Here is a 55932-nt window from a genome sequence, read left to right on the forward strand (position 1 = left end):
GGAAACTCGACCTTCACGCCTTGCCCAAGTACAGGAAGGCCCCCTTCCTGTACCTAGGCGCAAGGAAGGGGGCCTTCCTGTACCTCAGGCGAGCACGCGGGCACCGGTACCGAGGGGTCGGGTGTCGTGAGTGTTTTGGGTCGCTAGAACGCAGGTGTCGCCGTCTGACCAGGGCAAACACTCCGCCGTTACGCGGTAGGGATTTTCACCGACGCCGTCGACGCGCGGTCGCGGGTGCCGGAGCGTGACGCGTTCATCGGCTTCGCCGCGGCGCGGGCGGTCGAATGGCTCAGGCTTCCCGAGGCCGGGAGCGAATGATTCGTCCGACCGGATGAATTTTCCCGCCGCTCTCGTCGTTCCGCACGAACCGGTGACGCCCGTCACCGTCCTAGCATTCCGGAAACGCCGGTCCACCCTTTCCACGGACGAGGATGCTCATGTCGAAACTTTCCGATATCGATGCCTGGCTCGAACAGAACCTCCCAGCCTTGCTGGCCGAACACCAGGTGCCCGGCGCGGCCGTCGCGGTCTTCGCGAACGGCGAGGTGATCGACCACGCGGCGGGCTTGCTGAACACCGGCACCGGCGTCGAGTCCACAGTGGATTCCGTCTTCCAGATCGGTTCGATAACCAAGGTGTGGACGGCCACCCTCGCGATGCAACTGGTCGACGAGGGCAGGCTGGACCTCGACAAGCCTGTCCGCGACTACCTTCCCGAGTTCGTCCTCTCCGACGACGACGCCGCTTCGCGGATCACCGTCCGCCAGCTGACCTGCCACACGTCCGGGTTCGAGGGCGACATCTTCACCGACACCGGGCTGGGCGACGACTGCGTGGCGAAGTTCGTGGCGACGCTGTCCGACGTCCCCCAGCTGTTCCAGCCGGGGGAAATGTTCTCCTACAACAACGCCGGTTACTGTGTGCTCGGCCGCGTGATCGAGGTTCTGCGCGGCAAGTCCTACGACGACTGCCTGCGCGATCACCTCTTCGAGCCACTCGGGCTGACCCACGCCGCCACTGGACCGTATGACGCCATCCGGTACCGCGCCGCGATCGGCCACCTGCAGCCGGATCCGGACGCCGAGTCGGTCCCAGCGCCGGCCTGGGCGCTGACCCGGTCCAACGTCCCCGCCGGTTCGCATCTCGCGATGCGCCCGCGCGACCTGCTCACCTTCGTGCGCATGCACCTCAACGAAGGCCGCGCCGACGACGGCACCCAGGTGCTCAAGCCCGAAACCGCACGCGCCATGTGGGAGCGCCAGGTCGAATTGCCCTACCTCGGCCTGATGGGCGGGGCGTGGGGGCTCGGCTGGATGATCTTCGACTGGGACGGCGGCCCGGTGATCGGCCACGACGGCGGCACCATCGGCCAGTCGGCGTTCCTGCGCGTGGTGCCGGGCAGCAACGTCGCGGTGGCGCTGCTGACCAACGGTGGCAAGTCGCTGCACCTCTACCTGGACATCTTCCGGAAGGTGCTGGGCGAGCTGGCCGGGGTCGAGGTCCCGCCGCTGCCCGAACCCAACGCCGCGGAGGCCCCTGCCGACCCGTCCCGCTACGTGGGTGAGTACTCCTCGCAGGTGGCGGACATCGTCGTCAGCCAGGACGACGACGGTGACCTGTGGCTGGAGCGCACGCCGAAGGGGATATTCGCCGATCTCGGAACGGGGCCGGAGAAGAGCAGGCTGCTCGGCTACAAAGGTGACACCCTGGTCGTCGAACACGACGGTATGGGCCTGCACATGCCGCACGCGTTCGTCGGCGACGACGGCAGCGGGCGGGCGCTGTACGTCCACACCGGACGCGCGGACCGGCGGGTGAGCCGGTGACGGCGATCGCCGACGAGATCGAGGCGGTCTTCGCCGGGGCGGGCGCACGCGGTTTCGTGCACGCCCGTGAGGTCGGCGTATCCGGCGGACCCGAGGTCGGTGTCGGCGCGGACGACCCGGTCGTGCTGGCGTCGGTGTTCAAGATCCCGGTGGCTGTCGCCTTCGCCAGGGAGGTGGCCGCGGGCAGGCTCGACGAGACCGAGCGGACCCGCGTCACCGCGCGGTACCGGATCGGCGGGATCGGCACCGCCGGGTGCGCCGACGACGTCGAGATGAGCTGGCGCGACCTCGCGCATTTCATGCTGACGATGAGCGACAACGCCGCGACCGACCTGATCTACCACCGGGTCGGCCAGGAAGCGGTGGACCGGGTCCTCACCGATCTCGGACTCACCAGGACCAGACTGATCGGCTGTTGTGAGGAGCTCTTCGCCTCGGTGGTCGCCGACCTCGGCGCGAAGCCGGACGACGACCTGGAGGCCATCCTCGCCGGAGCCACCGAGGAACAGTTGTGGAAGCTCTCGGTGCTCGACCCGGAACGCACCACGTCGTCGACCCCGCGCGAGATCACCACACTGCTCGACGCCATCTGGACCGACCGCGCGGGCGACCCGGCCGCCTGCGAACGCGTCCGGGCGATCATGGCCCAGCAGATCTGGCCGCACCGGATCTCGTCAGGCTTCCCAGCAGACGTGGCGATCGCGGCCAAGACCGGAACCCTGCCCGCCGTCCGTAACGAAGCGGGAGTGGTGACCCAGGTGGACGGTCGCCGGTACGCCGTCGCCGTGTTCACCCGTGCCGATTCTCTCGAAGACCGCTTACCCGCGGTCGATTCCGCCATCGGCGAGGCCGCCCGGCTCGCCGTTGATCACCTTCGCGCGCAGACCTGACCAGTAGGAGAACCCCATGAAGAAAGCCCGGCTCACCGCCGCGATCGCGAGCGTGGTGGCCTTGACCGTGAGCGCGTGCGGGGGGACGTCGCAATCCGGGGAGGACCGGACCGCGAACCAGAAATTGACCGAAGGCAAGACCTTCACCATGGCCATCGGCACGGATCCGGGAGCGCTCGACCCGGCGATGACCGTGCTCGCGGTCGCACTGGAGATCGGCCGCTACCTCTACGACAGCCTGATCAACCTCGACGAGACCGGCAAGCCGATCGCCGGTCTGGCGGAGAAGTGGGAGGCCACCACGACGACGGCCTCCTTCACCCTGCGGAACGGGATCACCTGTGACGACGGCACTCCGCTGACCGCGAGTGACGTGGCGGCGAACATCAACTTCGTCGGCGATCCCGCCAACAGATCCACGATGACCGGACTCACGGTCGCGCCGGGGAGCAAGGCGACCGCGGACGACGCGGCACGGACGATCACCCTCACCAGCGGGGCTCCGGACGCCTTCCTGCTCCGCAACGTCGGCAACCTGCCGATCGTCTGCGGCAAGGGCGTCACCGACCGGTCCGCGCTGGCCAAGGGGAAGTACGGCACCGGCATGTTCACCATGACCGAGATCGTGCCGAACGACCACTACACCCTCACGCGGCGGAAAGAGTACGGCTGGGGCCCGGGGGACTGGCAGCGTGAGCAGCCGGGCCTGCCGGAGAAGGTGGTCTTCCGGGTCATCCAGAGCACCACGACCGCGGCGAACCTGCTGCTGTCCGGTGAACTGAACGCCGCCCGGATCACCGGACAGGACCAGCAGCGCCTGCGTGCTCAGAAGCTGTTCCACGGCGATCAGGCCATCCCGTTGGGCGAGATGTTCTTCAACCAGGCACCCGGCCGGGCGGGCCGCGACGAAACCGTCCGCCGCGCGCTGGTGCAGGCACTCGACCTCGCCCAGATCGGCAAGGTGCTCACCAGTGGTTCCGGGACCCCCTCCCAGGGAATGGTCACCATCGAACCCAAGGCGTGCGCAGGCGACGCCGTGAGCGGGAAGCTCCCCGGGTTCGACGTCGCCGCGGCCAAGGCCGCCCTCGACAAGGCGGGCTGGACGCCGGGACCGGACGGCGTCCGGGTCAAGGACGGCAAGCGGTTCGCGCTCACCGCCATCTACGGCACCCAGGTCGGCCCGACGATGGCGTCCGCCGCCGAACTGGCGCAGCAATCCTGGAAGGCCGTCGGCGCGGAGGTCACGCTCAAAGGCCTCGACAGCCCGGGTACCAATCAGGTGCTCTTCGAATCCGGTGAATGGGACATCTCGATGGCGCCGGTGACCTTGCCGCTGCCGAGCAACGTCGTCCCCTTCGTCTCCGGGCCGAAACCGCCGGAGGGTACGAACTTCGCGCATATCGAGAACGCCAAGTACGAAGCGGAGGCCGTCAAGGCGGCGCAGATGCCGGGTGTATCCGGCTGCTCGACCTGGCTCGCGGCGGAATCGGCGCTCATCGAGCGGCTCGACGTGGTGCCGTACGTCGACTCCGTCATCCCGACTTTCGGCAGCAACACCCGGTTCAAGATGAACTTCGGCTCGACCGAGCCGTCGAGTATCCGGATGTACAGCTGATGACGGTCGCGCTCGCCCCAGCCGGGTTGCGTGGCAGCCCCTGGCTCACGTTCGCCGTGCGTCGCCTCGGCCGGTTCGCGGTTTCGCTGTGGGTCTTGGTCACCACGGCGTTCCTGATGATCCAGCTGATCCCGGGCGACCCGGTCCGGGCGGCGCTCGGCCTGACCGCGCCGGTGGAACTGGTGAACGCTCGGCGGGCCGCGCTCGGCCTCGACGATCCGCTGTGGCAGCAGTACGTCCACTACCTCGGTGGGCTGATCACCGGCGACTTCGGGGCGTCGATGATGAGCGGGCAGCCGGTCGGCGAGGTGATCGGGGACCGGCTGCCCGCCACCCTTCAACTGGCGTTGCCCGCCTTCGCGGTGGTCATCGCGGTGGCGATCCCACTCGGCCTCGCCTTCGCCGTCCTGACCAGGGGCGGACGCCGACGGGGCAGCGAGCTGGGGTTCACCTCGACGACCGTGCTGCTCGCGGCCATCCCGGAGTTCTTGCTCGCGGTCGCGCTGGTCGCGTTCTTCGCGGTCCAGCTCGGCTGGTTCCCGGTTGCGGGCAGCGACAGCGCCAGTTCGCTCGTCCTCCCGGTGATCGCGCTGGCGCTCGGGCCGGCCTCGGTGCTGGCCCGCATCGTCCGAGTGGAGACACTTTCGGTGCTGGGCAATGATTTCATCCGCACCGCGCGGGCGAAACGGTTGCCCGCGCGGCTGGTCTACCTCCGGCACGCGTTGCCGAACGCGCTGACCGCGACGCTGACCATGTGCGGGCTGATGCTGACCGGGATGGTCGCCGGGACGGTGCTGGTGGAGAACGTTTTCGCCTGGCCCGGCCTCGGGTCGACCATCGCGCAGTCGATCCTGCAGAAGGACTATCCGCTGGTGCAGGGGATCGTGCTCGTCTACGGCATCGGGGTGCTGCTGGTGAACCTGCTGGTGGACGTGCTGCTCGCGGTCCTCGATCCGCGTTCGACAATCCGGGAGAGCTGAAATGGTGAATCGGCGCGCGAAATGGGTCGCGGCCCTGCGTACCCCGGTGGGCGCGTTCTCGGCGACCTTGCTGGTATTGGTGATCGCGCTCGCGGCGCTGGCCCCGATCTTGTGGCACGACAACGCTTTCGCGATCGACACGGACGCGATCGGCCAGGGGCCGTCCGCGGCGCATTGGCTCGGGACCGACGACCTCGGCCGCGACATCCTCTTCCGCGTCCTGGTGGCCACGAGGTTGTCGGTGGTGCTGGCGGTGCTCGCGACGGTGATCGGTGTGGTGACCGGGCTCGTCCTCGGCACCTTGCCCTCGCTGCTGCCGAGGCCCGCCGCGAGGCTGATCGTCTCGGCGGTGAACATCGCCGTCGCTTTCCCCGGGCTGCTGTTGGTGCTGTTCTTCTCGGTGATATTCGGCGTCGGTACCCACGGCGCGGTGATGGCGGTCGGCTTCGCGCTGGCACCGGCTTTCGCGCGGCTGGCCCAGACACTGTCGGCCTCCGTGGCGGGCCAGGACTTCGTGTCCGCCGCACGGATCTCCGGCGTCGGCCGGATCCGGTTGCTGGTCCGGCACATCCTCCCCAACATCGGTGAGCCGCTGGTGGTGAACGCGACCATTGGCGCCGGTGCCTCGTTGCTGGCGTTCTCCGGGCTGTCGTTCCTCGGTATCGGTGTCCAGGCACCGGAATACGACTGGGGACGGCTGCTCGGCGAAGGACTCAACGGGATCTACGTCAACCCGGCGGCCGCTCTGGCGCCCGGTGTCGCGGTGGTCCTCGCGGGCCTCGCCTTCAACCTGGTGGGCGAGACCGTCGCCGGGGTGATCGGGGTCCGCACCGGGCTTCGGAAATTCGCGCCGCGGCCGGTCGCTCCCGCCAGGGAAGATGTCGTCGAGGATCGTGACGACGCCGTGCTGGTGGTGGAGAACCTCCAAGTGGCGTTCCCGCGTCCGTCGGGCTGGACCGTTCCGGTGCGCGGGGTGAGCTTCACCGTCCGCGCGGGCGAGGCGATCGGCGTCGTCGGCGAGTCGGGCTCGGGGAAGAGCCTGACCGGGCTGGCGGTGTCGAAGCTGGTCGAAGCACCCGCCGTGGTTACCGCTGATCGGCTCGACTTCGCAGGGAAACCCCTGCTGACCACGCCGGAACGGGAACTGCGGGGCCTGCTCGGCACGTCGCTGGCGATGGTGTTCCAAGACCCGATGACCTCGTTCAACCCGACCACGCGGATCGGCCGCCAGCTGGCCGAGGTGGCCGAACAGCACCAGGGCCTTCCGCGCGCGAAGGCGTCCGAGCGGGCCGTGGACCGGTTGCGCGCGGTGCGGATCCCCGCGGCCGAACGGCGCGCGAGGCAGTACCCGCACGAGTTCTCCGGTGGGATGCGGCAGCGCGCGATGATCGGCATGGGCCTGATGGGCGACCCGCGGCTGATCATCGCCGACGAACCGACCACGGCGCTGGACGTCACGGTGCAGCGGCAGCTGCTGCGCCTGCTCGCCCAGACCCGTGCCGAGCGCGGCACGGCGATCATCCTGATCAGCCACGACATCGCGGTCGTTTCCCAGACGTGCGAACGGATCCTGGTGATGTACGCCGGCCGGGTGGTGGAGGACCTGCCGTCGGCGGGGACACCGCGGCATCCGTACACGAGGGCGTTGCTGGCCGCGACGCTCGACCTCGACACCGATCGTGACGCGCCGCTCGCGGTGATCCCCGGCCGTCCACCGGAACCGGATCGCGTGCCGAACGGCTGCGCGTTCGCGGACCGCTGTCCGGCGGTCACCGACAAATGCCGTCTTGAGGACCCGGTCCTCGAACGGGTGGAGACCGGGCACCGCGTTGCTTGCTGGTACCCGTCCGAGACGCTGTTTTCCCAGCCCGCCAAGGAAACCGTGACCGCCGGAGGTGCCGAATGAGCGATCTCGTCTTCGAGGCGGTAAGTGTGCGGTACGGCGGGAGGCGTGGTCTCACGGCGGTCGACCACGTCGGGCTGACCGTCCCTTCCGGACAGGTCGTCGGGCTTGTCGGTGAGTCCGGCTCGGGGAAGTCGACGCTGGCCCGCGCCGCCGTCGGGCTCTCGCCGGTCAGCGCCGGGCGGGTCCTGCTGGGCGGCGTGGACGTCCGGAAGCTGCCCCGGCGCCGCCCGCTGCAGATGGTGTTCCAGGACCCGTATTCCTCTTTGGACCCGCGGATGAGCATCGGTGAGTCGATCACCGAAGCGATCCCGCGTGGGGTCCTGCCCGGCCGCGCCGCGCGCCGGGACGAGGTCGCCCGGCTCCTGGAACTGGTCAACCTCGATCCCGAGCGTGCCGGTCATCTGCCGGGGCAGCTTTCCGGTGGCCAGCGGCAGCGGGTGGCGCTCGCCCGTGCGCTGGCCGGACGGCCGGAGGTGCTGATCGCGGACGAGATCACCTCCGCGCTCGACGTCTCGGTGCAGGGCGCGGTGCTCAACCTGGTCCGGTCCGTGCAGCGTCGGCTCGGGCTGTCGATGCTGTTCATCTCGCACAATCTCGCCGTCGTGCGTTATCTCAGCGACATCGTCGCCGTGATGTACCTCGGCCGGATCGTCGAGGTCGGCCCGGCGGAGCAGGTGCTCACCGATCCGCAGCATCCCTACACCCGCGACCTGCTCGCCGCGGCACCGTCCGCGCACACCTCCCTGTTCGACACCGGCGCGGACGAGGCCACCGCCGACGTCGAACCCGCGGACCCGCACCACCCGCCGAGTGGATGCCGCTACCACACCCGATGTCCGGCCGGACCGCTCGTGCGCGCCGACCGTGAACTCTGCTTCCAGGCGGACCCCACCGAGGACGCGGCATCCCGACGTCACTCGGCGGCCTGCCACTTCAGTGAAACCGAGAGCCACCAGCCCGCGATCCCCCGAGGAGCAAGCGCACCATGACCCGACGTCTCGATCTCGACGATCTGTACGGAATCGCCGTTCCCAGCCAGCCTTCGCTGTCCCCGGACGGCGGCCGGATCGTCTACGTCCTGCGTACCGCGGAGCGCGACGAGGACCGGAACGTGGACACGCTCTGGGAGGTCGGCGCGACCACCGGCGAAGCCCGGCAGCTCACGCGCGGAACCACCGACCTGGCACCGGCCTGGGCGCCGGACGGCTCCAGGATCGCGTTCCTCCGCGCGCAGGACGGCCCGCCGCAGGTGTGGTTCCTGCCGTCGTCGGGCGGGGAGGCCGAACGGATCACCGAACTGCCGCTCGGGGCGGGAGCCCCGGTGTGGAGCCCGGACGGCGGCAAGATCGCGTTCTCGGCCGCGATCGACCTGACCGGCGGCGAACCCGCGCCGAACGCCCCGGTGGTGGCGGATCGGCTGGACTTCAAGGCCGACGGCGCCGGGCTGATCAAGACCATCCGCAAGCATCTGCACGTCCTCGACGTCGCCACCCGGGAGGTCCGGCAGGTGACCTTCGGCGATTGGCACGCCGGCGACCCCGCCTGGTCGCCCGACGGCACGCACCTCGCGTTCGCCGCCGCACAGGACACCGACGCCGACCTGACCTTCCGTTCGGGGGCTTACGTCCTCGACGTGACCACGAAGACCTCGGAGCCGCGGCTGATCGGCTCCGGCGAAGGCATGGTGGGCACCGCGGGCTGGACCGCCGACGGGAGCGCGCTCCTGGTGGTCGGCCGGGGTGACACCCAGGTCGGTGTCGCCGGCCTCCTGCGGGTGCCGCTCGACGGTGGCGACCCGGTCGACCTGACCGCTCCCCTGGACCGCAACGTGATGGCGGGCGGCCCCGGTTACCCCGGCGCGCTCCCGAAGACGGCCGCGGACGGGTCTGTCCTTTTCGGACTCCGGGATCGCGGCTACACCCATCTGTACGCGGTGGACGCCGCCGGTGAAAACCCGCGAGCCGTGCTCGCGGGTGACAGGGTCGTGTCCGGAATGGACACCGCGGCGGGCAAGACGGTGGTCGTCCTCGCCACGAAGACGTCCTTCGGCGAGATCGCGGTCGTCGACCCGGTGACCGGCGTTGTCGACGTGCGCACCGGGCACGGCGCCCCGGTCGCCGAAGTGGAACTCTTCCAGCACGAGGATCGGCAGTTCACCATCGGCGACGGCACCGTCGTCCACGGCTGGCTGCTGCGCGACCCCGCGAGGGACGGGGCATCGCCGCTCCTGCTCGACATCCACGGCGGCCCGCACAACGCCTGGAACGGTGCGGCCGACTCGATCCACCTCTACCACCAGGCGCTCGTCGCACGCGGCTGGGCGGTGCTGCTGCTCAACCCGCGCGGCAGCGACGGCTACGGCGACGACTTCTACCAGGCCGCCGTCGGTGGCTGGGGCGTGGCCGATTCAGGCGACTTCCTGGAACCGCTGGACCGGCTGGTCGCCGAAGGCATCGCCGACCCGGACCGGCTCGCCGTCGCCGGGTACAGCTACGGCGGCTACATGACCTGCTACCTGACCAGCCGTGACAACCGCTTCGCCGCCGCTGTCACCGGTGGCGTGGTCAGCGATCTGACCAGTTTGGAAGGCACCTCCGACGTCGGGTACTACCTCGCCGTCGGCGAGCTCGGCGGCTCGTCACTGGACGAGGACCACAGCCGGTTCTCGCCCCTCGCCGAGGTCGGGAAGGTCCGCACACCGACGCTAATCATCCAGGGCGCGGAAGACGAGCGGTGCCCGGTCGGCCAGGCGGAGCAGTGGTTCGGCGCCCTGCGTGCGCGCGGCGTCCCGTCGCGGCTGGTGCTGTATCCCGGTGGCTCGCACCTGTTCATCCTCGACGGTCCGCCGTCGCACCGGCTCGACTTCAACCGGCGCGTGCTGGACTGGGTCGAGCAGTACGCGGCACCGGCAGGCGGGGTGTCGCGGGTACCGATCGAGGCGGCGCACTGGCGCGGCCGTCTCGCCGAACTGGCCCGCAAGCACCGCGTTCCCGGTGCGGTGCTGGGCATCACCCGGATCGGGGACGACGCGGAGGCGCACGTTTCCTTCGGCGTGCTCAACACCGCGACCGGGGTCGAGGTCACCGAGGATTCGGTGTTCCAGATCGGTTCCGTCTCCAAGGTGTGGACCTCGACCGTGGTGATGCGACTGGTCGACGACGGGCTCCTCGATTTGGACGCGCCGATCGCCGACGTCCTCCCCGAACTGCGGCTGTCCGATCCCGACGTGGCCAAGCAGGTCACCATGCGGCATCTGCTGACGCACACCAGCGGCATCGACGGCGACGTGTTCACCGACACCGGCCGCGGCGACGACTGCCTCGAGCGCTACATCGAAGTCCTCGACGAGGCCGCGCAAAACCATCCCCTCGGCGCGACCTTCTCCTACTGCAACTCGGGTTTCGTGATCATGGGCCGGGTGATCGAGAAGCTCACGGGGCTCACCTGGGACGCGGCGATGCGCGAGAAGCTGTTCGCGCCGCTCGGCCTCACGCACACCGTGACGCTGCCCGAGGAGGCGTTGCTGCTCCGAGCGGCCGTCGGCCACGTCGCCGAAGGTGACGAAGATCCTCGGCCCGCACCCGTCTGGACCCTGCCCCGGAGCATGGGCCCCGCCGGGCTGATCACCGCCACCACCAAGGACGTGCTCGGGTTCGCGCGGCTGCACCTGACCGGCGGTCTCGCCCCGTCCGGGGAACGGATCCTGACGACGGCGTCCGCCGCCGCGATGGCCGAGAAGCAGACCGACATCCCCGACAAGCACTCGATCGGTGACTCCTGGGGGCTCGGCTGGATCCGCGACGAATGGAGCGGGCAGCGGGTCATCGGCCACGACGGCAACACGATCGGGCAGTCGGCGTTCTTGCGCCTGCTACCCGACCACGGCCTCGCCGTCACGTTGCTCACCAACGGCGGCAACACGCGGGACCTCTACATCGAGCTGTACCGCGAGATCTTCGCCGAACTCGCCGACGTGGCGATGCCGAAGCCCCTCGAACCGCCCGCGGTTCCGGTCACGGTCGACGGGTCGAAGCACGTCGGTGTCTACGAGCGGGCCGGTGCGTTGATGGAGATCATGGCGGCGGAGGACGGGTTGCGGCTCCGGCAGACCGTCACCGGACCTCTCGCCGACCTCGTCCCGGAGAAGAGTCAGGAGTTCGATCTGGTGCCGGTGACCGACTCGCTCTTCGTGTTCCGTGAGCCGGGAACGCAGACGTGGATGTCGCTGACCTTCTACCAACTGCCGACCGGAGAGCCGTACATGCACTACGGCGTACGCGCTACGCCGAAGGTGTCCTAAACGCGGCAAGGCAAAGGTGGCGTCCTTGCCCACCTTTGCCTTGCCGCGTCTTCGCCGTGTCGCCGATCGGGCCATGAGACGAAAGCGTCCTTCACCGCGTTAGAGGCGGCGAAGGACGCTTTCGGCCCATCAGCAGGTGTTCAGGCGCAGATGGCCTTGTCGATGAGGGCGTGGACGGCGTCGTTGCCGGGACCGTGCCCGAGGGTCAGCGAGGCCAGCACCCGGTGTTTCCCGTCGAGGCTGGTGAAAGCGACGGTGGCGTAGCCCGGAATCCCACCGGTGTGGCCGATCACGGTCACGCCGCACGGAGTCCTCCGCGTCTCGAGCCCGAGCGCGTACCCGTTGGTGAACGGCAGGGGCCTGGTCATCTCGGCGAGCAGGACGCGAGGGAGCAGCCTCCCGCTCGCCAAGGCCCGGAAGAACTTGTCGAGGTCCGCCGTCGTCGAAATCAGGGCTCCGGCGGAGCCTGCCATGGTGGGGTTCATCTCGGTGACGTCCACAAGGGACTGACCGGACGGCAGGTAGCCGCGGGCGTGCTTGCCGGGAATGCGGATCCGGTCGCCGGGGGCGGAACTGTGGTCCATCTTCAGCGGAAGGAAGATCCGCTCGGTCACCTCGGCACCCCATGGCCGTCCGGTGATCCGTTCGATCAGCATGCCCAGCACAATGTAGTTCGTGTTGGAGAAGGAATAGGCGGTGCCCGGCCGGAAGTCGAGTGGTTGCACGGTGGCGAGCGCGACGAGGTCCTCGGCGTCGAAGTGCTTGAAGCGGAACTTCGCGAAGTCCTCACTCGCCAATGGCTCGCCGCGGAGATACTCGTACAACCCGCTGGTGTGCTGGAGAAGCATCCGGACGGTGATCTTCTTCCCTTCCGGCAGGAGCCCGGGAAGGTGGTGTTCGACCGGGTCGTCCAGCCGGATCCGGTGCTCCGCCACCAGTTGCAGCACGACGGTCGAGACGAACGGCTTGGTGGTGCTGCCGATCCGGAACCGCCCTTCGGTGGAGACCGGCCCATGGGTGACCAGGTCGGCCACCCCCGCGGCCGCCGTGCGGACCCGGCCGTCCCGGATCGACCGGATCTGGACACCGGTCGCGCCTTGGCCGACGACTTCCTGAGCGGTCCGGTGGAGGGTGTCCTGAGCGGCGTGCGCCGGGAAGGTCTGAGTGAGCATGGTGGCGGCGACGAGGAGTGACAGTTTTCCGATCACGTCGTCTCAGGCCTTGCGCCGCGCCACGTAGCGGATGACCAGGAGCACGATGCAGATGAGCGAGACGGCGCCCGCGATCATCCGGTACAGGTACTCCATCCCCGCGAACTGGCCGATCGAGTTGGCGGCGGCGCTGACGAGGAGGACGAGCCAGAGGGAGGCGGTGACGAGCGTACCGCCGGCTTTTTCGGTGTCGTTCATGGGAAAGACGCTAGAGATCGGCGAAGTGCGGGACCAGGGGAGTGACCCCCGATCGCGGGGTGGTGCTGGCGCTACCGGTGACCGTGGCTACGGTGACCGCACCGAGCGAAGGAGATCTTGCGTGGCGATCCAGCGGATGGACAACGTCCTCATCGTCGTCGAAGACCTCGACGCGGTCATCGCGTTCTTTGTCGAGCTGGGCATGGAGCTGGAGAACAAGGGGCCACTCGACTGGCCGGGGGCGGAACGGATCATCGGGCTCGAAGACGTCCGCCAGGACGTCGCCATGCTCCGCGTCCCGGGCGGCTACGGACGGGTGGAATTGGCGAAATTCCACCAGCCGAAGGCCATCACCCCCGAACCGAAGGACGCGCCGGCGAACACGTTGGGCCTGCGCCGCATCATGTTCGCGGTCGACGACATCGACGAAGTCATCGCCCGCCTGCGCGCCAACGGCGCCGACCTCGTGGGCGAACTGGAGCAGTACGAGAACATCTATCGGCTCTGTTACGTCCGCGGTCCCGAGGGCATCATCGTCGGGCTCGCCGAACAGATCGGCTGATGCTCGACCACCACTGACCCGCACCGGAAAGGACCGCCGCTATGGCCGTCGCCGAAGACCTCGACCGCGCGACCGACTCGACGTGGGACTGGGTCGCCGAGCAGACCCGGACGTATCTGGCCTCAGGCGGTACGGAGGGACATGAGTCGAACGGCTTGTACACCCTCATCGTCGCCACGACCGGACGCAGGACCGGCGAGCCCCGCCGCACCTGCCTGATCTACGGCAAGTCCGGCGACGACTTCGTGGTCGTCGCGTCCAAAGCCGGTGCCGACGAGGATCCGGCGTGGTTCAAGAACCTCGAGGCGGAGCCGAGCGTCGGGGTTCAGGCCGGTACCCGCCGCTTCACCGCGCGCGCTCGGGTCGCGTCCGAGGAGGAGCGCGCGATCCTCTGGCCTCAGATGGCGCGGATCTTCCCGCTGTACGAGGAGTACGCGCGGAAGACCGAACGCGTGATCCCGATCGTCCTGCTCACCCCGCAGGACTGAACTCACGGGGCGAGCATCGCGGAAGCGGGCGAGTGTCAGCTTTTCCCGCTCAAGTAAGCCAACACGGCCAGCACCCGCCGATGCCCGCTGTCCTCCGGCAACCCCAGCTTCGCGAAGATGTTCCGGATGTGCTTGTGCACCGCGCCATCACTCACCACCAGCAGTTCCGCGATGGTGGTGTTGTTGTACCCCTCCGCCATCAGCCCGAGCACTTCGCGCTCGCGCGCGGTCAGCCCTTCCAGCGGATCGGTCGCCCGGCGGTGCGCCATGAGCTGCGTGATCACCTCGGGGTCCATGGCCGTCCCGCCCTTGACCACCCGGTCGAGCGCGTCGAGGAACTTCTCGACCTTCCCGACCCGCTCCTTCAGCAGGTACCCGACAGCGCCCTTGCCGTCGGCGAGGAGTTCGGCCGCGTAGCCCGTCTCCACGTGGGCGGACAGCACGAGCACAGGCAGCCCGGGGTACATCTTCCGCGCCTTGACCGCGGCCCGGAGGCCTTCGTCGGTGTGCGTGGGCGGCAGGCGCACATCGGTGATCACCGCGTCCGGCCGTTCCTTGGTGACCACTTCCAGGAACTCGTCCACGTTGTCCATGGCCGCGGCGACGTCGATGCCGGAGGTGTTGAGCAACAGGACGAGCCCTTCGCGCAACAGCGCGTCGTCCTCGACGATCACGACCCGCATGGCAACTCCACTTTCACTACGGTCGGCCCGCCTGCCGGGCTGGTCAACTTCCACGTTCCGTCGAAGGCTTCGGCGCGTTTGCGGATCCCGGCGAGTCCGCTGCCCTGGGATTCGTCCGCGCCGCCGTGGCCGTCGTCGCGGATTTCGATGCTGAGGGTGTCGGCCGTGCCGTCGAGGGTGACCCAGGCGTGTTCGGCGCCGGAGTGCTTGGTGATGTTGGTGAGCATCTCGGCGACGACGAAGTAGGCGGCCGCCTCCACCGCGGCGGGACGACGGCTGCTGCTGCGAACGTCCACAGTGCACGGAACGGGGCAGCGATCGGCCAGCGCCGTGACGGCGCCGTCGAGGCCGCGGTCGGTCAGCAGCGGCGGATAGATACTGCGCACCACGGTGCGCAGTTCGGCCAGCGCGCCGGTCGCGGTGTCTTGTGCCTTGCCCAGCAATTCCCGGGCCTTTTCCGGATTCTTCTCGAAAATCGAGTCGGCGATCCCCAATTGCAGCACCACCGCGGCGATCCTCGCCTGCGTCCCGTCGTGCAGATCCCGTTCGAGACGACGGAGTTCGGCGCCGTGCGCCTCCAGCGCGGCGGCGCGGGACGCGGCCAGTTCGACGACGCGGTCGGTCAGCACGACCCCGGCCGCGGGCTCCAGCAGTTTGCGCGCGGCCGAGGCCTGCCAGTGGGCGACCCGGGGAAGCAGGAACGTGACCGCGATCATGCCGACGCCGGTGATCGCACTGACCGCCGCCAGCGGCCAGGATGTCACCAGGAAACCGAGTGAGCTTTCCACCCCGCCGGGCACCAGCGGCCAGATGAACGCCGAGATGACCTGCCGGATCCCGCCGAGCGGCAGGGCGATGGCGAAGCTGCCGATGATGAAACCGGTGGCGCCGTGGAAGGCGAGCCAGCCCAGGTCCCGTCGCGAGGCAGGATCGGTCACCGGGTTCCCGGAGCGATAGGGCTCGGGGATCGGCTCGTCGAGCAGGCGGGCGGCCCGGCGGCGTTCGAAGTTGACCGGATGGCGGATCAGCCTGAGCGCGGGCGGAAGGGCAGGGATGCCGACGCCGAACGGGCACATCAGCAGCACGAAGAGCATGCCGACGAGGATGAACCAGGAGAGCATCGACGAGGCCGCGCCGATTGCCAGGTACCGGATCGCGGACCAACAGGACCGCAGCCGGATAGTCACCCGCACAGTGTCCCATCCGGACTCGACCGGCCTCATGGTGGTGCCTGCCCTACCACGAGTCTTCCCTCACGCGGGATCGATTCCGGCCCTCGGCGACCGTAGGTTTTGTCGAGAGAGAACACCACCGCTTAAGGGGAAATGATGAATTCAGGGGGCGTGTGCGCTTTGGCGCTGGAGTCCGTGAGCAAGGTTTACGGATCCGGTGACGGCGCGGTCACAGCTTTGAACGGGGTGACCGTCGGAGTGCGCAAGGGCACGTTCACCGCTGTGATGGGACCGTCGGGATCGGGTAAGAGCACCTTCCTGCACTGCGCGGCCGGGCTGGACCGGCCGAGTTCCGGCCGGGTGCTGCTGGGCGACACGGAGCTGAGCAGGCTGCGGGAGAAAGCGCTCACCGAGCTGCGGAGGACCCGGATCGGGTTCATCTTCCAGGCGTACAACTTGTTGCCGTCGCTGAACGTTCTGCAGAACATCACGTTGCCGATGCGGCTCGCCGGGCAGAAGCCCGACCCGCAGTGGCTGCGCGAGATCGTCGAGGGCGTCGGCATCGCGAAGCGGCTCGAACACCGCCCGTCGGAGCTGTCCGGTGGCCAGCAGCAGCGGGTCGCGATCGCCCGCGCGCTGGTCACCCGGCCGGAGATCGTCCTCGCCGACGAGCCGACCGGCGCGCTGGACACGCGCACCGCGCGCCAGGTGCTCGACCTGCTCCGTTCCATTGTGGACGATATGGGTCAGACGGTGCTGATGGTCACACACGATCCGGTCTCGGCGTCGGCCGCGCACGGCGTGCTGTTCCTTGCCGACGGGAAGCTGGCCGGTCACCTGTCGCAGCCCACCCCCGAGCGGGTCGCCGAGCGCATGACCCACCTCGGGGAGTGGTGACGTCATGTGGGATTTGGCATGGCAGACGATCAAGACCCGCCTGAGCGGCTTCGTCGGCGCGTTCATCGCGATCCTCCTCGGCACGGCGCTGGTCGCCGGCTGCGGCATCCTGATGGAATCCGGCCTGCGGGCCGGTGTCCCGACCCAGCGGTACGCCGACGCGGCGGTCGTGGTCGGCGGGCAGCAGACGGTCGAACCGCCCGGGGTGGGCGCCCTCGAAGCCCAGCAGGTCGGTGAGCAGGCCTCGGTGCCGGTGGCGCTGACCGGGCCGATCACTTCCGTCCCCGGCGTCCGCGGCGTGGTGGCGGAGCAGAGCTTCCCCGCCAACGTCGTCACGGCCGACGGCCAGGCCCTGACTGGGCCGGAAGGCGGCCAGTCGCTCGGCCACAACTGGGATGCCGCCGCGTTGGCGCCGTTTTCCCTGCGTGACGGCCGAGCGCCTACCGGCGGCGACGAGGTCGTCCTCGACGCGGCCCTGGCTTCCCGGAGCGGGGTGGCCGTCGGTCAGCGGGTGAAGATCGCGGTCCGCTCGGCCCCGGTGGACTACCGGGTTTCCGGGATCGCCGCCCCGAAGTCGGGCGACGGCCTGTCCCGGCAGTCCTCGGTGTTCTTCTCGGAGGAGAAGGCGGCCGAACTCGCCGGTGTGCCCGGCCAGGCACACGCGATCGGTGTGGTGGCGGACCCCGGCGTCACACCGGCCGCCCTCGCCGACAAGATCCGCGCCGCGGTGGGCACCGACACGGTGACGGTGACGACCGGGGTGGAGCGCAGCACGGTCGAATTCCTCGACGTCAGCCAGACGCGGATGCTGCTGATGGCGCTCGCCGGCTCGTTCGGCGGGTTCGCGCTCCTGATCGCGGTGTTCGTCGTGGCCAGCACACTGGCACTGGTCATCAACCAGCGTCGCCGGGAGTTCGCGCTGCTGCGGGCGATCGCGGCGACACCCCAGCAGATCCGCAAGCTCATCGGCGCCGAGACCATGCTGGTCGCGGTGGTCGCCGGGGTGCTGGGCAGCGGCCTCGGCGTGGCCGTCGGCTACGGGCTGAGGAACGCCTTCAGCGCCATCGGGGTGATCCCGCCGGACTTCGAACTGGCGCTCAGCCCCATCCCGCTCATCGCCGCGCTGGTGCTCGGCCTGGGCACGGCCCGGCTGGCCGCTTGGTCGGCCGCGCGGCGCCCGTCGTCGATCCGCCCGGTGGAGGCACTCGGTGAGGCCGCGGTGGAACGGCGTGAACTCGGCCGCGTGCGCACCGCCATCGGTGGCGCGCTGGTCGTGGCCGGTCTCGGCGGCGCGATGGTCCCGATGTTCGTGCGCGGTGAGGCGGGTCTCGCGGCTTCGTCGGGGTCGGCGCTGATCATCATCATCGGACTGGCCGTGGTCAGCCCGAAGGTGGTCGCGTTCATGACGAAGCTGATCGCGCCGGTGCTCACCAGGACGTCGCGGATCAGCGGCTACCTGGCCGCCGCGAACAGCCAAGCCAACTCGCGGCGCCTCGCCGCCGCGGTGACCCCGGTGATGCTGGCGGTTTCGTTCGCGCTGACGATGTTCTACAGCCAGACCACCGCCGCGGCCGCCCGGCAGGAGCAGACCGTGGAGTCGACCAGCGCGGACCACGTGATCGCGAGCGGCACCGGAGGTCTTTCGCCGGAGGTGGCCGAGGCCGCGCGGCGGATCCCCGGTGTCTCCGCCGCGACCCCGGTCGTGCGTACCGAGGTGATGAACACGGTGCAGGAGCAGGAAAGCCTGCGCGTCGAGCGGTACGGGGCGCAGGGCCTCGACGGTAGCCAGGTGCGCGGCAATCTGGACCTGGGCATCGTGTCGGGCAAGATCACCGACCTGACCGGGAACACCGTCGCGATGAGCGAGTCGGAAGCCGACTGGTACGAGAAGAAGATCGGCGACGACGTCGAGTTCTTCTACGGTGACGGGGCTCCGGCGAAGTTGCGCTTGGTCGCCACGTACACCCGGGACCAGGCCTTCGGCAACTACGTGCTGCCCGTCGAACTGGCGAGGGCGCACACCGCCGACCGGCTGGACGACTCCGTGCTGGTGCGGCAGCAGCCCGACGCGGACTCCGCGACGGTGACTGCCGCCCTGAACGACCTCGCCACCCGGTACCCGGGTCTGGTCGTGACCCCGGGATCGTCGGTGGCCGCGCCCACCGGCGGCCAGCAGCAGGCCCAGTTCTACGTGAACCTGGTCGCGGTCGGCGTGATCCTCGGTTACGTCGTGATCTCGGTGGCCAACACACTGGTGATGAGCACGGCGCAGCGGTCGAGGGAGTTCGCCCTGCTGCGGCTGATCGGCACGACGAAGCGTCAAGTGGTGCGGATGATGCGTCTCGAAGCACTGGCGACCGTCGGGGTCGCGGCCCTGCTGGGGACGGTGGTGGCGGGGATTCCCCTGGTGCTGCTGAACCTCGGCCTGCGCGGGACGCCCTTGCCGTCCGGCCCGATCTCCGTCTTCGGCGGGGTCATCCTCGGCGCGATCCTGCTCGGCCTGGTCTCACTCGGGCTGGCCACCAGGGTGGCGCTGCGGTCGAAGCCGATCGAGGCCATCGGCCTGCGCGAGTAGCTCACTTGAGCGGGCCCGGGCTTGTCCATGAAGGATTTGGGATGTCCCAGATCCTTCATGGACGCGGGCATTGAGCCGAGATCCCGGAGGCCGGGCCCCACGCTCACATCCCGACGTCCCAGGCAGCCTCGATCATCCGGAAGATCTCGTCCACCGCGGCATCCGGATCGGGGGCCGTGCGGGCAAGGGAATGGGCGTCGATCACGAACCGCGCGATCGTCCGGCAGGCCGTCGTGGGCTGCGCCAGGCCGAGGTCGCCCGCGATGGCCGTTGCCAGCGATGCCGCGTGGCGCAGCTTCATCAGCTCTTCGTACTCCCGCAGGGCGGGTGCTTCGTCGATCATGCGCCAGATCGGGGCGGCGCTGTCGGCCGCGCAATGCCGCACCATGGCCCGCATCTCGTGGCGCAGCGAGGTGAGGAGCGGCTCTTGCGGCTCCCGGCCGGTGACCGCCCGCGTAAGGCGTTCCTCGAAGTTCGCGTCCTGCTCGAACACCAGGGCCTCTTTCGAGGCGAAGTGGGAGAAGAGCGTGGTAACGGCGACGTCGGCCTCCGCGGCGACGTCACGGATGCCCACCTCGTCGTACCCGCGTTCCAGGAAGAGCCGCAGGGCGGTGTCGGCGATTTTCTGGCGGGTCGCGGCCTTCTTGCGCTCACGACGCCCGGTCGGCACGGTCATCGGCTGAGGCTATCAGATCCAAAACAATATCTGTTTCGAAACACTAACGGTTAGTGATATGGTCGTCGGCATGAAGAAAGTGAGCTTCGCCGAGTTCGGTGGTCCGGACGTTTTGCGGTTGCTGGACGCCGAGGAGCCCCACGCGGGCCCTGGTCAGGTACGCATCGCCGTCCGGGCGGCGGGTGTGAACCCCGTCGACTGGAGGATCCGGGAAGGCCAGATCCTGGGGGCCCACCCGATCACGCTGCCCTCCGGTGTCGGCCTGGACGCCTCGGGAGTGGTGGACGAGGTCGGTGAGGGCGTCGAAGACGTGAAGGTCGGCGATCACGTGTTCGGTGAGGGTTCGAGTACCTACGCCGAGTTCGCCGTCCTGTCGGCCTGGGCCCTCCTGCCCGAAGAGCTGACGTTCGAGGAGGCGGCCGGATATCCCTCGGTGGTGGAGACCGCGCTGCGCGTCATCCGCGAGGTCGGGGTGCGGCCCGGGCAGACGCTGCTGGTCAGCGGGGCGTCCGGGGGAGTCGGCTCGGCGGTGCTGCAGGTCGCTCGCGAACGCGGCATCAGGGTGATCGGCACGGCCGGCGCCGCCAACCAGGACTATCTGCGAAGTCTGGGCGCCGTCGCGACGACGTACGGCGAGGGTTGGGTCGAGCGGGTGCGCGCACTCGGCGAAGTCGACGCGGCACTCGACCTGGTGGGCAATGGTGTGCTCCGGGAGCTCGTCGAACTGACCGGAGACCCGGGAAAGGTGGTCTCCATCGCCGATCTCGGCGCGCCGGAGTTCGGTGTCCGGTTCTCCGGTGTGGCCGGAAGCGTGCCGGACGCGCTCGCCGAAGCCGCCGGGCTCATCTCGCGGGGAAAGCTCACTATCCCCATCGAGAAGTCGTACACGCTCGCCGAAGCCGCGGCCGCGCACATCGACAGCCAGGCCGGGCACACACGCGGGCGCCGGGTCATAGTCATCTGAGAAGTCTTCGCGCGGTAGGTGTCGGATGGCGTCGAGTGCGTTCGTAGTCAGGGTGAGAGGCAGGCAACAGGCCGGCCGCACCCGAGGAGAGCGTTATGACCGCCACGTACACCTTCGACATCTTCTCCAGCCTCGACGGCTTCGGCTCCCACAGCGGCGACTGGGGCGGCTACTGGGGCAAGCAGGGGCCCGAGCTGCTCGAACGCCGCCTCTCCTTGTACGCCGGAGAGCAGCGGATGGTCTTCGGGGCCACCACGTTTCGGGAGAACGTGGAGATGCTGGCCACGAGCTCCGAGGGACCCGAGGTCTTCGATCCCTGGGTCACCCGCATGAGGAATCTGCCGTCGACGGTCGTGTCGAGCACGCTGCGGGAACCACTCGACTGGCCCGACGCGACCATCGTGAGTGGCGACGCGGTCGACGTCATCGCCCGGCTCAAAAAGGAATCCGACGTGCCGTTGCGCTCGCACGGCAGCCTGTCGTTGAATCGGGCGCTGATGGCCGCCGGTCTGGTCGACCGCGTCCAGGTGACGATCTTCCCCGTGCTCACCGGCCAGACCGGGCAGAGGCCGATCTTCCAGGGCGCGGCCGACTTCGACCTCGAACTGCTCGAGAGCAGGATCCTCGACGGCCACACCCAGGAGATCGTCTACCGGCCCACCCGGCACGCCTGACGGTGATGGAAGGCGCGGATCCCGAAGGCCGCGGCCAACTCCCGCAATTAGTCCTCTGGTTGCGGTAGTTGCGCGTGCAAGGACCGCAACCAGAGGACTAATTGCGGAGTCAGGCGATGGTGCTGTTCCGGATCTCAAGGGAAAAGGGCGTCTGGACGTCTTCGGGTTCGAGGTCGCTCCCGCCGGCGATGCGCCGCCGCAACAAATCGACGGCCGCGCGGGCGATCGCGGCCTTGTCGGGTGCGATCGTCGTCAGCGAGGGAAGGCTGTACGCGCTCTCCTCGTTGTTGTCGAAACCGACGATCGCCATATCCGACGGCACCCGAACGCCCCGTTCGGCGGCGGCACGCAGTGCGCCGATGGCCAGGAGGTCGTTGAAGCAGAACACCGCGTCGGGTGGTTCCGGCAGCGCGAGCAAATGCGCCATCGCCTCGGCACCGTTGGCGCGGTGGTAACGCAACGCGGGCAGGACGAGGTCCGGAATGGGCGCCAGGCCCGCCTCCTGTAGTGCGGAGTGGTAGCCCTCGAGTCGTTGCGCGGCCGTATGCCGCTGGGGGTGCGCGCCGATCGCCGCGATCCGGCGGCGGCCCAGCGAGAGCAGGTGCCGCACCGCGATGCGGGCGGCCTGGACGTTGTCGATGCCGACGTGGTCTATCGGGACGTCGACGACGTGCTCGCCGAGCATCACCAGCGGCACGCCCGGTGCCAAGTCGCCAAAGTCGTTGGTATGCAACGCTTCCGGGCTGATGATTGCGCCGTCGATCAGATGCGGGCCCAGCGCGGACAACGCGTTGTGCTCCCGCTCCCTGGTGCCCAACGTCTGCTCGATGAGGACGTTCCACTCGTGCTCCTGCGCTGCCTGCAGCACCAGACCCGCGAGCTCGCCGAAGTACGGGATGCTCAGTTCGGGAAGCATCAGCCCGAGGAATCCGGTGCGGCCGCGGCGGAGGTTCCGTGCCCCGAGATTGGGCCGGTAGCCGGTCGACGCCAGCGCCTCCTCGACGCGCCGCCGGTTCTCCGGCTTCACGAAGTCGTAGCCGTTGACCACGTTCGACACGGTTTTGACCGAGACGCCCGCCAGCTTGGCGACGTCCTTGAGCGTGGCCACCCTCGCTCCCCTCTGCAGTGCTCCGGCACAGATCCGGCATAGATCCGGCACAGCCTAACCGCGCGAACGGCGGATTTACAACGTTGTACCAACGATGTAAATCTGGCATCGTCCTGATGAGTGACATGGGTCACCGCCGACCCGTGTGCTCGACTTCCCCGAGGAGCGATCGATGTCCCTGCCCATCCGCCGCACCCTGCTCCTGGTGGCCGGCCTCGCGCTCGCGCTGACGGCCTGCACCAGCCGCGAGACCCAGCAATCCGCCCCGTCGGGGGCGGGACCGGCCGCTTCGGCGGCGCCCAGCCAGGCCGCCGGGCCGGGATGCGCCCGCGAGAAGACCGGCTACCCGCAGGTGGACGTGAAGAACGCGGTCATCGGCTTCTCCCAGTCGGAGAAGGAGGCGAACCCGTTCCGGATCGCCGAGACGCAGTCCATCAAGGACGAAGCGGCGAAACTCGGTGTCCCGTCGGACAAACTCCTGGTCACCAACGCGCAGAGCGATCTCAACAAGCAGGTCAGTGACATCAAGTCGCTGCTCGACCGGGGCGCGCAGCTGCTCATCGTGGCGCCGCTCAACTCCGACGGCCTGCAGCCCGCCCTCGACGCGGCGAAGGCCAAAAAGGTCCCGGTCATCACGATCGACCGCAAGGTGACTTCGCAGCCGTGCTCCGACTACCTGACCTTCATCGGGTCGAACTTCGTCGAGCAGGGCAAGCGCGCGGCGCAGGAGATGGTGAAGGCGACGGGCGGCAGCGGCAAGGTCGCGATTCTGCTCGGCGCGTCGGGCAACAACGTGACCACCGACCGCACCAAGGGTTTCAAGGACGAGATCGCCGCGACCATGGGTATCTCGATCGTCGCCGAGCAGACCGGCGAGTTCGATCGCTCCAAGGGCCAGACGGTGATGGAGCAGCTGATCCAGAGCAACCCCGAGATCACCGCCGTCTACGCCGAGAACGACGAGATGGGCATTGGGGCGGTCACCGCGCTGAAGGCCGCGGGCAAGACGCCGGGCAAGGACGTCAAGGTCGTGTCGATCGACGGCACCCGCAACGCCGTCCAGCTCATCGCCGACGGCAGCTACAACGCGGTGATCGAGTCCAACCCGCGCTTCGGCCCGCTCGCCTTCTCCACGCTCGCGGACTTCGCCGCAGGCAAGGAGATCCCGCCGACCGTGGTGATCTCCGACGACCAGTACGACTCGGCGAACGCCGCGCAGAAGCTTCCGAACGCGTACTGACGATGGAACCGGTTCTCGAGGTCGAAGGTGTGACGAAGACGTTCGCCGGGGTGCGCGCGCTCGACGACGTGTCGTTCGCGCTGCGGCCGGGCGAGGTGCACGCGCTGGTGGGTGAGAACGGCGCCGGCAAGTCGACGCTGATCAAGGTGCTCACCGGCGTGCACCGGCCGGACTCCGGCACGATCCACGCGCGGGGCGCGATCTCCACGATCTACCAGGAGGTCAATCTCATCCCGCTGATGAGCGTGGCGAGCAATGTGTACCTCGGCCGCGAGCCGAGGAAGCGGTTCGGGCTGGTCGACTGGGCGCGGATGAACTCCGACGCGGCGGCTTTGCTGGCGGACTACGGCATCGACGCCGACGTCCGCCGTCCACTCGGGACACTCGGCGTCGGCGCACAGCAGATGGTCGCGCTGGCGCGGGCGGTGTCGGTCGACGCCGACGTCGTGATCATGGACGAGCCGACGTCCTCTTTGGAACCACGTGAGGTCGAGACGCTGTTCGAGGTCATCGGCAGGCTGCACGAACGCGGGATCGCGATCGTGTACGTCAGCCACCGGATGGACGAGCTGTACCGGATCTGCGACCGTGTCACGGTTTTGCGTGACGGCAAGCGTGTCCACACTGGACCGTTGGCCGACCTGCCGAGGCTGGAACTGGTGTCGATGATGCTCGGCCGCAGTGTCGGCGACATCCGGTCCCACGGTGCGACGGCCTTCGAGGGCGATCACGAGGCAGGCCGGGAACCGGTGCTGCGCGCGGAAAACCTCACCAGCGGGAACCGGGTCTCCGACGTCTCGGTGTCGATCAAACCCGGCGAGATCGTCGGGCTCGCCGGGTTGCTCGGCTCCGGCCGGACCGAAACCGCGCGGGCCATCATCGGCGACCTCCCCTTGTCCGGCGGCACCGTGCTCGTCGGCGGAAAAAGCGTCCCGCAAGGGAATGTGGCGGCGGCGATGCGCGCGGGGGTCAGCATGCTCGCCGAGGACCGCAAGACCGAGGGGATCATCCCGCATCTTTCGGTACGGGAGAACGTCGTGCTCGCCGCGTTGCCGAAGTTGTCCCGCTTCGGCCTGGTCAGCCGGGCCCGGCAGGACCGGATCGTCGACACGTTCATCGAACGCCTGCGCATCAAGGTGTCCAGTCCCGATCAAAAGGTCGCGGAACTCTCCGGCGGTAATCAGCAGAAGGTGCTGCTCGCCCGGTGGCTGTGCACCGAACCCAAGGTGCTGCTGCTCGACGAGCCGACGCGGGGCATCGACGTCGGCGCCAAGGCGGAGGTACAGGCGCTGATCGACGAACTCGCCCGCGACGGGCTGGCCGTCCTGCTGATCTCGTCGGAGATGGAGGAGCTTCTCGACGGCGCGGATCGGCTACTGGTGCTCAAGGACGGCGCGGTGGTCGGGGAACTGGCGGGGGAGAGCCTGACCCAGGACCACGTGCTGGCCGCGATCGCTTCGGGCGGTGAGACCGATGACTAGTACGCGGCAAAGAACAGAGGATCCGGGAAGCACGGACACGGGGAAAACGGTGGACCGGACCCGGGTGGCGCGCTGGCTGCAGGAGTACGGCGTGTACGTCGCCGTCGTCGCGCTGGTGCTGTTCAACATCGCTTTCACGGCGAACTTCCTGACCGTCGGCAACTTCCGCACCCAGCTCATCCAGGCGGCACCGGTACTGGTGGTCGCGCTCGGGATGGCGCTGGTGATCGGCACCGAGGGCGTCGACCTGTCGGTGGGCGCGGTGATGGCGCTCTCGGCCGCGCTCGTCCCGCTGTACCTCGGGGCGGGGACGCTGCCCGCGGTGGCCATCGCGCTCGCGGCCGGGCTCGCCGCCGGCGCGTTCAACGGCGTCCTCGTGGCCAAAGTCGGGATTCAGCCGATCGTCGCCACCCTCGCGTTACTGGTCGGCGGACGTGGTCTCGCGCTCGTGCTCGCCGACGGCCGGCTCATCCAGCTGCGTGATCCGGCGTTCCTGGCGCTGGGCACCGGCGAGGTGCTCGGGATCCCGGTGAGCGTGCTCATCGCCGCCGTCCTCGCCGTGCTGGTGGCGGCGCTGGTCGGGAAGACGGCGTTCGGCAGGCGGCTGGTCGCCATCGGCGGCAACCGGCGGGCGAGTGTGCTGGCCGGGCTGCCGGTGAACCGCGTCCTCATCGGCGTCTACGCGATCTGCGGGCTGCTCGCGGCACTGGCCGGGGTGCTTTCGACAGCGCGTCTCGGCGCCGGCGACCCAGCGGACGCCGGGCTGCTGATGGAACTGTCCGCGATCACCGCGGTCGTCGTCGGCGGGACCCCGCTGACCGGCGGGCGCGTCCGCGTCCTCGGCACGGTGATGGGTGTCCTGCTCATGCAGCTCGTCCGCGCCACCCTCATCAAGCACAACCTGCCGGATTCGACCGCGCAGATGATCCAGGCCGCGATCATCGTCGGCGCGGTATACGTCGCACGGGAACGGAGCAGCCGATGACCGCGGCGCCCACACTGGCCGGTCAGGACTCCACCCGGCGTGAGCTGATGACCGGGGTACTGCAGAAACAGGGCGCGGCGATCGCGCTGGTGCTCATGGTCGCGGTGGCGTGGCTGCTGTTCCCGCGCTTCGGCAGCCTCGACAACCTGCGCGACATCGCGTTGCAAAGCTCCTTCCTCGCGATCATCGCGCTCGGGATGACGTTCGTGATCATCACCGGCGGCATCGATCTGTCGGTGGGTTCGGTGTACGCGCTCGGCGGCGTTCTCGCGGCCTACGGGTCGCAGTGGGGATTCCTTGTCGCGTTGCTGCTCCCGCTGGCGGTATGCGGTCTGATCGGGCTGATCAACGGGCTGCTCGTCGCGAAAACCGGGATGGCGCCGTTCATCGTCACGCTGGCGACGCTGCTTTTCGCGCGTGGGCTGCTGCTCGCGATCACCACCGAGGGGGCGACGACGTACAAGATCCCGGAGGGTGAGGCGTTCGTCGAACTCGGCCGCGGCACGCTTTTCGGTTTCGGCTATCCGGTGTTCATCGCGGCGGCTCTCTGCCTGGTCGGCGGGCTCATGCTGCGGCGGACCCGGTTCGGGCAGTCGGTGTTCGCGACCGGCGGCTCGGAGCAGTCCGCGAAGCTGATGGGGCTGCCGGTCGTGCGCGCCAAGGTCACCGTCTACGTCATGAGTGGTGTCCTTGCCGGACTCGCGGGCGCGCTCACCGCGGCCTATCTGCAATCCGGTGTCACGGTCATCGGGGTCGGCCTCGAACTGGACGCCATCTCCGTCGTCGTCATCGGGGGCACCCTGCTCACCGGCGGGATGGGCACGATTCTCGGAACGGTCATCGGAGTGGGCATCCGAACGGTCATCCAGAACGTCATCAACCAGATAGGAACTCTCGACAGCAACTACCAATCGGTGGTCAGCGGCGCGTTCCTGCTGGTGGTCGTTGTTCTGCAGCGGTCGCTGGCCCGCACGACCACCCGGAGATAGGGAGCTCGCACGCATCGAAGAACCGCACGCGCCCTGTGTGTCCTGGCAGGTTTGCTGACCGCCGCGACGACACTGGTCCCCGTCGCCCAAGCCGCGCCCGTCCCGCTAGGCCATCACGAGCCCCCGCAGCACCACCAGTCACCACGGCGGCGCGTGAAGGACCCCTTCCCTCGGCTCAGCCGAAGAAACTCGACCTTCACACCTTCCCCAGTACAGGAAGGCCCCCTTCCTGTACCTAGGCGCAAGGAAGGGGGCCTTCCTGTACTTACACGCGAGCAACGCCGCAGGTGACGCGTAAGTGCTCAAGAGCGGATTGCTCTAACGACCCGAATCACTCACGAGAACCCGGCCTCGTCGGTCGCCGGTCGCCGCCTTCGATACTCCCGGTAATCTTGGCTCCATGACCGGCCCGGACGTACCTCTCACCTTCAAGCTCGCGTACGTCCCCGGCGTGACGCCCTCGAAGTGGGTGCGGATCTGGAACGAGCGGTCGCCCGGCGTCCCGCTCGAACTTGTTCAAACGAGTCCCGCCGACGCCGCGACGCTGGCCCGCGACGGCGAGGTGGACGCGGTGCTGCTGCGCCTCCCGATCGACCGGACCGGCCTGCACGCGATCCCGCTCTACACCGAGACGACCGTGGTCGTCGTCCCCAAGGACCACCTGGTCGCCGCCGCCGACGAGGTCTCGGTCGACGACCTCGCCGACGACATCGTGCTGCATCCGCTCGACGACACGCTGGACTGGGCTGAGCTGCCGGGCAAGCCCGCGCTGGAGCGCCCGGCCACCACCGCGGACGCCGTCGAGCTAGTCGCCGCGGGGGTCGGGCTCCTCGTGGTCCCGCAGTCCCTCGCGCGCCTGCACCACCGCCGCGATCTCACCTTCCGGCCGGTCTCCGGCGCGCCGGAGTCCGGCGTCGCGCTGTCCTGGCCGGAGGACGAAACCACCGACCTGATGGAACAGTTCATCGGCGTCGTCCGGGGCCGGACCGTCAACAGCACACGAGGACGCCGGCAGACTCCCGAAAAGCAGACCACGGAGAAACAGGCCCCGGCGAAGCGCTCCGAAGCCGGTGGTCGTAAAGCCCAGGCGACCGGCCGGACGCAGCGGCGTGGCGCTCCCAAGGGCGCCCCGAAGGGCGGCAAACGCGGGAAGCCCCGCCGCCGGTCCTAGGGCGTGTCTCAGCCGTCGGTCAGTCCTCGCTGCGAGCGGCCTTGACCCGCGCCTCTTCCTTGCGGACCTCGGCCAGGGACTCCCGCTCCCGCTTCAACCAGTCGGGGTCGTCAGTCTTGACCGCGTCGATCTGCTCGGTGGTGAGAGCGCCGGTGATCCCGCCTCGCGCCAGGCCGCTGATGGAGATACCCAGCTTCGCCGCGATGACCGGACGCGGGTGCGGCCCGTTGCGGCGCAGGTCCCGCAGCCATTCGGGCGGGTCGGACTGCAGTGTGTTCAGCTCGTCGCGGGAGACGACACCCTCCTGGAACTCCGCCGGAGTGGCTTCGAGGTACACACCCAGCTTCTTCGCCGCTGTCGCGGGCTTCATGGTTTGAGGGGTTTTCTGCGACGTCATCCTCTCAGGGTAACGAGCGCCTCGGACGCCGCCGATCACGCCCGGTGATCGGCGGTCCCGGTCACGCGCTCTTGGCCGGGAGGGTGACGCCGCCGAGCCCGCCGGTGCACCAGCAGCGCCGGGTCGTTCCGGTTCAGGTGGACCAAGTAGCGCGATCAGCAGGAACTGCGCGCAAACCGTCGTGAAAGCCCTCGTGCCCACGAGCCCGAGCAGCGCTCAGAGGTAGTCGAAGAAGCGGTCCCACCAGGACGGTGGGCGCTCGGCCGGGTAGAGGGCGTCGAAACCGCTGATCCCGGTGTACTTCGTCCACAGCGGATGTTCGGAGACGGGCAGGTAGCCGAGTGCTTCCAGCTCGTCTTCGATCCGTCTTCGGTCCTGGAGCGGGAAAAGCTCCCGCTCCTCGTCCTCGTCGTAGCTGCCGGGATTTCCCAGTGTCACCGCCGTGAGACCGCCGAAGTTGCTGACGGTGACCGTCAGATGGTCTGGTGCCGAGGTCGCGCTCGCCGGGATCACGATCCTGCCGAGGTGGCTGGCGTCCTGCACTCGGCGATCCACCGAGCACGAACAGCCGAACCGCAGGTTCAGCCGGTCGGCGAGCCGCTCGAATCGTGCCCGCGAGGCCGGTCTGTCGAAGTCGTGTGGTACCTCCCAATGGTCGGGTTCGTCCAGCTCCCGGAGTAAAGCCCAGGTCTGCTGTTCGTCGAGGGGCATCGTCGCCTCCCGGCATCGGGTGGTCTAGTCCACTTATCGAAACGACCTTAACCAGCCCGATCCCGCGCGGACAATGGTGGGACGAATTTTAGTCCGAAGAAGTTTTGCGAGAGACCATCCTGATGTCGCTTGACAGCCGTGCGAGTGCCCGGACCGGAAGCGGCCCGGGCACCCGGATCTACAGCTTCTCGATCGCGGACTTGAAATCCGCCAGCGCCGCGCGATAAAAGCGGGGACCGTAGGAAACCCTGGCCACGCCGAGTTCCCGGAGTGTGGCCAGGTCCAGGTCCCCGCCGGTGTTGCCGTTCACCGGACACGCGAGTTCGATGACCAATGCGGCGAGGTCTTCCTTGCCGCGCACGCCGATCGGGTACACGCAATCGGCACCGGCGTCGCGATAGAGCCGCCCGCGCCGGATGGTTTCGGCGAGCCGGTCGGGTTCGGGAATCCCGGCGTCGCCGAGGAAGGCATCGACGCGGGCGTTGACGACGATCTGGACGCCCGCGTCCGCCGCCGCGGCCCGGATGTCCGCGAGCCGCTGAGCGTGTTCGTCCGCGTCGACCAGTCCGCCTCCCCGGTGATCGGTGTCCTCCAAATTGCAGCCGACGGCGCCGGTCTCCAGCAGCCGGTCCACGAATTCCCGTGGTGCCAGGCCGTAACCCGCCTCCGCGTCCACCGTGACCGGCACGGAGACCGCGTGAGCGACCCGGCCCGCCGCCGCGAACATCTCCTGCCACGGCGCGCCTTCGCCGTCGGGAAAGCCGAGCATCGCCGAGACGGCGGCGCTGGCGGTGGCGATCGCGGGGAATCCCGCCTCCGCCACGACCTCGGCGCTCGCCGCGTCCCAGACGTTCGGCAGTACCAGCATCTCCCCACTGTGCAGACCACGCAGTGTTTCGGCTCTTGCCGTCAGATCGGTCATCGGTCTCCTCCTCGATCGGTACCGGACAAGACGGGGGCCCGCGGTGCGTCGGCCGGTCGCCTGCCCGGCATACCCAGTGCGACCAGCATGCCGGTGAACGCGAACGCGACGACAGCGGCCATCGCCGCGGTGAAGCCGTCGCCGAATTCCGCCGCCGAGACATGGCTTCCGGCACCGGAGAAGACGGCGACGGTGACCGCCACGCCGAACACCCCGCCGAAGATCCGCAACATCATGAACACGCCCGACGCCTTGCCGATTTCGGGTGGCAGGACGGCCGCGACGACCGACCGCTGCGCGGCGGGCATGGCCGAGGTGACCCCGACACCGCTGAGGATCAGGCCAGGCAGGAGGGCCGGGTAGCTCGTACCGGGACCGGCGACGAAGACGATCCAGCTCATGCCGATGGTCTGGAGCAGCAGGCCGGCGGCCACGAACGTGCGTGCGCTGTACTTGTCCGCCAGCCTTCCGGCGATCGGCGCGCAGATCATCAGCGTCGCTGTCCACGGCATCATGCGCAGGCCTGCCCCGAACGGCCCGGACCCCTGCGCGATCTGGAAATACTGCGGCAGGAAGAACAACGTGCCGTACAGCGAGGCGAAAACGCAGAAGTTCGCCGCGTTGGCCGTGGCGAACGCCCGTAGCCGGAAGAACCGCATCGGCAGCATCGGCGCTTCACTGTGGCGTTCCCAGAACACGAAGGCAATCACGAGCACGACGCCGAGAATCAGCGCGCCCAGCACCTCCGCGCTGCCCCAGCCCGCGAGATTCCCGCGGACCAGGCCCCAGACGAGGCCGAGCGAACCCAGCGTCACCAGGACGACGCCGACCTGGTCGAGCCGGATGTTCGGGCCGGCGCTCTCGTCGACGCGCCGGAGCGTGAGCAGCACGGCGACCACGCCGATCGGCAGGTTGAGCCAGAAAATCCCTTGCCAGGCCAGCCCTTCGGCGATCGCGCCGCCGATGAACGGGCCGCTGAACGTCGCCACGCCGGTGAGCCCGAGATAGAGCCCCATCGCCTTGCCCCGCCGCTCCGGCGGGAAGATCGCGCTGATCAGGGTGAGCGAAAGCGGCAGCACCATCGCGGCACCCGCGCCCTGCACCGCCCGCGCCGCGATCAGCGTCCCGATGTCCGCGGACAGCGCGCACGCCACCGAGGCCAGGGTGAACACCACGAGCCCGGTGACGAAGATCCTGCGGCGGCCGAACCGGTCACCGAGTGCCGCGCCGGTCAGCAGCAGGACCGCGAAGGTCAGATTGTAGGAGTTGACCGTCCATTCGAGTTCTTCGATCGAGGCGGCCAGATCCCGCCGGATCGTCCCCAGCGCCGTCGTGACGACTTGGCTGTCCAGCGCCATCATGAACGACGCCAGTGAGGCGAGCCCCAGTACCCATACCTGTTTGGGCGTCAAGTTTTCTCCTTGGGTGGAAGTGTTTTCGGGCATGACCGGGGCACCCGCCCGGCCGGGCGTGGCTTCGGTGGGAGGAAGGGATCAGCCGCGCAGCGAGCGGGGCAGCCCGAACGCGGTCAGCAACGAGTTGTCCAGGAACCGGGTCACCGCGGTGATCCGGTCGCCCGCGAGTTCCAGCACGAGGACCCCGTGCGCGTGGCAGATCGGCGTCCGCGGATCGCGGAGATAGCAGCCGAACGCGGGCTGCCCGTTCGCGCGGGTCGGGATCAGCGAATACCGGCGGCCGTCGCGGAGGGCGACCGTGGCCAGGAAGTGCCCGACGGCGTCCGGCCCCTGGTACTCCAGCGGAAGCGGTGGCATGGTCAGCCACGCGTCGTCGGTCAGCAGGGCCACGATGGCCTCGACGTCACCGGCCTCGAAAGCATGAGTGAACTCGTCGACGATCCGGCGTTCGCGCGGTGAATCCGGCAGGGGAGCGGTCTCCCTGCCGCCGTCCGGCATCTCCTTGGCCAGCGCGGTGCGTGCCCGGTTGAGCGCGCTGGTCACGGCGTTCTCGCTGGTGTCGAGGATTCCCGCCACCTCGGCGGCGCGGAACCCCAGGACGTCCCGCAGGACGAGTACCGCCCGTTGCTTCGGCGGCAGTTGCTGCAGCGCCGCGAGGAACGCCAGCGAGATCGACTCCCTGGCCTCGTAGCGGGCTTCCGGGCCGGGGACCTGGTCGGCGATCTCGTCGAGCAGGAGATCGGGGTAAGGCTCCAGCCAGCTCGGTTCCGGGCGGCGGCGTGACGGCTCGGGCAACGGGACCTCCGATCGGTAGGCCGCGTGCTCCCGCGGGCGGCGGCCGTCCGCCCGCAGCGCGTTGAGGCAGCGGTTGGTCGCGATCCGATACAGCCAGGTCCGCACGGACGCGCGTTCCTCGTACGCGCCGATCCCGCGCCACGCCGCCAGCAAGGTCTCCTGCAGCAGGTCCTCGGCGTCCTGCACCGAGCCGAGGATGCGGTAGCAGTGCACCTGCAGCTCACGGCGGTACGGCGTGACGAGGTCGCGGAACGCCTCGTCGTCACCGGCCTTCGCCAGCGTCAGCAGCTCGTCCACCCGCATACCCGGCTCCTTCCTCCAGTGGTCCTTCTCGGAGGTACTGACACCGCCGATGCCGGAAACTGGTCGGCCCTCGCCGAGTCTCCTCCGGTTTTTCGCGGAAAACCGGTTCCCGGTCCATTTCGGAGTGGCTACACTCCCCACGAACCACACCACGACGAGGAGAGGACAAGGACCGTGCGTCATCACCACGCCGTCGTCGTCCCCTCTGCTCGTTACGAGGTGATCCTGGTGTCTCCGGCTACCCGGTGCCTGCCGCGCGGCTCGCACCGGAACCCGTGACGGACGCCTGAACTTTTCGCGCCGCTTTTTCCGTTGTACAGCAACGGAAAAGGCGTTTGTTCGCGTTCGCCGGAATCGCGCCCGTCGGAGTTTCCGGAGATCACCCGAAAGGCCCGCGCCATGCGCACCTTCCCGCTGTCCAACGTCCGCAACCTCGGCATCCTCGCCCACGTCGACGCGGGCAAGACCACCCTCACCGAACGGATCCTGTACGTCACCGGCACCACCTACAAACGGGGTGAGGTGCACGACGGCACGACCGTGACCGATTTCGATTCCCAGGAGCGCGACCGTGGTATCACCATTTTCGCCGCCGCCGTCAGCTGCACTTGGGACGGCCATCGCGTCAACCTGATCGACACCCCCGGCCACGTCGACTTCTCCGACGAGGTCGAGCGGTCGCTGCGTGTCCTCGACGGCGCGATCGCGGTGTTCGACGGCGTCGCCGGGGTCGAACCGCAGAGCGAATCGGTATGGCGGCAGGCCGACCGGCACCGCGTACCGCGGATCGCGTTCGTCAACAAACTCGACCGCGCCGGCGCCGATCTGGACGCGGCGGTGGAGTCCATCCGGGAGCGGCTGCATCCGCGTCCGCTGGTGGTCCAGTTGCCGATCGGGGCGGAAGACGGCTTCGTCGGTGTCGTCGACCTGCTCCGCATGCGGTCGCTCGTCTGGGCCGACGGTGCCGAAACGGCCGAGGAAGGGCCGGTTCCGGAGTCCCTTGTGGACGAAGCGAACCGGCGACGCGGGCTGCTCGACGAAGCGGTGGCGGAACTCCACCCGGCGGCGCTGGAGGAGTTCTGCGAGACGTCGACGGTCTCGGCGGAGACGCTGGCCTCGGCGCTGCGCGAGCTGACCCGGACCGGCGACGGCGTCGTGGTGCTGTGTGGTTCGGCCTACCGCGACCGCGGTGTCGAGCCGTTGCTGGAAGCCGTGGTGGCCTACTTGCCTTCGCCGTCGGATGTCCCACCGGTACGAGGTGAGTACGAGGGCACGGCACAGGAGCGGCCCGCCGATCCGTCGGCGCCGTTCGCGGCGCTGGTGTTCAAGGTGAACGCGACCGCCACCGGGCGGCTGACGTACCTGCGGGTGTATTCGGGCACGATCCGGACTTCGGAGGCGGTGATGGACGTGGGTACCGGGCGCACCGAACGCGTCGGCCGCATCCTGCGGGTCCAGGCGGACCGGCATACCCGGGTGGACAGTGCCATCGCGGGCGACATCGTCGCGGTGGTCGGGCTGAAGTCGGCCCGCCCCGGTGCGACCCTGTGCACGCCGTCGGCTCCGCTCCTGCTCGAACCGCCCGTCGTCGCCGATCCGGTGGTGTCGGTCGCTGTCGAGGCACGCACGGGTACCGACACCGAGCGCCTGCTCTCGGCACTGGCGCGGCTGATCGAGGAGGATCCGTCGCTGGTGATCCGGACCGATCGCGAGACCGGCCAGACCCTGCTTTCGGGGATGGGCGAACTGCATCTGGAGGTGGCGGTGGAGAAGATCCGCCGCGACCACGGGCTGGACGTCGGCGTCGGACGGCCTCGCGTGGCCTATCGCGAGACGGTGGCCCGAGGCGTGTCCGGTTTCGTCTACCGGCATGTCAAACAGGACGGCGGCGCCGGGCAGTTCGCCCACGTCGTCATCGACACGGAACCCTTGGCGGAAGGGGAGTTCGACTTCCGGTCCACTGTGGTCGGTGGCCGGGTGCCGCAGGAGTACGTCCGCGCGGTCGAAGCGGGCTGCCGGGACGCGCTGGCCGAGGGACCGCTCGGCGGGCATCCGGTGACCGGCGTACGCGTGACGCTGTCCGACGGGGCCACCCATTCGAAGGACTCGTCGGAGATGGCGTTCCGCACGGCAGGCCGGTTCGCGCTCCGCGAGGCGTTGCGTGCCGGTGTGATGACGCTGCTGGAGCCGGTCGTCGAGGTCACGGTCACCGTGCCGGAAAGCGTGGTCGGCGTGGTACTCGGTGACCTCGCCGCCCGGCGCGGCCGCGTGCTGGGTTCGACGACGCGCGCGGGCACGACCGTGGTCACCGCGACCGTGCCGCTGGCCGAACTGTTCGGCTACGCGACCCGGCTGCGGAGCCGCACGCAAGGCCGGGGCACGTTCACCGCCCGGCCGACCGGATACGCCCCGGCACCGGAGTCGCAAGTGGTCCGGTAGTACGACGATGGCCCGCCCACCACGTGGTGGGCGGGCCATCGCCCGAACCGCCGCCGTCCCGGCGATCGGGCACCGGGACGGCGGCCGTCTTCAGCCCGTCACGCCGGATGAGGCGGACGGCAGTTCTGCCGCGGCAGCGGCTGCGTTCCGTTGGTGTACACGCCGTCCGCGATCGTGTCTTCCATGATCGAGCGATTGTCCGCGGGACGCGCCCACTGGTAGCACCAGTGCTGCGCGTAGTACCCGCCCGGAGCTTCGAACGTGTCGAAGTGGCAGACGCCATCGGTCTCGATGCAGTAGCGGATGAACGGGATGCCGCCGAAATCGGTGCGGCCCGGGCCGAACGAGACGTAGCCGCCGAACGGCGACGGCGCCCCGGTGCCCGGCGGGAGTACCGCGCTGATCCCGCGTCCCGGCGGACCGACCGGCTGCATTGGATCCGCGAAGATCTTCGCGCTGAACCGGGACTTGTCCACGCCAAGGTTCCCGTCGGCGATGTCGTTCAGCACGCGGTTCGCGACCAGTGCGCCCTGCGAGTAGCCGACGACGGTGAACTCCGCGCCCGGGTTCTCGGCGAACGAGCTCTGCACCACGCGACGAGCCTCTTCGTGCCCACGCGCGACACTCTGGTCCATCGGGGTCTGGTCGCAGTTGGGCAGCCCGGCGGCACCGGCCGGGTAGTGGACCACCTTCCGGATCCCGCCCCGCAACCAGGCGTCGTTGTACACGGTCGCGGCACCGTCGCAGGTGCCGCCGATGAGGATGTAGTAGCGCGCTTGGTCGGCCTGGGCGGCGGGCGCGACGGCGCCGATCAGCCCGGTGGCCAGCGCGGCCGCCAGCAGGACCCCCCTGAGTTTCTTCACATCACTGTCCCTTCGTTCGACTACGGTGCGTGTCGGAACGTTAGGGATGCGTCATGAAATTTTGATGAAACCCGCCGTCAGGCCCAACGCGCTGGGCTGAACACCTCAATGCGAGAGCACGTTCACGACATGGCCGTCGGGGTCGCGGACGAAGAACCGCCGCACGCCCCACGGTTCGTCGGTCAGTTCGTGCACGATCTCCGCACCGGACGCCTTCGCCTCCGCGTACGCCGCGTCGACGTCCTCGACCTGGATCGAGGCCACCGGCACGACGGGACCTGTCTCGTCATGCGTCATCAGGCTCAGCTGGACCGCGGGCCGCGCTGGATCGGCCAGTGTCACGATCCAGCCGTGGTCCATCACCACCTCGAAGCCGAGCACTCGCTCATAGAACGCTTTCGCCTGCTCCAGCGACTTGCTTTCCAGATTCGGAACCACCCGCGTGATCGTCATGCGCTGATCCTGGCACAGCGATACGACGTTTCCAGGGCAGCAGGAGCGGCGTCGCCAGGATGAGCACCCCGGCGATCCCGACCGCGGTCCGGGGCCCGACGACGGCGGCGAGCAGGCCCCACAGCGCGGTCAAGGCCGCGGTGGTGAGCTTGCCGGCGATCGACCAGGCGGACAACGTGCGGGCCGCCCGGTCGAAGGGCACCTGTTCGAGCCTGGTGGTGGCGAGCACCGGGTTGAACACGCCGATGCAGGTGATCAAGGCGAATTCCACGACGACGACCAGCACCAGACCCGAAACCCCGGGATGGATGAACACCAGGCCGACCGGCCAGCAGACACGCAACGTACCCGCGACGAGCAGGACCTTCTCCCGTCCGAACCGGGGGACCACCCGGCGGGACAGACGTGCCCCGATCAGCCCGCCGAGGCAGGGGATGGCGAAGGCGAGCGCGTACTCCCACGGTGTGAAGCCGAGCTGGCCGAGCATCATGACGGCCAGCAGCGGCGCGGTCGCCATGATCAGGCCGCTGACCACGATCGTGTTCGTGAACAAGGGGCGCAGCAACGGGTGGGTGAGGATGAAACGCCACCCTTCGCGCAGGTCGCGGCCGCTCAGCCGGGGGCCGTCCGGCCGCGCGGGTGTCGGTTCGGAGCCGCCGACGGCCCGGATCCCGATGGCGGACAGCAGGTAGCTGACCGCGTCGGCGGCGATCGTCGTCACCGGCCCGAACAAGCCGACGGCGAACCCGCCGAGTGGCGGTCCGAGTACGGTCGCGGTCCAGGTGGTGGATTCGAACCGGGCGTTCGCGACGAGCAGGTCCTCCCTCGGCAGCAGTGTTTTCAGGAAGGCGCCGCTCGCGGCCATGAACGTGATGTCGGCCGCGGCGACGACGACCGACACGGCGAGAAGCTGGCCGAAACCGAGCCACCCCAGCGCGTACGTCACCGGGATGGTCAGCAGCGCCCCGAACCGGATCAGGTCCATCCCGATCATCACGGGCCGTTTGCGGCGGAACTCCACCCACGGCCCGAGTGGCAGCGCGACCACCGCCCCGACCACGAGACCGGCCGCCGCGAGCAGCGAGACCTCGGTCGCGCCCGCGCCGAGCACGACGATGGCGATGAGGCTGAACGCGTCGAACGCGAACCTCGTGCCGAACGCGCTCGCCGCGTACGCGGCCCATAACCATCCGAATCGTCGCCCCAGCGATCTCCCACCCACCGCGAGATCAAAGCAAGCCGCGGCTCCCAAGTCGAACAACGGGTCGTTGCCGGGTCACAACCACGGGTTGTACGCCCTAAAGGTCTCCGAGCGCGGTCACCGGCGATTCGACGCAGTCGGCGACGAACCGCAGGAAGCCACCGGCGGTCCCGCCGTCGCACACCCGGTGGTCGAACGCCAGCGTCAGCTCACAGACCTTCCGAGGGACGAGCGCGCCGTCGACGACCCAAGCGCGATCGATGATCCGGCCGATACCGAGGATCGCCGCCTCCGGGTGGTTGATGATCGCGGCGGAGCCGTCCACCCCGAACACGCCGTAGTTGTTCACCGTGAACGTGCCACCCGCCGGGCCGGGTTTGCCTTCCCGCGCCTGTGCGGCCCGTTCGCCGATCGCGGCCGAAAGCTCCCTTGTGGACAGTGAACCCGCGTCGCGGACGACCGGCACGACGAGACCGCGGTCGGTCTGCGCCGCGAACCCGAGGTTGATGTCCCGCAGCTGGACGATCTCGTCGCCCTCGACCCGGGAGTTCAGCTCGGGGTACTTTTTCAGGCCCGCGACGGTGAACCGGGCGATCAGGCCGAGAAGACTCACCGGGCGATCCGGCACGGAAGCGTTGAGGGACTTCCTCGCCGCGACGAGTTCGGTGGCGTCGACGTCGACCCACACCGTGGCCTCGGGGATCTGACGCCGGGAGGCCGTCAGCTTGTCGGCGACGGCTTTGCGAATCCCGGTCAGCGGGATGCGTGTCTCGCCGTCACGCGGTGCGGGGACGGCGGTCAGCACGGCCTCGACGTCGGCACGCCGGATGATGCCGCCGGGCCCGCTCCCGGTGAGCTTCGTCAGGTCGATCTTGTTGTCGACGGCCATCTTGCGGACGAACGGCGAGATCACGCCCGGCGCCTTCGACGGCTTCCCGGGAGTGGTGACGACGGCGGTACGCGTCCGGCGGCGCCGTGTCGTGGTCGTGGTCCCGTAGCCGATGAGGACGTTGCCGCTGCCCTCGCTCGCGGTCGTCACGCCGGGCTCGGTGAACCCGGGGCCGATGGTGAGCAGGGGAGCCCCGACCGGCAGCGACTGGCCGGGCTCGCCGTGGAGGCGGGTGACGACGCCGGCGAACGGCACGGGCACCTCGACGGCGGCCTTCGCGGTCTCGACCTCGACGACCGGCTGGTCGACGTCGACAGTGTCGCCCTCCGCGACGAGCCAGTTCACGATGGAGGCCTCGGTCAGTCCCTCGCCGAGGTCCGGGAGCAGGAAGTCAGGCACCGGCCACCGCCGGTTCGTCGTTCCACTGCAGGCGGGCGATGGTGTCCAGGATCCGGTCGACGTCCGGCAGCTGGTGACGTTCCAGTTTCGGTGGCGGGTAAGGGATGTCGAGCCCGGTGACCCGCAGCACGGGCGCGTGCAACTGGTGGAAGCACTGCTCGGTCACCCGCGCGACCACCTCGGCACCGTAGCCGCCGAATCCGGCGGCTTCGTGGACGACGACAGCGCGTCCGGTGCGTCGCACCGAGGCGGTGACGGTCTCGTCGTCGAACGGGTTCAGGGAACGCAGGTCGACGACCTCGACGTCCCAGCCCTCGGCGGTCGCGGCCTCCGCGGTCTCCAAGGCGGTGGCGAGCATCGGGCCGTAGGCGATCAGCGTGACGTCCTTGCCTTCGCGGCGCACGACCGCGCGGTCCATGGCCGCGCCGTCGCGGGTGAACGAGACGGACTCCTTGGCCCAGTACCGGCATTTGGGTTCGAGGAAGATCACCGGATCCGGTGAGTCGATCGAGTCCCGCAGGAGGTCGTAGGCGTCCTGCGGGGTGCCGGGCGTGACGACGCGGAGGCCGGGGGTGTGGGTGTAGTAAGCCTCGCTCGAATCGCAGTGGTGCTCGACTCCGCCGATCCCGCCGGCGTACGGGATGCGGATGACCATCGACAGCGAAAGGGCGCCACGGGTGCGGTTCCGGAGTTTCGCGACGTGCGAGGTGATCTGCTCGAACGCGGGGTAGGCGAAGGCGTCGAACTGCATTTCGACCACCGGCCGGAAACCACCCATCGCCATGCCGACCGCGAAGCCGACGATGCCGGACTCGGCCAGCGGTGTGTCGAAACAGCGGTCTTCACCGAAGTCGGCGGTGATGCCATCGGTCACCCGGAAGACGCCGCCGAGCGGGCCGACGTCCTCGCCGAAGATCAGCACGCGGTCATCGTCCTTGACGGCGTCGCGCAGGGCGGCGTTGAGGGCCTGCGCCATCGAGATCTCGGTCATCAGGCCTCCAGTGCTTCGAGTTCGGCGGCGACCTGGGCGCGCTGGGCGGCCAGGTGACGGGTCGGCTCGGCGTAGACGTGCTCGAACAGGGAGAGCGGGTCGGGCTCGACGTCGGCGTTGAGGGTGTCGCGCACGCCGGCCGCGAAGGTCTCGGCCTCGGCATGGAAACGTTCGATGTCCTGTTCGGACAACAGGTTCTCGTTCGTCAGATAGGTCTCCAGGCGGCGGACCGGGTCGGCCGCCCGCCACTTCTCGACCTCGGCCGAGTCCCGGTAGCGGGTCGCGTCGTCGGCGTTGGTGTGGGCGTCGATCCGGTAGGTGTGGGCCTCGACCAGCACCGGCCCGCGACCGGCCCGCGCGTGTGCGACGGCGTCGTCCAGCACCGAAAGCACGGCGACCGCGTCGTTGCCGTCGACCTGCTCCGACCGGACGCCATAACCGACGCCCTTGTAGGCCAGCGCGGGCGCGGCGCTCTGCTTCTCGAACGGCACCGAGATCGCGAAACCGTTGTTCTGCACGAAAAAGACCGCAGGCGCCTTGAAAACGGCCGCGAAGTTGAGCGCCTCGTGGAAGTCGCCCTCGCTCGTGGCGCCGTCACCGATCAGCGCGAACGCGACGGCCTCTTCGCCGCGGCGTCGCATCGCGTGCGCGAGCCCGGCCGCGTGCAAGGTCTGGGTCGCCAGCGGTGTGCACTGAGGAGCGACGCGAGTCTTGGCGGGGTCGTAACCGCAGTGCGCGTCGCCGCGGAGCAGCGTCAGGATCTCGCCCGGTTCGAGGCCGCGGGCGACCAGTGCGACCGAGTCGCGATAGGTGGGGAAGAGCCAGTCGGCCTCGGTGAGCGTCAGCGCGCTCGCGACCTGGCAGGCCTCTTGGCCCGCACTCGACGGGTAGACCGCGAGCCGGCCCTGTTTGGTGAGCGCGGTCGCCTGGACGTCGAACCGGCGGCCCAGCACCATCAGCCGGTACGCCTCGACAAGCCGCTCGGCGGGCGGCTCGGTGTAGCCGCCGTGTTCGTCGACGCGTGTGCCGTCCTCGGCGAGGAATCGCACCGGGACCGGGGACGGCAGCAACGCGGCGGCAGGAGTCTCCCGCGGCATGACGCAGCACCACCTTTCGCAGACATATGATGCTGAGATGGTCGTTTCTGGAGTCCCAGTGTTCAAGAGGCAGGCGAAATGAGCGACAAACTGTCTTCAGAATCGGTTCAGCCAGGCCAGACGTCCTCAAGTGGCGTGGCTCACGGTTCGCATCCGGGACGAACGGTCCTTGCCCTGGACGACATCGACCGTGCCATCCTCGCCGAGCTCACCGCGGACGGCAGGATCGCCGTCCGCGCGCTGGCGGAACGGCTGCACATCTCGCGCACCAACGCCTACGCGAGGCTGGACCGGCTGATGTCCGAAGGCGTCATCACCGGCTTCGGCGCCCGGATCGACCCGCGGCGGGCCGGATTGGGGACGAGCGCGTACATCTTGATCACCGTCGAGCAGACGTCATGGCGCACGATGTCCGCCGAACTGCGGGAGATCCCGTACGTCGAGCATGTGTCACTGGTCGGCGGCGACTTCGACATCCTGCTGCTGGTGCGGACGCCGGACAACGCGTCGCTGCGGGACGTCGTCCTGGAACGCCTGCAGGCACTGGACGGCGTGCGCTCCACGCGGACCTGGCTGATCTTCGAAGAGCAGGCAGGCGCCGCGTCCGGCGCGCGCGATCAGTGCCCGGTTCCTCCGGACCGCAGCCGGTGACCGTGTGGATTTTGACGCGTTGGACGAGCCAGAATCCACACAGTCCCGCATGTGCGGTTCGCAATGGGGGTCGTGAGTGATGCTCGGCCTTGTCTATGAAGGATTTGGGACACTCACCGTCCCAAATCCTTCATAGACGCGGACAGCTTCCTCCGGACCGACCACCTACCACGCAACCTTTGGCTTACCCCTCAAAATGCTTCGCCCTCAGGCTTCCGGGATCCGTGGAGAGAACGCATGAGCGATGTGGGCGCCGTAGGTGTAACGCCTTCCGCTCTCACGCCGAATACAGGCGACCACGACGGTGGAGGCGGAGGAATCATGGCTCGCGTACTGCTCATGATGTCGGCCGTCGTGTTCTTCTTCGGAGCGATGGGTTGCGCGGCTCCGGAACCGCCGGCGCGCCCGCCTGTCACGGTCACGGCCAGCGCGGAGCCGACGACCGTCACGCCGACCACAGAGGCGACCACGACGGTCGTCGCCACCTCGACCCCGGCCGCGCCCACCACGACCAAGGCGTCCGTCACGACCAAGACCAAGGACAAGCGGATCCAGGCCGAGCAGCGCGAGGCGGCCTGCCGCAAGGATGAGAACCAGTGCTACGAGCCGGGGACGAACATCAAGTGCCAGACAGGTGGTTGCGTCAACGCGGCGCGAGGGATGACGCGGCGGGACGTCGAGACGGAGCGCGACAAGTGGCTGCGACAGCATCCGGGGTGGTGTGCCGCGGGCGAGACGGGGGCGGTGGGGCCCTGTTGACGGAGCCAGCGCCGTCAAGTCCATTCGGGTGATAACGGTTCGGCATTCGCGGTATCTGCCGTACTCCCTCTTGACACCTCCCTACGATCGCGGCGACTGGGTGGAGGAATGCGGTGACGGTGGAGGGCGCGGGTCAGGACTACCTGACGCGACAGATCGGGGCGCTGCTCGAAGCAATTCGCGCGGAGGGGCCGGTCGGTGAGGGCAGACGCAGTTTCCGGCTGGCCGGGCACCTCGCCGCCGAGGGCGGGTTCCACCTCGGCGACATCATGGCGGCGACCGCCCAGTTGCTGGCGGTGCACGCCTGGAACAACGGTTACCTCGGCGCGGCCGAGCTGCTGACCCGTCGTATGCGGGACTTCGGCGCCGAGTCGGTCGAACTGGTCCGGTACCTCGTGCGGCTGGAAACCGGCTGCGAGCAGGGTTGGCTCCCGCATGCGGATCGTGACGAACTGATCGCGTACGCCCGGCGCGTCCAGCGTGCGGACATCGAGGAGCGTGCGCAGGCGATCGAGCCGTCGTTGCCAGGGGTCACCGACCCCGAGCGTCCCGATCGGATGGCCAGTGAGTCGTGAGATAGTGCTCGGGATCCGCGAGGACGCCGCGGATCACGGATCCGGCCGCACCGCGCACGGCGGCGCCGGTGCCGAGCGGCGAACGCAGGATCCGCACGGGCGACCACGCCGTGCTGGGCACGCGGCGCTCCAGTTCGGCGAGAAGTGGTTCACGCAGCCAAGGTTCGAGCCGGGCGTAGGTTCCGCCGAGCACCACGGCCGGGACGTCCATCAGATTGACCACAGTGGACAGTCCGACGCCTAGGTGACCCGCGGCGGTGGACACCGCGGAAAGGGCCGCGCCGGATCCGGATTCCAGCGCGGACACGAGGTCGTCCACGGTCGCGGCACCGGAAAGCCGCAGGATCTCCTCCTGGCCCGCCATCCGTTCCAGGCAGCCGTTCGCGCCGCAGGAGCACGGCGGTCCGCCCGGCGCCACGGGCAGATGGCCGATCTCGCCGCCCGCGCCGCGCACGCCTTCGAACAGGGCGCGCTCCAGCACGATCCCCGCGCCGATCCCGATCTCCCCGGACACGTGGACGAAATCGGGCAGCGCCGTGCCGTGCCAGAGTTCGGCGAGCGCGGCGAAGTTCGCTTCGTTGCCGACGGTGAAAGCTTCGCCGAGCCGGTCCGCGAGATCGACGTCGCGCCAGCCAAGGTTGGGTGCCAGCCGGACAAGTCCGGATTCGACCAGGCCCGGAACGGCGACGCCGACACCGCAGACGGAGACGCCCAGCGCCTCCGCCCGCTTCCGTGCCTTGCGCAGGAACGCCGACACGCGGTGGAAAACCTGCGGCGTCCGGTTGTCGGCGTAGCGGACTTCCTCGAACCGGACGGTGCCGTTCAAATCGACAAGGCAGGACGCCAGGTAGTCGACGCCGATCTCGATGCCGAGCCCGTGCGGTCCACTGGGGGAGAGGGAGACGACGGTGCCGCGCCGCCCGGGGCCGACCCGTTGTTCCGGCTCGCCTTCGGCCACCAAATCCGCGGCGATCAGCCTGTCGACGACGCTCGACACGGTGGCCTTCGTCAGCCCGGTCGCGGTGGAAAGCCCCGCTCGTGACGTTCCGGGCCCGTCCGCGATCGCGCCGAGGACGAGGGCGGAGTTGTGCTGTCGCACGGTGTGCTGTCCCGCCGGGCGTGTGCCGATCATCGCGCGATTGTATTCGTTCGATGCCTGAACGAAAGCCTTGACCCGGCCGGGTGCCCGTCGATAAGTTCAGGCATCAAACTAATTCGTGGAGGCGTGATGTCCCAGGCACCGACGCGTGCGGACAAGTTCAGCTTCGGCCTGTGGACCGTTGGCTGGCAGGCGAACGACATGTTCGGTTCGGCCAGCCGGGCCCCGCTCGACGCGGTCGAGGCCGTGCACCGCCTCTCCGACCTCGGCGCCTGGGGGATCACCTTCCACGACGACGACCTCATCCCGTTCGGCTCGGCCGACGCCGAGCGCGCGCGGCATCTGAAGCGGTTCCAGGGCGCGCTCGCCGAAACCGGCCTCGTGGTGCCGATGGTGACCACGAATTTGTTCAGCCACCCCGTCTTCAAGGACGGCGGCCTGACCAGCAACGACCGCTCGGTCCGGCGATACGCCCTGCGCAAGGTGCTGCGGAATCTCGACCTCGCCGCCGAACTCGGGGCGTCGACCTTCGTGCTCTGGGGTGGCCGCGAAGGCAGCGAGACCGACGCCGCGAAGGACGTCCGCGCGGCCATGGACCGCTACCGCGAGGGCATCGACTTCCTCGCCCAGTACGTGATCGACCAGGGTTACGGTCTCCGGCTCGCCCTCGAACCGAAGCCGAACGAGCCGCGCGGCGACATCCTGCTGCCGACCGTCGGGCACGCGCTCGCGTTCATCTCGACACTGCGGAACCACGAGATCGTGGGCGTGAACCCGGAGGTCGGGCACGAGCAGATGGCCGGGCTCAACATCGTCCACGGCATCGGGCAGGCGCTGTGGCAGGGCAAGCTGTTCCACATCGACCTCAACGGCCAGCGCGGCCCGAGGTTCGACCAGGACCTCGTCTTCGGCCATGGCGACGTGCTGTCGTCGTTCTTCCTGGTCGACCTGCTGGAGCACGGCGGCTACGACGGGCCGCGTCATTTCGACTACAAGCCCCTGCGCACGGAGAACATGGACGGCGTCTGGGCCAGCGCCGAGGCCAATATGGCCAGCTACCTGCTGTTCGCCGAACGCGCCCGTGCCTTCCGGGCCGACCCCGAGGTGCGGGCCGCCCTGGACGCGGCCCTCGTGCCCGAACTGGCCGAGCCGACACTCAACGACGGCGAAACCGCGGCCGACCTGCTTGCCGACCGTTCGGCTTTCGAGGACTTCGACCCGGACAAGGCGGCCGAACGCGGCTACGGCTTCGTCCGCTTGTCACAGCTGGCTCTGGAACACCTCACCGGGGCGCGCTAGAACCCGGTCAAGTTTCGACCGGACGACGCTACCGTGTCAGGCGACTTCCGGTTCGACGTCGAGAAACGCCGCTTCCAGCCGTCGGATCCTGGCCCAGAACTCGGTCTCCCGGCCGGGTTCGAGGACGCCGAGATGCCCGCCGGGGACGACGCGGCCCACGAATGGACCGGACGTCCACACCCGCCAACCGCCGGTGGCGTCGTCGCCCGAGGTGAACGCGGGGTCGTCGGTGCCGCGCGTCGCCGCGATCGGGCAGGAGAGCCGGGTCCGCGTGGGTCCGCGGTAGGCGTTCAGCAACTGGAGATCGCCGAGCAGCAGGTCCAGCGCGTACTCCCAGCTTTCGGGGGAGTCGCGGTAGCCCGCGACCGGGGTGAGGCCGTCGCGGCCGAACACCCGTCCCATCGCCGAGGCGCCCGCCTTCGCGTTCTTCTCCGGCGTGCGCCGCTGCGGGGCGCACGCGTCCACGACGATCAACGCGCTCGGCGCGGCATCGAGCCGCTGAGCCATCTCCAGTGCGACGAAGGCACCCATGCCGAAACCGATCACCGTGGTGCGGGAGAACCAGTCCCGTGTCGTTTCGACGGCGAGCCGCGCGGCGAGGTCTTCGATGCTCGTGGCAGGCGCCTCGACGAGCCGCTCCCCGTGCGCGGGATATTCGATGCCCCAGACGTCCGTGCCTGCCGCGGCGGCGAGCGATTCGAACGTCCGCGAGGTGCCTCCGGCAGGGGGAACAAGCAGGTAGCCGCGCCCATTCTTGTCCGATGTGGACAGTGAGATGAGTGTGGCCGTCATGATCGGAAAGATACGCGCCGTCAACCCGAGCGGGGTGCCGGTTTGGTGCGATCAAGATCATTTCCCCCGATCGGGGAGGTTCGCCCGAAAGGTCACCCGCGATGTCGTATCCGGCGTCCGCCGTTCGACGTCCTGTTAAGAGCCGGAAGGAGAAAGCGATGAACACCACGACACTGGCCTCCACCACGCGGCTGAACCCGGTGGGCCGCACACTGCCGGTTCTGCTGGCGATGGAGGACGACGCCGAAGACGTCGGCCGCCTGTCCCCGGACGACCGCCTGACCTGTCACGTGCACGGACGCTGGATCCACCAGTGCGTCGCGTCCCCGCTGCACGTCAACCCGATCACCCGGCATCGCTGGTGCCGACCTTGCGGGACCGCGTTGATCGTATCCGTCGACGAACTCTCCGGTGACGTCACGATGTATTGCCCCCGGTGTGGCCACGGCGAAAGTGCCGCTTCGGCCCGGCTGATCGCCGCTTGCCGGACGAGTCTGGCAGCAGCCCGCGGCGGCCCGGCCGTGCACGCGGCCTAGGCCGCGGCCCGAAGGACACGGTCGATGATCAAGTCGCGGTCTTCCGGCCGAAGGTAGAGATAGTGCCCGGCACCAGGCAGGACTTCGACGTCGGCTCGGGGAAGCAGGCTTTCGAGCCGCGCGGCGGCCGCGGCCGAATCGTGGACGACGCTGCGGCCGCCGAACAGGGCGAGCACGGGCACCTTGATGGACCTGAGTGCCGCGTCGTCCGGTGGTACCTGGAACGGCACCCGCGCCCGATACGACCGGATCCCGGCCAGAACCAGCCCGGGTGCGGCGTCGTCCATGATGTCCGCCCCCGCGGACCATTTCAGGAAACCGCGCCAGAGCCGGTCGCTGTCGAGCACGGCGGCGAAGGCGCCCCACCACATCACCTTCCGGGAGAACGGCGCCGACACCGTCGTCGCGTCCAGCAGGCCGAGGGAAGCGAGCCTGCCGGGTGCGTGGATCGCCTGGTTGACGGCGTGCCAGCCACCCGTCGAACCGCCAACGAGATGCACCGAAGTGAGTGCCAAGTTCGCCAAGACGTCGTCGAGTGCGACGACACGGTCACGAAGGTCCTTGAACGGCACCTTTTGCACGCTGCGGCCCGCTTCGCCGAGTGTGTCGATCGCGTAGACCGGATGGCGGTCGGCCAGCGCCGGAATCAACGCCGCGTAGCAGGCCGACGTCGCCATGAGCCCGGGCAGCAGCACGATCGGCGCACCCCCGGTTCCGTAGCGATAGACCCGGGTCGAGCCATGACGCGTCTCGACGTCGAAGACCGCGTCCGGCTCCGGGCAGTCGGCCATCGCGCGGTCGTAGGCGGCGAAATACCGCTCCTCGGCCGCCGGATTCCTGAATCCCCCAACACTTGGCATCGGTGAACGTCCTTTCTCTCGGGAGGAGGACGCTATGAAGAGCCCGCTCACGGGTCTTGAACGAAAGTAAGATGCCGGAATGGGCGGGTGGAGCATCGTGGTGCCGCGGCGGGAAATCGCCCGCGCGTCCGGGGAGCGAATCCTCCGGCTGCCCCATCCCGCCCTCGCCGCCCATGTCCTGAGCTACGTCGCGCACGACCTGCCCGACACCGGGCCGGTCTTTTGGCAGGTCACGCCGTTGTCCGTGCTCACCTGGGTGATCGACCTCGAAGCGCCGGTCCGTCGATCGGAGGACGAGGGCGTGGTCCCGGATTCACCGATACTGGGTTTGCGGGACCGGCCGCTGGTCATGGAGCAGTCCGGGGCCACGCGTGGCATCGCCGTCGCACTGACCCCGCTCGGCGCCTACGCGTTGTTCAGGAACCCGTTGCGGGAATTGGCGAATTCGGTGATCGACGGCTGGGAACCACTCCGCGCCGGCCCTTTGCTCGAAAGGCTCGCGGAGGCGCCGGACTGGCCGGGGCGTTTCCGGCTGTTGGACGAGTACCTCATGGCGAGACTGCCCCGCGGTCCGGAACTCGCCGCGCCCGTCCGGTACGCCTGGGACAGGCTTTCGGCGGGCCCGGTCCGCGTAGACGCGCTCGCGGAGGAGATCGGCTGGAGCCGCCAGCACCTCAAAGTCCGGTTCCGCGAGCAGATCGGGTTGAATCCCAAGACGGTCGGGCGGATAGCCCGGCTCAACCGCACCATGGAGTTGCTGAACCGGGTGTCGCCCCCTTCGTGGTCGGAGATCGCGTACCTGGGCGGCTACAGCGACCAGGCACACCTCATCCGCGATTTCCGCGCGCTGACCGGCTGCACCCCGACCGACGTCGGCAAGCCCGCCGGGTTATTTGTTGCGCCAGGTCACGGCACGTGACGCGGCGCTCTCGTAAGGCTGGTTCGTGTACGCCAGCGAGGTGATCGGGTCCGACGCGACACCGAAGTACAGGCGGCACCCCTCGAAGACCGCTCCCTTGGTCGAAAAGTCTTTCGGCGCGAACGACTGGTCCTCGCAGCCCGTGACGTCGTGCTTCCCCATGCCCAGCAGGGTTCCGGGGAAACCGCCGCTTTTGGTCGACGCGGTCAGGATCGGCGTGGTCACCTCGGCGAGGTTGATCCCGTCGACGTTCGTCAGCTTCTCTCGAACGAAGAAGAAATACTTGCCGCGCAGTTTGGCCTTGTCCTCTTCCTTGAGCGGTAGCTCGTCGATGTCGGCGTCGGGCGCTTTGACCGATTCCACGGTGACCGTCAGACCGACGACGCCCTTCGCGTAGTAGCTGTAGAACGGGATGATCGCTTGCTCGCCGAACTTCAGCTTCGTGCCGGGTTTGACCGTCTGGTCACTGACTTCCAGCGTGGGTGTGGTGGTCAGGTACGGCTTTTCGGTGGTCTTGGGCGCGCTGGATGGCGCCTCCCCGGACGTCGTGCTGCCGGCGGCCTTGACCTGGCCGGTCGCGTCTGGCGTCGTGCATCCGGCCAGCGTGGCGCCGAGCAGGACGGCGAAGATGGCATAACGAACTCTCGGACGTGTGGGCACGACCGATCTCCCCTCGATTTCAAATACGTGGAATTCCCCCGGCGATCACTCTAGACAACGAGCGTTCACCCGATCGGCGGAGGTAGGTTGCGGGGCATGACCCAGGTCTCCACGCCTGCCGAGGCGGCAACGAGGATCACCGGACGAGCCGTCGCCGGGCAGCGCCGGTTGTCGGACGCGGTGACCGAAGTCGTGCTGGACAGCGGGGACACCGTCGTCGTCAAACGGGGGCACGCCCGGGGCGCGGCGGCCGCGGAGGCGGCGGGACTGCGCTGGCTCGGCGCGTCCGGCGCGGTGCGGGTGCCCGAGATCCGCGGCGACGACGGCGACTGGCTGGTCACCGAGCTGGTCGGTGGCGGCCGTCCGACGCATCACGCGGCGGACCGGCTGGGCCGTGGACTGGCGGCGTTGCACGCGTCGGGAGCACCCGCGTTCGGTTCGCCGCCACCCGGCGGGCCTGCCGAGGCGTGGATCGGCCTCGCCCCGATGGACAACGCGACGGGGAAGGACTGGCCGCGGTGGTACGCCGAGCACCGGGTCTTGCCCTACCTGCGCCACGCCGTCGACGAAGGCACGCTGGACGGTGAAGAAGCCGCTGTCATCGAGCGAGCCTGCGCTCGGCTTCCCGACGTGGCAGGACCAGCGGAATCCCCCGCCCGTCTCCACGGCGATCTGTGGAGCGGCAACGTCTTGTGGGGCGCCGTCGACGCCTGGCTGATCGACCCCGCCGCGCACGGCGGCCACCGGGAGACCGATCTGGCCATGCTTCAGTTGTTCGGCTGCCCGCTGCTCGACCGCGTGCTGGCCGCCTACCAGGAAGCCGCGCCGCTCGCCGACGGCTGGACCGAGCGAATCGGAGTGCACCAACTGTTCCCGCTCCTCGTGCACACCGTCCTTTTCGGACGGTCTTATGCCGGGCAGGCGGTCGCGGCGGCGCGAGCGATCGGCTAAGTGGTTGGTTTCGGAAGTCCGTCGAGACCCGAAGGACTCCCGAAACCAACCACTAAGGGTTAGCGCGCGACGCGGTCGAGCCATTCGGCCAGCAGTGCGTGCTCGGCCGGGGTCAGTGCCTCCACCGGTTCCTTCTCCAGGCCGGTCCGGCCCGCTGGGTCAACGGCCAGGTCCTCCGCGCCAACGGCGGCATCGTCTGAGCGTTCGGTACGCCGGTCGTGCCAGGATCGATCACATGACTCCGGTTCCCACGAGCGCCTACGACGGCTTCGCCGAGGCTTACACGGCCGAGAACGAGACCAGCCTCAACAACGCCTACTACGAACGGCCCGCGACCCTTGCCCTCGCCGGGGACGTGACCGGCAGACGGATCCTCGACGCCGGCTGCGGCTCAGGCCCGCTCTTCGCGGCGCTGCGTGAGCAGGGCGCCGTCGTGAGCGGCGTCGACGCGAGCGCCGAAATGCTGGAGCACGCCCGGCGACGGCTCGGTGCCGACGCGGACCTGCGGGTCGCGGACCTCGCCGACCCGCTGCCCTTCGCCGACGACACGTTCGACGACGTCATCGCTTCCCTGGTGCTGCACTACCTTCAGGATTGGGGGCCGACGCTCACCGAGACGCGTCGCGTGCTGAAGACCGGCGGCAGGCTCATCGCCTCGGTCAACCACCCCACGGCCGACTACTGCGTGGAGCGGATGGCCGGGCGCAGGCCCGACTACTTCGAGATCTACAACGCGACCTTCGAATTCCCGCTGCGCGGGCAGATGGCCCGGATGAGTTTCTGGAACCGGCCGCTGCACGCGATGACCGACGCCTTCACCGCGGCGGGCTTCCGGATCTCCGTCATCAGCGAACCCCAGCCAGTGCCTTCCGCCCGCGAGCTGTTCCCCGACGACTTCCCCCTGCTCGCGACCGCGCCGAGCTTTCTGTTCTTCGTCCTCGAAGCGGCCTGATCACCCGCCCCGGTTCTGCCCGTTGTCGCGGGACATCGCCTGACGGCCACGTTCACGCGCCTGCTGAAAGGTGGCCTGGGCCTGCTGCGAGAGCTGCTGGACCGGCGGTGCCTGCCACGCGGTGCGGGCGAACTGCGTCCCGCCGTCGCGCATCTGCCGCAGCTGGTCCGTCCAGGTGTTGGGGACCACGACCGAACCGGTTCGCCGGTCGTGCCAGCAGGTCTTGCCGTCCGGCGATGTCCGCACCATGCCGCATTCCACCGCCGAGAAGATCAGGAGCGCGATCCCGGCCAGCGCGAGCAGCACGCTCAACTGGAGGATCGCCGCGATGAGCAGTACCCAGCCGAGTCCGGGGACAAGCACGGTGAGCGCGGTCCGGGCGCACGCCTGGCCGACGGTGAGGCGTGCGCCGTCGGTGCGGCGCACCGTGAGCGCGAAGGCCGCCTTGCCGAGGGTACGTCCCCATGAGCGCACGAGGATCACTTCGTAGACCATGATCAGCAGGACCTGCACTGCCAGCGTCAAGGCGATCAGCGCGACGATGTCGCCCCAGAGGTCACCCACTTCGTCGCCGGCGGTGTCCCCGAGCGCGCCCCATTCGCCGAACGCGGCCTTGAAGAGTCCCTTGCCGGCCAAGGTGAAGCCGTGTTTTCCCGCGTCGGTCTGGATCTTTTCGGCGGTCAGGAACCAGAGTGGCGCGGTGACCAGCCAGGGCACCAGCCAGTCGATCCACCGCGCGCCCCAGCGGCGGGCCGACGTCGGCGATGGACGGGGAGGCGGGAAGACACTTCCCGGAGGCTGGATCACTGTCCTGCCCCCAGCCGGGCTCGCCTGTCCCACAACGGGTTCTTGACCGCGTCCCACCACAGCGCCGCCCCGAGCACGCCTGCCAGGATTTCGAGCGGTTCGAATTTGACGAGCACGTTCAGTCCTTCGATTTCGACGAATGTTTCAAGCAGACAGGCCAGGCCCGCGACCGCCGCCGACCAGTGCGTGCGGAGCAGCAACGCGAGAAGGCAGACGACCGCCACGATCGAGGCGTCGGCGACGAGCATGGTGAGCGTGGCGATGGTGGCCTTGACCAGGAGCACGCGGAGCATCGCGAACCCGTCCCGGTCCTCGCGCCGGAGCTTGCGGGGCCGGGATACCGCCGGGTACAGGGAAAGGTGGAACCGCTCGTCGAACTTGTCGAGCATGGCAGGGTAGGCGGCTCCCCAGGTCAGGAACACGAGGAAGCCGACGAGGACCAGCCCGGTGTGGCCGTCCTCGACGGCTTTGTACTTCCCGAGGAAGAACGCCGGCACCAGGGCCGCCAGCCCGGCGATCACCATCAACGTGGTGGGGACCGTGCCCAGTCCGAAGAACCGGGTCGCCAGGAGCAGGGCCAGCGGAGCGCCGATCACGAAGGCCCCGTAGACGAGGCCGGTGCTGAGGAACCAGAAGGCGAGGATCGCCGTGGTCAGGCAGAACACGGCATAAAGCAGCCGTCTGCCCAGGACGTTCTCGATCACCTCTGGGACGCCTTCTTCGATCATCTTGTCCATGGCACGGGACCCCTCATGCAAGAATTGCAGTCTGCACGTACGTTAGTGACCTGCGTCTCGTAGTGCAAGTGTTGCATTGTGTAATTTTTGCGTAGATCGGAGATTCGGTGGCAGTGGCGTCTGACGCGGTGGAGGACCGTCGCAGGTTCGGTGGTGAACTCCGGCAACTCCGGGAGAAAGCGGGCAGGACGCTCGACGAGGCTGCCGCGCGCCTGGAGTGCTCGTCCGCGAAGATCAGCCGGATCGAGACCGGCCAGGTCGCGGTACGGCCACTGGACCTGCGTGAACTGCTGGACTTCTACGAGGTGACCGGCGCACGCCGGGCGGCCATGCTGGCGGTGTCGCGGCAGCGCGGCAAGCGGCTGGAGTTCGACGGCGTCATCTACGACGGCTACCACCTCTACCTCGGTTACGAGGAAGAGGCCGTTGAGATCCGCGAGTACCAGCCGCAATGGATCCCGGGCCTGCTGCAGACCCGCGAGTACGCGCTCGCGCTGTCCCTGGCCGCCGGTTCGACACCGGAAATCGCCGAGCGGCGGGCCGGGCTGCGAATGGACCGTCAAGGGCGCCTCCGCCGGGAGAACTCGCCGCGTCTCTCGGTCGTTGTCGACGAATACGCGCTCCGCCGCCCGGTACCCGAGCCTGGACTGATGGCCGCTCAGTTGCGGCACCTTGCCGAGACGGCGGGGGACCCGCACGTGTCCGTGCGGGTCCTGCCGTCGTCCGCCGGGATGCACCCAGCCCAGGCGGGCGGGTTCATCCTGCTCGGCTTTCCGCTGCCCGACGATCCGAACATCGTCTACACCGACGACCTGACCGAAGGACGGCTGACCCAGGAACCCGCCCGCGTGGCGCAGTACGTCACGGCGTTCGAGCGAGTCCAGGCGCTGGCGCTGGGGCCCGCGGAATCGGTGGAATTGATTCACGACGTGGCGGGGTCGCATTCCTGACCGCTCGGCGTCGCGGAACAATGGCGGACGAAAGCCGTCCAGTTCGCGGGGTCGACGACGAAGGCGGGTCCGGGATCCTTGGCGTCCCGGACGCCGACCCCCGTTTCCAGGAAGGCGACTTCCACACAGGTCGGGCCGCCTCCGCAGCGACTGCTCTTGAACCACGCCGCGCCGGTGAGATCGTGTGTCACAGGAGTTCCTTCCTCATTTGTTTCGCCGGATGAGGAAAGATCGTGGAATGTCCAGCCGTCGCGACGTCGGGGAATTTTGTCGCGACAGCGCACACCGCGTGGACCAGCGAAGACATGGCCCCGGGCGCCCGTCGCCGGACGTGTCGCTAACCTATGTCTGCACGGTCGCACAGCGCTGAGGGACAGGGGAGCGCTATGGAAGCCCGGAGCGGCGAATCCGGTGACATCACCGATGTCGAAGAGCTCGGCGCACTGATCAAACGGCTGCGGGACGAACGGGGCCTCACCCAGGACAACGTCGCCGGACGCGCGGCGAAACACGGCCTCAGGATCAGGCGTGAACGAATTTCGGAAATCGAGAACGGCAGGCGCGAACCGCCGACACAAAGCGAGCTGCGTGCCATTCTTCTCGGCTTGGGACAATCCGAAGAAACGATGAAAGGCCTGCAGGGCGTTCTGGCCCGGTCGACCGTCCAGCCGGTGGACGGCGGCGATGTCGTGGAACTCGCATTCGGCGACCCCGTGCGGCAGCCTTCCGTCGCTCCGCGTCGTACCGGCCTCGGGCATCGCCTCTTGCTGCTACTGGCCGGTGCGCTCGCGGGCGTGCTGATCGCGACCAGCGTCGCCGGGGTGTGGCCGTGGACGATCTTCACCTACGAGCCCGACCTGCAGGCCAACGTCGGCAGGCCGAGTCCCGGCGACGCGGCGGGCCCGTGCCCACAGCGGAGCACCGACGTCCGTGACCACCGCGACGACACCGCCGGCTCGATCTGGTACCGCGAATGCGGCGACTACCTGGAGATCTGGGTGACCGACCATATGAAGGACGGCCGGTGCGTCTGGGCGATCGTGCACTGGGACAACGGCGTCATCGACACGTCGAAGCGCGCCTGCCCGGCGGGCAAGATGGAGTTCTCGAAGATCGCGAAGTACGCGCCCGACTTCTGGATGGAACTGGTCGCGAGGAACACTGAGTAGCGACGGGGTCGTGAGTGGTGTTCGGGTTAAAGCCAAAAGTGTCTTAGGTGCCTACCGGGTTTGGCTGCGGCTGATCGGGGGTCAGGTCCGTGAAGGATCGCCGCTGTGGTCTCAGGTGCACCAGCAGGCACAGTGGTCGCGCGTGAAGGACCCCTTCCCTCGGCTCAGCCGAGGAAACTCGACCTTCACACCTTGCCCAAGTGCAGGAAGGGGGCCTTCCTGCACTTGGGCGCAGGGAAGGGCCCCTTCCTGTACTTGGGCGCAGGGAAGGGCCCCTTCCTGTACTTGGGCGCAGGGAAGGGCCCCTTCCTGTACTTGGGCGCAGGGAAGGCCCCCTTCCTGTACCTAGGCGCAAGGAAGGGGGCCTTCATGTACCTCAGGCGAGCAACGGGCGCCAGTACCGAGCGGGTCGGGTCCTTTGTGGACCGGTCAGACGACGGTCTCGGCACCGTCGGCAGTGTCGCCGTCGGCGTCGTCCGACTCCTCGATCTTCCACTTCAGCTGGAACTCGACCTCTTCCTCGCCGTCGCCCCGTTCGTGCTCGATCGAGAACTGCGCGCGTGCGGGGACGCGGAACCGTTCACCGGCGATCTGGATGCGGAACGAGGTCTCGGACTCGAGCGCGTCGGCGAGACGGCGCAGTCTCGCGACGACGTCGGCGGTGGCGTAGACGCGTTCGACGTCACGGGGAGCGGTTCCGGTCACGATGGCCTCCAGTGTCCGACACCCTGGCCGGGTGTCCGTGCCGTC

At 68.8% G+C, this 55932-nt stretch carries 54 protein-coding genes and 1 pseudogene; 30 read left to right on the plus strand and 25 right to left on the minus strand.

Features of this window, described 5'->3' with window-relative positions; translation table 11 throughout:
* Window positions 1-186: 186 nt before the first annotated feature.
* The 8 genes and pseudogenes from AB0M65_RS03840 to AB0M65_RS03875 all read left to right on the plus strand — a co-directional run.
* A pseudogene (locus tag AB0M65_RS03840) lies at window positions 187-318 on the plus strand (serine hydrolase); the annotation flags it as partial.
* Between the two features lie 119 nt (window positions 319-437).
* Window positions 438-1826, plus strand: a complete 1389-nt coding sequence (locus tag AB0M65_RS03845; RefSeq protein WP_364020911.1) for a serine hydrolase domain-containing protein — start codon at window positions 438-440, stop codon at window positions 1824-1826.
* Window positions 1823-2716 (plus strand): serine hydrolase, encoded by an 894-nt coding sequence (locus AB0M65_RS03850; RefSeq protein WP_364020914.1) that lies wholly within the window; start codon window positions 1823-1825, stop codon window positions 2714-2716. Before AB0M65_RS03845 ends, AB0M65_RS03850 begins: the two co-directional genes overlap by 4 nt.
* Window positions 2717-2732: 16 nt before the next feature.
* Window positions 2733-4331, plus strand: coding sequence for an ABC transporter substrate-binding protein (locus AB0M65_RS03855; protein WP_364020916.1), 1599 nt, complete (start codon window positions 2733-2735; stop codon window positions 4329-4331).
* Window positions 4331-5311 carry an ABC transporter permease gene (locus AB0M65_RS03860; protein WP_364020918.1) on the plus strand — a complete coding sequence of 327 codons (981 nt, stop codon included), beginning with the start codon at window positions 4331-4333 and terminating at the stop codon, window positions 5309-5311. The genes AB0M65_RS03855 and AB0M65_RS03860 overlap by 1 nt, the downstream gene beginning before the upstream one ends.
* A gap of 1 nt (window position 5312) precedes the next feature.
* Window positions 5313-7217, plus strand: a complete 1905-nt coding sequence (locus AB0M65_RS03865; RefSeq protein ID WP_364020921.1) for a dipeptide/oligopeptide/nickel ABC transporter permease/ATP-binding protein — start codon at window positions 5313-5315, stop codon at window positions 7215-7217.
* Window positions 7214-8206 carry an ABC transporter ATP-binding protein gene (locus AB0M65_RS03870; RefSeq protein ID WP_364020924.1) on the plus strand — a complete coding sequence of 331 codons (993 nt, stop codon included), beginning with the start codon at window positions 7214-7216 and terminating at the stop codon, window positions 8204-8206. The genes AB0M65_RS03865 and AB0M65_RS03870 overlap by 4 nt, the downstream gene beginning before the upstream one ends.
* Entirely contained in the window at window positions 8203-11517 is a 3315-nt protein-coding gene (locus tag AB0M65_RS03875) for a serine hydrolase (protein WP_364020927.1), read from the plus strand. Before AB0M65_RS03870 ends, AB0M65_RS03875 begins: the two co-directional genes overlap by 4 nt.
* Window positions 11518-11657: 140 nt before the next feature.
* Here AB0M65_RS03875 and AB0M65_RS03880 read toward each other — a convergent pair whose 3' ends face one another.
* Entirely contained in the window at window positions 11658-12725 is a 1068-nt protein-coding gene (locus AB0M65_RS03880; protein WP_364020930.1) for a serine hydrolase domain-containing protein, read from the minus strand.
* Window positions 12726-12731: 6 nt separating this feature from the next.
* Entirely contained in the window at window positions 12732-12926 is a 195-nt protein-coding gene (locus AB0M65_RS03885) for a hypothetical protein (protein WP_364020933.1), read from the minus strand.
* Between the two features lie 121 nt (window positions 12927-13047).
* On the opposite strand from AB0M65_RS03885, the gene AB0M65_RS03890 reads away from it, so the two are divergent.
* Both AB0M65_RS03890 and AB0M65_RS03895 read left to right on the plus strand, forming a co-directional pair.
* Window positions 13048-13488 (plus strand): VOC family protein, encoded by a 441-nt coding sequence (locus AB0M65_RS03890; protein ID WP_364020936.1) that lies wholly within the window; start codon window positions 13048-13050, stop codon window positions 13486-13488.
* 41 nt (window positions 13489-13529) lie between these two features.
* On the plus strand, window positions 13530-13976 hold the full coding sequence (locus AB0M65_RS03895) for a nitroreductase family deazaflavin-dependent oxidoreductase (RefSeq protein ID WP_364020939.1): 447 nt from the start codon (window positions 13530-13532) through the stop codon (window positions 13974-13976).
* 35 nt (window positions 13977-14011) lie between these two features.
* Here AB0M65_RS03895 and AB0M65_RS03900 read toward each other — a convergent pair whose 3' ends face one another.
* Together AB0M65_RS03900 and AB0M65_RS03905 are read right to left on the minus strand one after the other, a co-directional pair.
* A complete protein-coding gene (locus AB0M65_RS03900; RefSeq protein ID WP_364020942.1) occupies window positions 14012-14659 on the minus strand; it encodes a response regulator transcription factor in 648 nt (215 codons plus the stop codon).
* A complete protein-coding gene (locus AB0M65_RS03905) occupies window positions 14647-15846 on the minus strand; it encodes a sensor domain-containing protein (protein WP_364020945.1) in 1200 nt (399 codons plus the stop codon). The genes AB0M65_RS03900 and AB0M65_RS03905 overlap by 13 nt, the downstream gene beginning before the upstream one ends.
* Window positions 15847-15987: 141 nt before the next feature.
* On the opposite strand from AB0M65_RS03905, the gene AB0M65_RS03910 reads away from it, so the two are divergent.
* Entirely contained in the window at window positions 15988-16728 is a 741-nt protein-coding gene (locus AB0M65_RS03910) for an ABC transporter ATP-binding protein (RefSeq protein ID WP_364021175.1), read from the plus strand.
* Window positions 16729-16732: 4 nt separating this feature from the next.
* A complete protein-coding gene (locus tag AB0M65_RS03915) occupies window positions 16733-19303 on the plus strand; it encodes an FtsX-like permease family protein (RefSeq protein WP_364020948.1) in 2571 nt (856 codons plus the stop codon).
* A gap of 103 nt (window positions 19304-19406) precedes the next feature.
* Here the strand turns inward: AB0M65_RS03915 and AB0M65_RS03920 are convergent, their stop codons facing one another.
* Window positions 19407-19979, minus strand: a complete 573-nt coding sequence (locus AB0M65_RS03920) for a helix-turn-helix domain-containing protein (protein ID WP_364020951.1) — start codon at window positions 19977-19979, stop codon at window positions 19407-19409.
* Between the two features lie 70 nt (window positions 19980-20049).
* On the opposite strand from AB0M65_RS03920, the gene AB0M65_RS03925 reads away from it, so the two are divergent.
* Both AB0M65_RS03925 and AB0M65_RS03930 read left to right on the plus strand, forming a co-directional pair.
* Window positions 20050-20943 (plus strand): NADP-dependent oxidoreductase, encoded by an 894-nt coding sequence (locus AB0M65_RS03925; protein WP_364020953.1) that lies wholly within the window; start codon window positions 20050-20052, stop codon window positions 20941-20943.
* A 95-nt stretch (window positions 20944-21038) separates the two neighbouring features.
* Window positions 21039-21617, plus strand: a complete 579-nt coding sequence (locus tag AB0M65_RS03930; protein ID WP_364020956.1) for a dihydrofolate reductase family protein — start codon at window positions 21039-21041, stop codon at window positions 21615-21617.
* 109 nt (window positions 21618-21726) lie between these two features.
* Here AB0M65_RS03930 and AB0M65_RS03935 read toward each other — a convergent pair whose 3' ends face one another.
* On the minus strand, window positions 21727-22725 hold the full coding sequence (locus tag AB0M65_RS03935; RefSeq protein WP_364020959.1) for a LacI family DNA-binding transcriptional regulator: 999 nt from the start codon (window positions 22723-22725) through the stop codon (window positions 21727-21729).
* 172 nt (window positions 22726-22897) lie between these two features.
* Here AB0M65_RS03935 and AB0M65_RS03940 point away from each other — a divergent pair, with 172 nt between their 5' ends.
* The 5 genes from AB0M65_RS03940 to AB0M65_RS03960 all read left to right on the plus strand — a co-directional run bounded on the left by AB0M65_RS03940 (window position 22898) and on the right by AB0M65_RS03960 (window position 28591).
* Window positions 22898-23965 carry an ABC transporter substrate-binding protein gene (locus tag AB0M65_RS03940; protein ID WP_364020961.1) on the plus strand — a complete coding sequence of 356 codons (1068 nt, stop codon included), beginning with the start codon at window positions 22898-22900 and terminating at the stop codon, window positions 23963-23965.
* Between the two features lie 2 nt (window positions 23966-23967).
* Window positions 23968-25446 (plus strand): sugar ABC transporter ATP-binding protein, encoded by a 1479-nt coding sequence (locus tag AB0M65_RS03945; protein WP_364020964.1) that lies wholly within the window; start codon window positions 23968-23970, stop codon window positions 25444-25446.
* The gene (locus AB0M65_RS03950; protein ID WP_364020967.1) at window positions 25439-26431 is read left to right on the plus strand and encodes an ABC transporter permease; all 993 of its coding nucleotides are present in this window, start codon (window positions 25439-25441) and stop codon (window positions 26429-26431) included. The genes AB0M65_RS03945 and AB0M65_RS03950 overlap by 8 nt, the downstream gene beginning before the upstream one ends.
* Window positions 26428-27420, plus strand: coding sequence for an ABC transporter permease (locus AB0M65_RS03955; RefSeq protein ID WP_364020970.1), 993 nt, complete (start codon window positions 26428-26430; stop codon window positions 27418-27420). Before AB0M65_RS03950 ends, AB0M65_RS03955 begins: the two co-directional genes overlap by 4 nt.
* A 400-nt stretch (window positions 27421-27820) precedes the next feature.
* The gene (locus tag AB0M65_RS03960; RefSeq protein WP_364020973.1) at window positions 27821-28591 is read left to right on the plus strand and encodes a LysR family substrate-binding domain-containing protein; all 771 of its coding nucleotides are present in this window, start codon (window positions 27821-27823) and stop codon (window positions 28589-28591) included.
* 19 nt (window positions 28592-28610) lie between these two features.
* Here AB0M65_RS03960 and AB0M65_RS03965 read toward each other — a convergent pair whose 3' ends face one another.
* From AB0M65_RS03965 to AB0M65_RS03985, 5 genes are all read right to left on the minus strand, one after another.
* Window positions 28611-28988 carry a DUF5997 family protein gene (locus tag AB0M65_RS03965; RefSeq protein ID WP_364020976.1) on the minus strand — a complete coding sequence of 126 codons (378 nt, stop codon included), beginning with the start codon at window positions 28986-28988 and terminating at the stop codon, window positions 28611-28613.
* Between the two features lie 216 nt (window positions 28989-29204).
* Window positions 29205-29699 (minus strand): hypothetical protein, encoded by a 495-nt coding sequence (locus tag AB0M65_RS03970; RefSeq protein ID WP_364020979.1) that lies wholly within the window; start codon window positions 29697-29699, stop codon window positions 29205-29207.
* 178 nt (window positions 29700-29877) lie between these two features.
* Window positions 29878-30621: an isocitrate lyase/phosphoenolpyruvate mutase family protein gene (locus AB0M65_RS03975; protein WP_364020982.1), complete on the minus strand. Its 744-nt coding sequence runs from the start codon at window positions 30619-30621 to the stop codon at window positions 29878-29880.
* Window positions 30618-32033, minus strand: a complete 1416-nt coding sequence (locus AB0M65_RS03980; protein WP_364020985.1) for an MFS transporter — start codon at window positions 32031-32033, stop codon at window positions 30618-30620. The genes AB0M65_RS03975 and AB0M65_RS03980 overlap by 4 nt, the downstream gene beginning before the upstream one ends.
* 81 nt (window positions 32034-32114) lie before the next feature.
* Window positions 32115-33134, minus strand: coding sequence for a sigma-70 family RNA polymerase sigma factor (locus tag AB0M65_RS03985; RefSeq protein WP_364020987.1), 1020 nt, complete (start codon window positions 33132-33134; stop codon window positions 32115-32117).
* A gap of 399 nt (window positions 33135-33533) precedes the next feature.
* On the opposite strand from AB0M65_RS03985, the gene fusA reads away from it, so the two are divergent.
* Window positions 33534-35573, plus strand: a complete 2040-nt coding sequence (fusA, locus tag AB0M65_RS03990; RefSeq protein ID WP_364020990.1) for an elongation factor G — start codon at window positions 33534-33536, stop codon at window positions 35571-35573.
* A gap of 98 nt (window positions 35574-35671) precedes the next feature.
* Here fusA and AB0M65_RS03995 read toward each other — a convergent pair whose 3' ends face one another.
* The 6 genes from AB0M65_RS03995 to pdhA all read right to left on the minus strand — a co-directional run bounded on the left by AB0M65_RS03995 (window position 35672) and on the right by pdhA (window position 41466).
* Window positions 35672-36436, minus strand: a complete 765-nt coding sequence (locus AB0M65_RS03995) for a PE-PPE domain-containing protein (RefSeq protein ID WP_364020993.1) — start codon at window positions 36434-36436, stop codon at window positions 35672-35674.
* A gap of 105 nt (window positions 36437-36541) precedes the next feature.
* On the minus strand, window positions 36542-36889 hold the full coding sequence (locus AB0M65_RS04000; protein ID WP_364020996.1) for a VOC family protein: 348 nt from the start codon (window positions 36887-36889) through the stop codon (window positions 36542-36544).
* Window positions 36822-38111: an MFS transporter gene (locus AB0M65_RS04005; RefSeq protein ID WP_364020999.1), complete on the minus strand. Its 1290-nt coding sequence runs from the start codon at window positions 38109-38111 to the stop codon at window positions 36822-36824. The genes AB0M65_RS04000 and AB0M65_RS04005 overlap by 68 nt, the downstream gene beginning before the upstream one ends.
* A 76-nt stretch (window positions 38112-38187) precedes the next feature.
* Window positions 38188-39378, minus strand: a complete 1191-nt coding sequence (locus AB0M65_RS04010; RefSeq protein WP_364021002.1) for a dihydrolipoamide acetyltransferase family protein — start codon at window positions 39376-39378, stop codon at window positions 38188-38190.
* Window positions 39371-40369, minus strand: a complete 999-nt coding sequence (locus tag AB0M65_RS04015) for an alpha-ketoacid dehydrogenase subunit beta (RefSeq protein ID WP_364021005.1) — start codon at window positions 40367-40369, stop codon at window positions 39371-39373. Before AB0M65_RS04015 ends, AB0M65_RS04010 begins: the two co-directional genes overlap by 8 nt.
* Window positions 40369-41466, minus strand: coding sequence for a pyruvate dehydrogenase (acetyl-transferring) E1 component subunit alpha (gene pdhA, locus AB0M65_RS04020; RefSeq protein WP_364021008.1), 1098 nt, complete (start codon window positions 41464-41466; stop codon window positions 40369-40371). Before pdhA ends, AB0M65_RS04015 begins: the two co-directional genes overlap by 1 nt.
* 135 nt (window positions 41467-41601) lie before the next feature.
* On the opposite strand from pdhA, the gene AB0M65_RS04025 reads away from it, so the two are divergent.
* From AB0M65_RS04025 to AB0M65_RS04035, 3 genes are all read left to right on the plus strand, one after another.
* On the plus strand, window positions 41602-42117 hold the full coding sequence (locus AB0M65_RS04025; RefSeq protein ID WP_364021178.1) for an Lrp/AsnC family transcriptional regulator: 516 nt from the start codon (window positions 41602-41604) through the stop codon (window positions 42115-42117).
* A gap of 321 nt (window positions 42118-42438) precedes the next feature.
* Window positions 42439-42876, plus strand: a complete 438-nt coding sequence (locus AB0M65_RS04030; RefSeq protein WP_364021011.1) for a hypothetical protein — start codon at window positions 42439-42441, stop codon at window positions 42874-42876.
* Window positions 42877-42989: 113 nt separating this feature from the next.
* Window positions 42990-43451, plus strand: coding sequence for a hypothetical protein (locus AB0M65_RS04035; protein WP_364021014.1), 462 nt, complete (start codon window positions 42990-42992; stop codon window positions 43449-43451).
* On the opposite strand, the gene AB0M65_RS04040 is transcribed toward AB0M65_RS04035, so the two are convergent.
* Window positions 43408-44583, minus strand: coding sequence for an ROK family transcriptional regulator (locus tag AB0M65_RS04040; protein WP_364021017.1), 1176 nt, complete (start codon window positions 44581-44583; stop codon window positions 43408-43410). The two genes, AB0M65_RS04035 and AB0M65_RS04040, sit on opposite strands and share 44 nt — an antisense overlap.
* Before the next feature lie 96 nt (window positions 44584-44679).
* Between AB0M65_RS04040 and xylA the strand changes: the two genes are divergently transcribed.
* Entirely contained in the window at window positions 44680-45849 is a 1170-nt protein-coding gene (xylA, locus tag AB0M65_RS04045) for a xylose isomerase (protein ID WP_364021020.1), read from the plus strand.
* A gap of 36 nt (window positions 45850-45885) precedes the next feature.
* Here the strand turns inward: xylA and AB0M65_RS04050 are convergent, their stop codons facing one another.
* Window positions 45886-46641 carry a thioesterase domain-containing protein gene (locus tag AB0M65_RS04050; protein WP_364021023.1) on the minus strand — a complete coding sequence of 252 codons (756 nt, stop codon included), beginning with the start codon at window positions 46639-46641 and terminating at the stop codon, window positions 45886-45888.
* A gap of 158 nt (window positions 46642-46799) precedes the next feature.
* On the opposite strand from AB0M65_RS04050, the gene AB0M65_RS04055 reads away from it, so the two are divergent.
* The gene (locus AB0M65_RS04055; protein WP_364021026.1) at window positions 46800-47177 is read left to right on the plus strand and encodes a hypothetical protein; all 378 of its coding nucleotides are present in this window, start codon (window positions 46800-46802) and stop codon (window positions 47175-47177) included.
* Here the strand turns inward: AB0M65_RS04055 and AB0M65_RS04060 are convergent.
* The gene (locus AB0M65_RS04060) at window positions 47174-48037 is read right to left on the minus strand and encodes an alpha/beta hydrolase (protein ID WP_364021029.1); all 864 of its coding nucleotides are present in this window, start codon (window positions 48035-48037) and stop codon (window positions 47174-47176) included. The genes AB0M65_RS04055 and AB0M65_RS04060 overlap by 4 nt on opposite strands.
* Window positions 48038-48116: 79 nt before the next feature.
* Between AB0M65_RS04060 and AB0M65_RS04065 the strand changes: the two genes are divergently transcribed.
* A complete protein-coding gene (locus AB0M65_RS04065; RefSeq protein WP_364021032.1) occupies window positions 48117-48956 on the plus strand; it encodes an AraC family transcriptional regulator in 840 nt (279 codons plus the stop codon).
* Here the strand turns inward: AB0M65_RS04065 and AB0M65_RS04070 are convergent.
* Window positions 48927-49616: a hypothetical protein gene (locus AB0M65_RS04070; protein WP_364021034.1), complete on the minus strand. Its 690-nt coding sequence runs from the start codon at window positions 49614-49616 to the stop codon at window positions 48927-48929. The two genes, AB0M65_RS04065 and AB0M65_RS04070, sit on opposite strands and share 30 nt — an antisense overlap.
* 96 nt (window positions 49617-49712) lie before the next feature.
* Between AB0M65_RS04070 and AB0M65_RS04075 the strand changes: the two genes are divergently transcribed.
* Both AB0M65_RS04075 and AB0M65_RS04080 read left to right on the plus strand, forming a co-directional pair.
* Entirely contained in the window at window positions 49713-50567 is an 855-nt protein-coding gene (locus AB0M65_RS04075) for a fructosamine kinase family protein (RefSeq protein ID WP_364021037.1), read from the plus strand.
* 235 nt (window positions 50568-50802) lie between these two features.
* On the plus strand, window positions 50803-51519 hold the full coding sequence (locus tag AB0M65_RS04080; protein ID WP_364021040.1) for a methyltransferase domain-containing protein: 717 nt from the start codon (window positions 50803-50805) through the stop codon (window positions 51517-51519).
* On the opposite strand, the gene AB0M65_RS04085 is transcribed toward AB0M65_RS04080, so the two are convergent.
* The gene (locus AB0M65_RS04085) at window positions 51520-52326 is read right to left on the minus strand and encodes an RDD family protein (protein ID WP_364021043.1); all 807 of its coding nucleotides are present in this window, start codon (window positions 52324-52326) and stop codon (window positions 51520-51522) included. It abuts the gene before it with no gap.
* Window positions 52323-53063 (minus strand): hypothetical protein, encoded by a 741-nt coding sequence (locus tag AB0M65_RS04090; RefSeq protein ID WP_364021046.1) that lies wholly within the window; start codon window positions 53061-53063, stop codon window positions 52323-52325. The genes AB0M65_RS04085 and AB0M65_RS04090 overlap by 4 nt, the downstream gene beginning before the upstream one ends.
* Before the next feature lie 107 nt (window positions 53064-53170).
* Between AB0M65_RS04090 and AB0M65_RS04095 the strand changes: the two genes are divergently transcribed.
* Window positions 53171-54013 carry a helix-turn-helix transcriptional regulator gene (locus tag AB0M65_RS04095; protein WP_364021048.1) on the plus strand — a complete coding sequence of 281 codons (843 nt, stop codon included), beginning with the start codon at window positions 53171-53173 and terminating at the stop codon, window positions 54011-54013.
* On the opposite strand, the gene AB0M65_RS04100 is transcribed toward AB0M65_RS04095, so the two are convergent.
* A complete protein-coding gene (locus AB0M65_RS04100) occupies window positions 53986-54204 on the minus strand; it encodes a DUF397 domain-containing protein (protein WP_364021051.1) in 219 nt (72 codons plus the stop codon). The two genes, AB0M65_RS04095 and AB0M65_RS04100, sit on opposite strands and share 28 nt — an antisense overlap.
* A 195-nt stretch (window positions 54205-54399) precedes the next feature.
* Between AB0M65_RS04100 and AB0M65_RS04105 the strand changes: the two genes are divergently transcribed.
* Window positions 54400-55182, plus strand: a complete 783-nt coding sequence (locus AB0M65_RS04105; RefSeq protein ID WP_364021054.1) for a helix-turn-helix transcriptional regulator — start codon at window positions 54400-54402, stop codon at window positions 55180-55182.
* A 429-nt stretch (window positions 55183-55611) separates the two neighbouring features.
* On the opposite strand, the gene AB0M65_RS04110 is transcribed toward AB0M65_RS04105, so the two are convergent.
* Window positions 55612-55887: an amphi-Trp domain-containing protein gene (locus AB0M65_RS04110; protein ID WP_364021056.1), complete on the minus strand. Its 276-nt coding sequence runs from the start codon at window positions 55885-55887 to the stop codon at window positions 55612-55614.
* Window positions 55888-55932: the final 45 nt, after the last annotated feature.

Source organism: Amycolatopsis sp. NPDC051071, from assembly GCF_040682875.1.
In the GTDB taxonomy this organism is placed as follows: Bacteria; Actinomycetota; Actinomycetes; order Mycobacteriales; family Pseudonocardiaceae; genus Amycolatopsis.

Bases quoted from the DNA above. Each gene is read 5' to 3' on its own strand.
- AB0M65_RS03845 (WP_364020911.1), top strand. From the start codon at position 438: ATGTCGAAACTTTCCGATATCGATGCCTGGCTCGAACAGAACCTCCCA.
- AB0M65_RS03855 (WP_364020916.1), top strand. From the start codon at position 2,733: ATGAAGAAAGCCCGGCTCACCGCCGCGATCGCGAGCGTGGTGGCCTTG.
- AB0M65_RS03860 (WP_364020918.1), top strand. From the start codon at position 4,331: ATGACGGTCGCGCTCGCCCCAGCCGGGTTGCGTGGCAGCCCCTGGCTC.
- AB0M65_RS03865 (WP_364020921.1), top strand. From the start codon at position 5,313: ATGGTGAATCGGCGCGCGAAATGGGTCGCGGCCCTGCGTACCCCGGTG.
- AB0M65_RS03870 (WP_364020924.1), top strand. From the start codon at position 7,214: ATGAGCGATCTCGTCTTCGAGGCGGTAAGTGTGCGGTACGGCGGGAGG.
- AB0M65_RS03875 (WP_364020927.1), top strand. From the start codon at position 8,203: ATGACCCGACGTCTCGATCTCGACGATCTGTACGGAATCGCCGTTCCC.
- AB0M65_RS03885 (WP_364020933.1), bottom strand. From the start codon at position 12,926: ATGAACGACACCGAAAAAGCCGGCGGTACGCTCGTCACCGCCTCCCTC.
- AB0M65_RS03895 (WP_364020939.1), top strand. From the start codon at position 13,530: ATGGCCGTCGCCGAAGACCTCGACCGCGCGACCGACTCGACGTGGGAC.
- AB0M65_RS03900 (WP_364020942.1), bottom strand. From the start codon at position 14,659: ATGCGGGTCGTGATCGTCGAGGACGACGCGCTGTTGCGCGAAGGGCTC.
- AB0M65_RS03910 (WP_364021175.1), top strand. From the start codon at position 15,988: ATGAATTCAGGGGGCGTGTGCGCTTTGGCGCTGGAGTCCGTGAGCAAG.
- AB0M65_RS03915 (WP_364020948.1), top strand. From the start codon at position 16,733: ATGTGGGATTTGGCATGGCAGACGATCAAGACCCGCCTGAGCGGCTTC.
- AB0M65_RS03920 (WP_364020951.1), bottom strand. From the start codon at position 19,979: ATGACCGTGCCGACCGGGCGTCGTGAGCGCAAGAAGGCCGCGACCCGC.
- AB0M65_RS03925 (WP_364020953.1), top strand. From the start codon at position 20,050: ATGAAGAAAGTGAGCTTCGCCGAGTTCGGTGGTCCGGACGTTTTGCGG.
- AB0M65_RS03930 (WP_364020956.1), top strand. From the start codon at position 21,039: ATGACCGCCACGTACACCTTCGACATCTTCTCCAGCCTCGACGGCTTC.
- AB0M65_RS03940 (WP_364020961.1), top strand. From the start codon at position 22,898: ATGTCCCTGCCCATCCGCCGCACCCTGCTCCTGGTGGCCGGCCTCGCG.
- AB0M65_RS03945 (WP_364020964.1), top strand. From the start codon at position 23,968: ATGGAACCGGTTCTCGAGGTCGAAGGTGTGACGAAGACGTTCGCCGGG.
- AB0M65_RS03950 (WP_364020967.1), top strand. From the start codon at position 25,439: ATGACTAGTACGCGGCAAAGAACAGAGGATCCGGGAAGCACGGACACG.
- AB0M65_RS03955 (WP_364020970.1), top strand. From the start codon at position 26,428: ATGACCGCGGCGCCCACACTGGCCGGTCAGGACTCCACCCGGCGTGAG.
- AB0M65_RS03960 (WP_364020973.1), top strand. From the start codon at position 27,821: ATGACCGGCCCGGACGTACCTCTCACCTTCAAGCTCGCGTACGTCCCC.
- AB0M65_RS03965 (WP_364020976.1), bottom strand. From the start codon at position 28,988: ATGACGTCGCAGAAAACCCCTCAAACCATGAAGCCCGCGACAGCGGCG.
- AB0M65_RS03970 (WP_364020979.1), bottom strand. From the start codon at position 29,699: ATGCCCCTCGACGAACAGCAGACCTGGGCTTTACTCCGGGAGCTGGAC.
- AB0M65_RS03975 (WP_364020982.1), bottom strand. From the start codon at position 30,621: ATGACCGATCTGACGGCAAGAGCCGAAACACTGCGTGGTCTGCACAGT.
- AB0M65_RS03985 (WP_364020987.1), bottom strand. From the start codon at position 33,134: ATGCGGGTGGACGAGCTGCTGACGCTGGCGAAGGCCGGTGACGACGAG.
- fusA (WP_364020990.1), top strand. From the start codon at position 33,534: ATGCGCACCTTCCCGCTGTCCAACGTCCGCAACCTCGGCATCCTCGCC.
- AB0M65_RS04000 (WP_364020996.1), bottom strand. From the start codon at position 36,889: ATGACGATCACGCGGGTGGTTCCGAATCTGGAAAGCAAGTCGCTGGAG.
- AB0M65_RS04015 (WP_364021005.1), bottom strand. From the start codon at position 40,369: ATGACCGAGATCTCGATGGCGCAGGCCCTCAACGCCGCCCTGCGCGAC.
- pdhA (WP_364021008.1), bottom strand. From the start codon at position 41,466: ATGCCGCGGGAGACTCCTGCCGCCGCGTTGCTGCCGTCCCCGGTCCCG.
- AB0M65_RS04030 (WP_364021011.1), top strand. From the start codon at position 42,439: ATGGCTCGCGTACTGCTCATGATGTCGGCCGTCGTGTTCTTCTTCGGA.
- AB0M65_RS04040 (WP_364021017.1), bottom strand. From the start codon at position 44,583: ATGATCGGCACACGCCCGGCGGGACAGCACACCGTGCGACAGCACAAC.
- xylA (WP_364021020.1), top strand. From the start codon at position 44,680: ATGTCCCAGGCACCGACGCGTGCGGACAAGTTCAGCTTCGGCCTGTGG.
- AB0M65_RS04050 (WP_364021023.1), bottom strand. From the start codon at position 46,641: ATGACGGCCACACTCATCTCACTGTCCACATCGGACAAGAATGGGCGC.
- AB0M65_RS04055 (WP_364021026.1), top strand. From the start codon at position 46,800: ATGAACACCACGACACTGGCCTCCACCACGCGGCTGAACCCGGTGGGC.
- AB0M65_RS04060 (WP_364021029.1), bottom strand. From the start codon at position 48,037: ATGCCAAGTGTTGGGGGATTCAGGAATCCGGCGGCCGAGGAGCGGTAT.
- AB0M65_RS04065 (WP_364021032.1), top strand. From the start codon at position 48,117: ATGGGCGGGTGGAGCATCGTGGTGCCGCGGCGGGAAATCGCCCGCGCG.
- AB0M65_RS04075 (WP_364021037.1), top strand. From the start codon at position 49,713: ATGACCCAGGTCTCCACGCCTGCCGAGGCGGCAACGAGGATCACCGGA.
- AB0M65_RS04080 (WP_364021040.1), top strand. From the start codon at position 50,803: ATGACTCCGGTTCCCACGAGCGCCTACGACGGCTTCGCCGAGGCTTAC.
- AB0M65_RS04090 (WP_364021046.1), bottom strand. From the start codon at position 53,063: ATGGACAAGATGATCGAAGAAGGCGTCCCAGAGGTGATCGAGAACGTC.
- AB0M65_RS04105 (WP_364021054.1), top strand. From the start codon at position 54,400: ATGGAAGCCCGGAGCGGCGAATCCGGTGACATCACCGATGTCGAAGAG.